Source organism: Edwardsiella ictaluri ATCC 33202, from assembly GCF_000264785.1.
GTDB classification, from domain to species: Bacteria; Pseudomonadota; Gammaproteobacteria; order Enterobacterales; family Enterobacteriaceae; genus Edwardsiella; species Edwardsiella ictaluri.
Window position 1 is genome coordinate 114,223 of the sequence record NZ_AFJI01000113.1, and the last position, 48,261, is coordinate 162,483.

Sequence of the window (48,261 nt, forward strand, 5' to 3'; positions counted from 1 at the left end):
AATATTAACTGCTACAGCCTGGTCTCCTTCGACGGACATTAATCTGTAGCGTGCGTCATACGCTATCTCTCCGGGCCATCGCCAGTGCGGTGGCCCGGCTGTTTTTGCCGCCGCCCGGCGGCGGAATAAAGTGATGGGTATTGTGACAACTACTGTTACAATGATCAGAGGATCGGGGCAGGCGGGCGCCAGTGCCCGTCCCATGCCATCAGTCTGACGCCGCTGGCCGTCTGTGGGACGGCTGGCGAATTTTCTTATTCTATCAGCGACGAATCATCAATGAGCTACCAGGTTCTCGCCCGCAAGTGGCGTCCACAAACCTTTGCTGACGTCGTGGGTCAGGAGCATGTCCTGACGGCACTGGCAAACGGGCTCTCTCTGGGCCGTATTCACCATGCCTATCTGTTTTCCGGTACCCGCGGGGTCGGCAAGACCAGTATCGCCCGTCTGTTGGCCAAGGGGCTGAACTGTGAAACCGGGATCACCGCCACGCCGTGCGGCGTCTGCGACAACTGTCGGGAGATCGAGCAGGGGCGTTTTGTCGACCTGCTGGAGATCGATGCTGCCTCGCGCACCAAGGTCGAAGACACGCGTGACCTGCTGGATAACGTGCAGTATGCCCCGGCGCGCGGTCGGTTCAAGGTCTACCTGATCGACGAAGTCCACATGCTGTCGCGCCACAGCTTCAACGCGCTGTTGAAAACGCTGGAGGAGCCGCCGCCGCACGTCAAGTTTCTGCTGGCTACCACCGATCCACAGAAGCTGCCGGTCACCATCCTGTCGCGCTGTCTGCAGTTTCATCTGCGTGCGCTGGATCATGAGCAGATCCGGGCGCAGCTGGAGAAAATCGCCCATGCCGAGGCCCTGACGGCGGAGCCGCGGGCGCTACAGCTGCTGGCACGCGCCGCCGAAGGCAGCATGCGTGATGCTCTGAGCCTGATGGATCAGGCGATCGCCATGGGGCAGGGGCAGATTACCGCCGATACCGTCAGCCAGATGCTGGGAACGCTGGATGATGAGCAGCCCCTGGCGCTGATCGAGGCGCTGACCGCGGCGGATGGCGCGCTGGTGATGGCGCGGGTAGAGCAGGCCGCCGGGCGCGGCGTGGACTGGGAGAACCTGCTGGTCGAGATGCTGGCGCTGCTGCACCGGGTTGCGATGCTACAGCTGCTGCCCAGCGCGCTGGACAGCCAGTTCGCGGCGGTAGAACCGCGTCTGCGTGAGCTGGCGCGGATGCTGCCGCCGGCGGACCTGCAGCTGTTTTACCAGATTATCCTCAACGGCCGTAAAGAGCTGGCCTTTGCGCCGGACCGGCGCATGGGGGCTGAAATGACCCTGCTGCGTGCGCTGGCCTTTCATCCTAAGGCGGTGATTGCCGAGCTGAGCTCCGCGCCGTCAGCGGTGCAGGGCAGCGATATCCTCACGGTCTCCGCCGCGGCGGTGCAGGGCGTCGTGTCGCCGGCGCCCGAGCCGACTGTGATGCTTCAGACAGTGAATGTACCGGCGGCGGGCGCCGTGCCGGAGAGCACTGCGCAGCTATTACAGGCCCGCTCACGCCTGCGGCAAAAGGCCGCCGGAGGGAGTGAGCCAAAAAAGAGTGAGCCGGCGGCACTGCAGCGTGCGCAGCCGGCCTCTTCAGCGCTGGAGCGTCTGGCCAGCATAAGCGAACGGGGTCAGCAGAAGATCGCGTCGGCGGAGCAAGAGCAGGCGTCGGCGCGTAAAGAGGCTTATCGCTGGAAGGCACAGAACCGCCCCGTAGAGAAAAAGGCGCCCAAGACGACGCCCAGGGCGTTGCGCAGCGCACTGGAGCATGAGAAAACGCCGGAGCTGGCGGAGCGCCTGGCGCAGGAGTCGCTGACGCGGGATGAGTGGGCCCGGGAGCTGAGTCAGCTGCGGCTGCCAAAGCTGGTGCAGCAGCTGGCGCTGAATGCGTTTCGTGAGCCCGCACCGGAGGGAAGTGTGCTTCTGCATTTACGTTCAGCCCAGCGTCATTTAAACTCCGCCTCTGCGCAGCAAATGCTGGCGCAGGCCCTGAGCGGCCACTATGGGCATCCGGTGGCTCTGAGCATTGTCGAGGATGACGATCCTCAACGACGCACGCCGCTGGAGTGGCGCCAGGCTATCTATGAAGAGAGTTTGGCGCAGGCCCGCGCATCGATTGCAGCGGATGGCAATATCCAGACCCTGCGGCGTCTGTTCGATGCCGAGCTGGATGAAGAGAGCATCCGCCCCGTTTAACCGCTGTGCCGCTGCGGCACGGCCCTACGAAAAGAGAGAACGCTATGTTTGGTAAAGGCGGACTGGGTAACCTGATGAAACAGGCCCAGCAGATGCAGGAAAAAATGCAGAAGATGCAGGAAGAGATCGCCCTGGTCGAGGTGACCGGTGAATCTGGCGCCGGCCTGGTGAAGGTCACCATTAACGGCGCGCATAACTGCCGTCGCGTGGAGATCGATCCCAGTCTGATGGAAGACGATAAAGAGATGCTGGAGGATCTGGTCGCCGCTGCATTTAATGATGCCGCCCGTCGCATCGAAAGTGAGCAGAAAGAGCGTATGGCCTCTGTTTCCTCCGGTATGCAGCTGCCGCCGGGCTTCAAGATGCCGTTCTGATGCAGACCAGCCCGCTTCTTGAATCGCTGATGGAGGCGCTGCGCTGCTTGCCCGGCGTCGGCCCAAAGTCGGCCCAGCGTATGGCGTTTCACCTGCTGCAGCGCGATCGCAGCGGAGGAATGCGTCTGGCGCAGGCGCTGACGCGCGCGATGTCGGAGATCGGACACTGCCGGGACTGCCGCACCTTCACCGAGCAGGAGGTCTGTACTATCTGTACTAACGCGCGTCGGCGTGAGAATGGACAGATCTGCGTAGTGGAGAGCCCGGCGGATATTCATGCCATTGAGCAGACCGGGCAGTACTCTGGGCGCTATTTCGTGCTGATGGGGCACCTCTCTCCACTGGACGGTATCGGTCCACAGGATATTGGTCTGGACAGGCTGGAGGTGCGGCTGAGCCAAGAGGCGGTCAGCGAAGTGATCCTCGCCACTAACCCAACGGTTGAGGGTGAGGCGACTGCCAATTACATCGCGGAAATGTGTGCGGCGCACGGTGTGCTGGCCAGCCGAATCGCCCACGGCGTGCCGGTGGGGGGCGAGCTGGAGATGGTCGACGGTACCACTCTGTCCCACTCTTTGGCCGGGCGTCACCCGGTGACGCGCTGATCCGCTGACGCCGCCAAGGGATACGCCGTCTGGCGTATCCCTATCACGATCTTCTGCCTGGCGGTATATCGGGGGTTATCCGCTGTTATGACCGCGTTCCCCCATACCATGCCTGACAGATTCCATTTAGGCAGTTTGCGCCAGGTGGGGCTGTATGCATGCCCTGTTCACTCCGGCTGCTGCGCCTTATCCGGTAACTATCGTCTTGAGTCCAACTCTGAAAGACACGGCAAAGCGCCATTGGTAACCGAAATGTACGGGAGATATTTGGAAGAGCTCATGCTAACAATCCCGTCATCAAACACAAAACCGGGTTACTCAATCTGGCTGATGAAGGTGGTGTGGATATGCTGATTAACCGTAGCCGATGAGCGCCAAATCTCAAAAATCGTACTATACATGTTCAGTGCCACTTGCACTTGCCTGACGGTCGTCAGGCTGTGGTGCGCAACGGCTATCTGCCTGAGCGCACCATCCAGACCGGCATTGGTGATGTAAACATCAGGGTACCCAAGGTGGGCTGTGACCGCAGCTGCAGTGTATCCAGTTCACCAACGCCCTGCTGCCTCCCTATCTCAAGCGTCTCGGCAGCGCAGAGGCTCTGGTGCCATGGCTCTGCCTTGAAGGCTTCTCCAGCGGGGATTATCAGGACGAACCCTGTGGGCTGCCGGGTGACCAGGCCAAGGGGCTCTCGGCCAACACCCCCTGCAGGTTTAAGGAAAGTTGGTGTGACGAATACCGGGAATGGCCAAGTCGATGTACCCAAGGTGAAAGAAGCGTTGCATGATATCTGGGTGGACGAGATCAGGGATAATGCCTACAAGGCATTTGACCGCCCGCTGACCCGCTTTCAAGCGAAGTATCCCGGGGTCATGGAGAAGCTGGTCAAAGATCGGGATGAACTGCTGGCGTTCCATGATTTTCCGGCAGAGCACTGGGGCCGTATCCGGGCAATCAACTCTATGGAGTCTACGTTTTCGACAGCCAGGTTACGCATCAGACGAACCAGAAACTGTGGGGCGCGGGAACCCACCCTTATATAAACTGCTGAAGTCTGCGCACAAAGGCTGACAGCGGCTCAAGGGATATGCGCTGCTGATGTTGGTAGTGGACAACGCGAAATTGCAGGACGGAATACACAGATAGACGACGTGTCAGACAGGAGCACTGTCTGACCTCGTACACCCGATTTGACAATAACTCTCTGACTCATCAGAAGATCCAATTCAGTACAAATTATTGCCCAATTAATTGGTAAAATGTCGGGTTATCAGCACATTGTCCGCCACCGCATTCGAGCACGGTTGAGATCAGATTGGCAACTATCACTAGGGCAAACAGCGCAATGGCGATTTTCCCCCACAGCGGAACGGATATAGTTTCTCCGGTTGTCGGTCGAACCTCGCCCAGCATCATCATAACAGCGATCGCCACAATGACGATAATAGATGCCAGTAGAGCCCAAGTATAGAAATGCAGCTCAAGGAAGGTTGAACCATAACCGGAGTCACCCGGTAGAATATGCAAAAACATCTGACGTGCTGCAATTGAGCCGGTTATTACACAGCCAATCAACGCTATACCGTAATGCGCCCCTTTAATGCCGAAACGCACATTAAATAAGAAACCAAATCCAATCAATATCAATCCGATGCGCTGCAATAAACAGAGCGGGCAGGGTAAATCAAGCAGTGCCAGTTGATAATAAAAAGCTACCAATAGCGCTGCGCTAATGCCAAACAGACCGAGAGTATTCCCCCCCATTATCAAAACATTATTTTTAGGAATATCCGTTGGAGTTGTCATAAATTAATTACCTTTAAAAAGAAAGAGTTAGAGTGTTTATGGCGTGGTGCTTGAACCAAAATAGGGTGATAACAACAAGGATAAGCCACAGGATATAAGTTAATTTTTTTTTGCCGGCTATCGTACTGAGTACCGTACCAAAAGCGATAAGAAAGGGAAGAAACATATACATGATAAATCTCCATAATTGATAAATGGTGAAAATATTGGGAGGGATGTTGCATTTAACTCATGGGATTCAATGTTAGTGGTTAGCTTGAGTGTCAGAAATTTTTGCATAGGTATACCAAAAGCATAGTTTAACCAATAGAGATATGCAAAAGATTGAGCGCTAATATCTTAAGAAAGTCTGTTTTGTTATATTCAGTCATTACTGAGCCCGTACATAAATTTGTGTAATTGCCTGATTTTAATATGTTCAATCCGATGGTGGTACATCCAATTAGTTAGTGGCTCATATAGGTTTTATTGAATAAATCGAACTTTTAGGTAATGGGTGGATCTGAGCGCTGCCGTCGTTTTTACATCGTGCCCATGGCAGAGCAAAAGTTCAAAATCACCAACTGGACGACCACAACAAAGCACTCAGGCCGCATGGTTCGCTGACAGTCTGGCTTGATGAATCTGCCATGGCTGCATGGACTGACAGTGCGCAGCCTGAAGATCGTGGTCGACCGCGTCGTTACACCGATATGGCTATCACCACGCATCCTGATGATGCAGCGCGTGTTCCATCTTTCGCTCCGGGCTTTGACGGACTTGGTTGACTCAACTTTTACGCGGATAGCTCTGCTGCTGTGTTGCCCGGGCTACAGCGGTATCAGGAAACGCACTAAGAACCGCTAACAAAACCGTTCAACAAAGCACAAGCAGATAACAGCACAAGCCAGCGTCAGCAATGCAAGATGGGTATCCAGCCGCCGTTCGAAACGGATACGCAGCTTGCCAAAACCCGCTAGCCACCCATGAGTTCGCTCTACAACCCAGCGATAACGACCCAATCGGTCATGGCTATCCATGCCTCGCCGGGCAATACGGGCCTTGATTCCCCGTCGCCTCAGATAATCCCGGCAACGGCGAAAATCATACCCCTTGTCTGCGTGTCGCTTGTCAGGCCGATATCGTGGTCGTCCTCTCTTGCCTGCTAACGCCGGGAGGGCATCCAACAATGGCTCAAACATTATCGGGTCATGGCGATTGGCTCCAGAGACAAGCACGGCGCGTGGTATGCCCTGACGTTGCACCACGATGTGTCGTTTACTGCCCAGCTTGCCTCTGTTTGTCGGGTTACGTCCTGTTTCCTGACCCTCCGGGGGCTGGCTACGCTCGCGCCATCGAGGCTTGCTCTGCTCCAGTCGATGTGAGCCGCTTGGTGTAGCCGGGTCAGCAGAGCCACGTGAAGTCGCAGCCAGATGCCTTGAACTTGCCAATCGCGTAGGCGACGCCAGCACGTCATTGCGCTGCCAAAACCCAGCGACTGGGGCAAGCCCTCCCACGGTATCCCAGTCGTAAGGACAAACAGAATACCGTTGAGAACGGCATCGTCATCAAGGCGTGGGCGGCCACACCGTGACGAAGGCTGTTGGGGCGGCAGAAGTGGCTGTCAGGATTTCCAGAGCTGCTTACTGATGATTTTTCGTGTCATGCCTACTACATGGGGATTGATGTTATTCGAATCAACTCGGTTTTGTTAGCGGCTCTTAACCTGTCGCTACGCGCATTACAGGGCTTCGTTGACCCGATGTTTAAGCTGATGGGGCTGTCGTTGTATTGCCCGGATGACTCTCCCGTCAGCAGATGGGCAAAACGCGTGAACATCAGCATAAAGACGCCAGCCCGTGGCGTGATCTCGCACCACGTCATTGACAGTAGCGGTCTGAAAGTCTCCGGCGAAGGTGAATGGAAAGTCCGGCAGCACGGAGCTGACAGGCACAGAGTGTGGCGCAGGCTTCATCTGGCCGCAGACAGTGAGACGCATGAAATTATCTGTGCCGGTTTATCACTCAGCGGGACGACAGATACTCAGGCACTGCCGGGACTCATAAGCCAGACCCACCGGAAAATCAGGGAAGCCTCAGCAGACGGAGCTTACGATACCCGTTACTGCCATGATGGGTTGCCGGGGAAAAAATCAGGCCACTTATACCGCCACGACACGGAGCGCAATATTGGCCTGACAGATACCCTGAGCGTAGCCATGCCATGGCAAATCAGCCTCTGAGGGGCAGCAATGGTGTCTGGCAAAAGAAAGTGGGCTATCACCGGCGTTCGATAGCCGAAACGGCAATGTTCCGCATTGCAAAACATGGCCGGGCGGCTATCTGACCCTGCGGGATGATGATGCACAGGGGGGTGAAGCGTTGACAATGGTCAACGCGCTGAACCGGATGACGCTGCCGGGTATGCCGCACTGCGAGCGGATCGCATAACCGGTGCGCCAGCGGGAGCCATCCTGTCGGCTAACGCTGATTTATTCAACCAAGCCTATTTCAGTCCATTAAAATGATGGAGACTATTTCCCCGGAACCGAAAGTGCCCGGGAAGGCGGTTTAAATGAGACGATGACAGAGACGGAAAAGAAAGCAACCGCCCAGATGAGACATGTTCCGCTTCACTCATCCGATCAGTACAGGAATTCTTGCATTATAATTGAATAAAACGAAAATAATTTCCACAATACAGAAAAGGAATCCTCCATGGTTGCCCCTGTTCCCGCAAAACGCGGTAGAAAACCCGCCGCTATCGCTGCACCCGCAACCGGGCAGGTTCAGTCATTAGCCCGCGGCCTGAAGCTGCTGGAGTGGATTGCGGAATCTAACGGTAGCGTGGCACTAACAGAGTTGGCACAGCAGGCTGGTCTACCTAATTCCACTACTCACCGTTTGTTGACCACCATGCAACAGCAGGGGTTTATCCGCCAGGTGGGCGAATTAGGCCACTGGGCTATAGGTGCGCATGCGTTTATCGTAGGCAGCGGCTTTTTGCAAAGCCGTAATCTGCTGGCGATTGTCCACCCAATTCTGCGCAAGCTGATGGAAGACTCCGGTGAAACAGTAAACTTGGCCATGCTGGATCAAAGCGACCATCAGGCCATTATTATCGACCAGGTGCAGTGTACCCAACTGATGCGCATGTCCGCCCCCATCGGCGGTAAGCTACCGATGCACGCCTCCGGTGCAGGTAAGGCGTTTTTATCTCAGTTAAGTGAAGAACAGGTGACTGACCTGCTGCACCGCAAAGGGCTGCACGCATACACCCACGCCACGCTGGTGTCGCCGGTACATTTAAAAGAGGATTTAGCCCAGACGCGTAAACGCGGCTACTCCTTTGATGACGAGGAACATGCGCTGGGGCTGCGCTGTGTGGCAGCGTGCATTTATGACGAGCACAGCGAGCCGTTTGCCGCTATTTCCATATCAGGACCCATTTCGCGCATTACCGACGATCGGGTGACCGAATTTGGTGCCATGGCGATCAAAGCGGCGAAAGAAGTGACACTGGCGTATGGCGGATTTCGTTAAGTCGCTTTCTGCGTGTGTATCCTGCGCACCCAGATAACCCGGATGAACAGTTTCAATTTCACCACAGGCCTCGTCATCACTGGCTTTACGTTCCAGCACTGCGATCTGGCTGTCAGTCAGTTCAATACCGTCGCGGGCCACTTTTTCTTCCAGTGCCTTCAGGCGCTTTTTGACGTTCTCAAGGTTGTGGTGCAACCCGATGGAACGGGCACCACTACCGGAGATAAAAACGCCCTGTTTGCACAGGTCGTTGCTGGTCCTGTGTTGACCGTGAGCCGGGAATACGACTGGTAAATTACCAAACAGGTTCTTCGCTTGTTGTGCGGATATGACCTGCATATCCCCTCCTCCTGACCCAAATAGCTTAAAATGTCTAAACATGGACATAATCGGTAGAGGAGGTCAACATCGCCAACGAAATTGGCGGATGAATTTAGCTCAAGCCTCCGGTCACAGTACAATCGTTGGTGAGCTATCACCATCCTTGGCCTCTGTTGTTGGAAAACGGCTAGCAAAAGCAAAAGTAGCATAACGCACGCTAAACCGTTGCCGATGGAGATAGGCGTAAACATCTTCCACGTGACCTTCACGGATCCGTGTTTGCAGACCTCGCCAGTAGTCAGCGCTGAACAGGTCTGCATGCATCTCTTCAAATAGCGGCCCGATACGCGGGTCGGCGCATAACCAGTGACGAAACTCTTCCGGGAATACATCCCCCGGCGATACGCTATACCACGGCTCAGAGCTCATCTCATCCTCCGGGTAACGTGGCAAGGGGATATGGCGAAAATTCACTTCCGTCATGTAGCAAATTTCATCGTAGTCATAGAACACCACGCGCCCATGACGGGTGACACCGAAGTTTTTAAACAGCATATCGCCGGGGAAAATATTGGCAGCAGCCAGTTGGCGAATAGCGTTGCCATACTCTTCAATGGCATCACGCAGTTGCTGACCTTCGACCTGTTCCAGCCAGATATTCAGCGGCACCATGCGTCGTTCGATATACAGATGGCGAATGACAATCTGATCGCCAAGATCGGTGATTTTTTCCGGGGATTCCTGTAACAACAGTGCCATCAGCGCCGGAGCGATTTGCCGTTTATTCAGCACAAAGTTCTCGAACTCCTGAGTGTCAGCCATACGCCCGACGCGATCGTGCTCTTTGACCAGTTGATAGCAGGCGCGGACCTGAGCGGCAGTCATCTCTTTTGGCGGGGCAAATTTGTCTTTGATGATTTTAAACACCCGATCAAAGCCCGGCAGGGTAAATACCAGCATCACCATGCCGCGGATCCCCGGCGCTTCGATAAATTGCTCATCGCAATTGGCAAGATAGCGCAGGTACTCGCGGTAGCTTTCGGTCTTCGCGTGTTTCTGACAGCCGATCGCCATATACAGCTCAGCGGTGGTTTTACCGGGCAGGATCTCGCGCAGCCACTCCACTAACGCTGCTGGCAGCGGGGCGTAAACCATAAAGTAGGAGCGGGCAAAACCAAACACAATGCTCGCCTCCGCCGTCGTGGTCAGGCAGGTATCGACAAACAACTCGCCTTCGTCAGCTCGGTGAATTGGCAGTAAAAACGGCAGCGTCCCCGAAGGGGTGAACAGCTTGGCGACCAGCCAGGCGGCCTTGTTGCGATAAAACAGCTCGTTCGCTACCTGTAAATGGCAGCTCTGCAACACATCTGCCCCCAGGGTTTCCGTCAGGTGTTCAATGATGTAGTGGACATCACGATGTTTGTTCTGCCACGGCAGACGCAGGGGCAGATCGCTGAGGACTCGCGTAAGCAGCCACTCCCAGCCGGTATCGGGAAAAAAGTCTTTCGCCAGCGGGCGGGGAATCGTGCGGAAACGGCGCTCTGGCTGAGAGCTGAAAATAAATAGCCGCTCGGGAGTCAGTGAGCGGTGGTCAAATAACCGACAGTAAACGGAGTTAAAAAAGCTCTCCGCAATCTCGAAACGCGGGTAATCCGGCAATAACCTGGTGTAATGTTCTTTTACACGAAGTAAAAAATTCGCGTCGGTGCTTTTGCCATCAGTCATGCAGCGCAGCTGCTCCACCACCAGAGCCACGTGATGATCGTAAAGGTGGATACGGCTTTTCATTGCCTGCTGAACCGCATGCCAGTCGGCGTGCTCAAAACGCTGCTGCGCGCCGGAGGTCACTTCCAGAAAACGGCCGTACTGGGCGTCGAAACCTTGCAAAATCGTCTGAGCAATCAGTAATTCCTGGCCATACGTCATCAATTTCTCCCATCGGATATTGATCCAAACTGCGATTCTTCAGTGGAACCAGTTAATGCTGTCACCGAGGAGGAGCCTCCCTGAATGATAGTGGTTACTTTGTCGAAATAGCCTGTACCAACTTCCTGCTGATGGGATACGAAAGTGTAACCGTCTTTAGCCGCCGCAAATTCTGGCTGCTGAACTTTCTCAACGTAGTAGCGCATACCTTCACCCTGCGCATAAGAATGAGCGAGGTCGAACATGTTGAACCACATGCTGTGGATGCCCGCCAGGGTGATGAACTGGTATTTGTAGCCCATATCTGACAGTCGCTGCTGGAAGCTGGCAATGGTTTTGTCATCCAGGTTTTTCTGCCAGTTAAACGACGGTGAACAGTTGTAGGCCAACAGTTTACCCGGGAATTTCGCATGTATAGCATCGGCAAAGCGCTGCGCCAGTTCGAGGTCCGGCGTGGAGGTTTCACACCACACCAAATCCGCATACGGTGCGTAGGCCAGACCACGGCTGATCGCTTGCTCAATGCCCGCATGCGTGCGGTAGAATCCTTCGCTGGTACGTTCGCCGGTGATGAACTCGCTGTCGTATGGGTCGCAATCAGAAGTAATCAAATCGGCTGCGTCAGCATCGGTACGCGCAATCACCAGCGTCGGTACACCCATGACGTCTGCAGCCAGACGAGCTGCCACCAGTTTCTGGATGGCTTCCTGAGTCGGCACCAGGACTTTGCCGCCCATGTGACCACATTTTTTCACCGATGCGAGCTGATCTTCGAAGTGAACGGCCGCTGCACCAGCCTCAATCATCGACTTCATCAGTTCAAACGCGTTCAGTACTCCGCCAAAACCCGCTTCCGCATCGGCAACGATTGGCAGGAAGTAATCCACGTAGCGCGGATCGTTTGGCTCAATACCTGTTGACCATTGGATCTGATCGGCACGACGGAATGTGTTGTTGATCCGATCCACCACCGCCGGGACAGAGTTTGCCGGATACAGCGATTGGTCTGGGTACATGCTGGATGCCAGGTTAGCATCTGCTGCCACCTGCCAGCCCGAAAGGTAGACCGCTTCAATCCCGGCTTTCGCCTGCTGCAGCGCCTGACCGCCGGTCAGCGCGCCGAGGCTGTTGATATAACCTTTCTTTGATTCTCCGTGCAGCAGACGCCACATTTTTGCCGCGCCAAGCTGCGCCAGTGTGCATTCCGGGTTGACCGAGCCACGTAATTTCACCACATCCTCCGCGCTATATGAGCGGGTGATGCCATTCCAGCGCGGTTGAGTCCATTCTTTCTGTAATTCCTCGATTTGTTGAGTACGGATTTTCATGTGCAGAGGCTCCATTAGAATAAATGGTGGGTAAATTAGGCCAAAAGGCGGTAGCCCGGTAACGTCAGGAAATCAATTAACTCATCGGAAGTGGTGATTTGCTCCATCAGGTGCGCGGCATCGTCAAAACGTCCTCTGCTGTAGCGGTGTTCGCTCAGCTCGTTCTGGATCACCAGCATCTCTTCGGCCAGCATCTGGCGGAACAACGACTTGGTAACCAGCTTGCCGTTACTGAGCGTTTTCTGGTGGTGGATCCACTGCCAGATGGAGGTACGGGAGATTTCAGCAGTGGCCGCATCTTCCATCAGGCCGTAAATCGGTACGCAGCCGTTACCGGAGATCCACGCTTCGATGTACTGCACAGCGACACGGATGTTGGCGCGCATACCTTCTTCCGTGCGCTCACCTTTGCAGGGTGCCAGCAGTTGTTCTGCGGTTATCGGCGCATCTTCTTCACGGGTCACGAACAGCTGATTTTTATTTTCACCGAGTACGTCGTTGAACACAGCCATTGCCGTGTCTGCCAGTCCCGGATGGGCAATCCATGTGCCGTCATGACCGTTATTTGCTTCCAGCGCTTTGTCCGCTTTTACCTTAGTCAGAACCTGGTGGTTACGTTCCGCATCTTTACTGGGAATGAACGCTGCCATGCCGCCCATCGCGAACGCACCGCGTTTATGACAAGTTTTAATCAGCAGACGCGAATAGGCGCTGAGAAATGGCTTATCCATCGTCACTACCTGACGGTCCGGCAGCACGCGATCCGGGTGGTTCTTCAGGGTTTTGATATAGCTGAAAATGTAGTCCCAGCGACCGCAGTTCAGGCCCACAATGTGGTCACGCAGCGCATGCAGGATCTCATCCATCTGGAAAACGGCTGGCAGCGTTTCAATCAGCAGGGTCGCTTTGATGGTACCGCGCGGCAGATTAAAGCGATCCTCTGCATAGCTGAACACTTCGCTCCACCATGCCGCTTCTTGCCAGGCCTGCGTTTTTGGCAGATAGAAATAGGGGCCGCTGCCTTTTGCCAACAACGTTTTGTAGTTGTGGAAGAAATAGAGAGCAAAGTCGAACAGGCTGCCCGGGATGGATTCTCCGCGCCAGGTGACGTGTTTTTCCGGCAGGTGCAGACCGCGAACGCGACACATCAACAGGGCCGGATTGGGTTTCAGTTGATAAATTTTACCGGCTTCGCTGGTGTAGCTAATGGTGCCATTGACCGCATCGCGCAGATTGATCTGCCCGTCGATAACTTTGCTCCATTCGGGGGCCAGTGAATCTTCAAAATCAGCCATAAAGACTTTGACGTTCGCGTTCAGCGCATTGATGAGCATTTTGCGCTCAACGGGCCCGGTGATCTCTACACGACGATCCAGTAAATCATCAGGAATATCGCGAATTTTCCAGTCACCATCACGAATGGAATTGGTTTCCGAAATAAAATCAGGCAACTTACCGTCATCAATATCCTGCTGCTGCTGGATACGTGCAGCCAGAAGCTTATTCCGTTTTGGCGTAAATCTTGTCACCAGACTGGTTAGAAACCCCACCGCTTCAGCGGTCAGAATTTGCTGTTCCTGTTCGCCATGCGGCCTGGTGAAGACCAGTTCATCGGTTGTCGTTGCCTGTTGATTCATTGCGTAGCTCCTCGTCATTGATCCAAACACATCCCCAATGCGAACGAAGGATTGTTGTGCATTTTTTACCCAGCACAACTAAGACTACTCATTTAAACATCAAAATCAAAAACAATTTCCATTTTTAATTTAATTATTATGCAAGCTGATGATAACAATATAAATAAAATTTAATTACACGCTAATGTGCGTTTCTAAAATAAAAAAATCACCCAAAGGTGCCTGATTCAACATGCTGAAACGTTTAAGGATCGTCTGCTGCAGAAGATTAATCCAACGTTGGATTCATGTGACGCAGATCATATGGAGTGATCTGGTAGACGTAATCGTTGAGCCAGCTGGTAAACAGCAGATTGCCGTAACCCTAGCCCTAAATAGCTGCACCTAATACCGCTACACTTTTGCCAGATCATGTTTCCCTCTGGGGAATGGACTGACGGTTTCCATAAAATGACGAACCTTTTTCAACAGTTGCCACATTGAACGGCACTGATGATTACGCGTTATCGTGTCGTGAAGCGCCTGCCATAGCCGCTCAACATGATTCACCCACGGCGAGTAAACTGGCGGGTAAATCACCCTGAACTTCGGATTTTGCTTCAGCCAGCGCTGCGTTTCCCGGCTTTTGTGAATGATGTCGTTATCCACGATCAGCGTTATCGTTTCTGCCCGCCAGAACATCGCTTTAATATAATTTAATATACTGATAAATAAGGATAAGATTTTGCCATTACCGCCCATGTAGCTGACTTTGCCCGTACCGCAGTGCAGCGCTTCGGCCAGAGAGTATTTTTCATTCTGCCCTGGTGTTACCACGCGTTTTTGTTGTCTGCGTAGCTGCCAGTCCGCACCGATTTTGGGATTAAGAACCGCTAACAAAACCGTTCAACAAAGCACAAGCAGATAACAGCACAAGCCAGCGTCAGCAATGCAAGATGGGTATCCAGCCGCCGTTCGAAACGGATACGCAGCTTGCCAAAACCCGCTAGCCACCCATGAGTTCGCTCTACAACCCAGCGATAACGACCCCATCGGTCATGGCTATCCATGCCTCGCCGGGCAATACGGGCCTTGATTCCCCGTCGCCTCAGATAATCCCGGCAACGGCGAAAATCATACCCCTTGTCTGCGTGTCGCTTGTCAGGCCGATATCGTGGTTGTCCTCTCTTGCCTGCTAACGCCGGGAGGGCATCCCACAATGGCTCAAACATTATCGGGTCATGACGACTGGCTCCTGGGACAAGCACGGCGCGTGGTATGCCCTGACGTTGCACCACGATGTGTCGTTTACTGCCCAGATTGCCTCTGTCTGTCGGGTTACGTCCTGTTTCCTGGCCCCCCGGGGCTGGCTACGCTCGCGCCATCGAGGCTTGCTCTGCTCCAGTCGATGTGACCCGCTTGGTGTAGCTGGGTCAGCAGAGCCACGTGAAGTCGCAGCCAGATGCCTTGAGCTTGCCAGTCGCGTAGGCGACGCCAGCACGTCATTGCGCTGCCAAAACCCAACGACTGGGGCAACTCCTCCCACGGTATCCCAGTCGTAAGGACAAACAGAATGCCGTTGAGAACGGCATCGTCGGGCGGCCACACCGTGACGAAGGCTGTTGGGGCGGCAGAAGTGGCTGTAAGGATTTCCAGAGCTGCTTACTGATGATTTTTCGTGTCATGCCTGCTATACAGCATCTGAGCGACAGCAATGGTATCTGACAAAAGAAGTGGACTGGCTGGACTGAACGGGGGCGTGCATACATCTCAGCGTGGAGCGAATAGCTGCTACAGTCTGTTGCGGGTTATCTGTTTTGTTACCCTTGAAAAGCGAATTTGTGGTCCCCATCTGTAACGCTATAACCCATTTTATCTGCGTGTTATCGATGAGAGGTAAAAGCGAATAATGAAAGGCCAAGAAACCCGTGGCTTCCAGTCAGAGGTGAAACAGCTTCTGCACCTGATGATCCACTCACTCTACTCCAATAAAGAGATCTTCCTGCGTGAGCTTATCTCCAACGCGTCCGATGCTGCTGACAAACTGCGCTTCCGTGCGCTGTCCAACCCGGATCTGTATCAGGGCGATGGTGAGCTGCGCGTGCGCGTCAGTGTGGATCGCGACAACCGCACCCTGACGCTGAGCGATAACGGCATCGGTATGACGCGCGATGAGGTAATCGAGAACCTTGGCACCATCGCTAAGTCCGGTACCAAAGCGTTCCTGGAGTCAATGGGCTCCGATCAGGCGAAAGACAGCCAGCTTATCGGGCAGTTTGGCGTGGGCTTCTACTCCGCCTTTATCGTGGCGGATAAGGTCACCGTCCGTACCCGCGCCGCCGGCGCCAGCGCTGATCAGGGGGTATTCTGGGAGTCTGCCGGTGAGGGCGACTACACCATCGCCGATATCGAGAAAGCCGATCGCGGCACCGAGATCACCCTGCACCTGCGCGAGGGCGAGGATGACTTCCTGGATGACTGGCGGCTGCGTAACATCATCGGCAAGTACTCCGACCATATCGCTCTGCCTGTCGAGATCCTCAGCAGCGAGGGCGAAGAGGGCGAGAAGAAGTGGGAGAAGATCAATAAGGCTCAGGCGCTGTGGACCCGCAATAAAGCGGATATCAGCGATGAAGAGTATAACGAGTTCTATAAACACATCGCCCATGACTTCAGCGATCCGCTGGCCTGGAGCCATAACCGGGTAGAGGGCAAACAGGAGTACACCAGCCTGCTGTATATCCCCTCCAAGGCACCCTGGGATCTGTTTAACCGCGACCATCAGCACGGTCTGAAGCTGTATGTGCAGCGCGTGTTCATCATGGACGACGCCGAGCAGTTTATGCCGAACTACCTGCGCTTTGTGCGTGGCCTGGTGGACTCTAACGATCTGCCACTCAACGTTTCGCGTGAGCTGTTGCAGGATAGTCGCGTCACTCAGAACCTGCGTTCAGCGCTGACCAAGCGCGTGCTACAGATGCTGGAAAAACTGGCCAAGGATGATGCCGAAGCCTATCAGACCTTCTGGCAACAATTCGGCCTGGTGCTGAAAGAGGGGCCGGCGGAGGATGCTGCCAACCGTGAAGCGATTGCCAAACTGTTGCGCTTTGCTTCCACCCATAATGACAGCGCATTGCAAAACGTGTCGCTGGACGACTACATCGGGCGCATGAAGGAAGGGCAGGAGAAGATTTACTACATCACCGCCGACAGCTATGCCGCCGCTGCCAGCAGCCCGCATCTGGAGCTGCTGCGTAAGAAGGGCATCGAAGTACTGCTGCTCTCCGAGCGTATCGATGAGTGGATGATGAGCTACCTGACCGAGTACGATGCCAAGTCCTTCCAGTCTGTCAGTAAGAAGGATGAGACGCTGGAGAAACTGGCCGACGAAGGGGACAGCGATGCGCAGAAAGAGGCGGATAAAGCGCTGGAGCCGTTCGTTGAGCGGGTGAAAACCCTGCTGGGCGAGCGGGTGAAGGCGGTACGCCTGACGCATCGCCTGACCGATACGCCGGCGGTGGTCAGCACCGACGGCGATGAGATGACGACCCAGATGGCCAAGTTGTTTGCCGCCGCGGGACAGCAGGCGCCGGAAGTGAAGTATATCTTCGAACTCAATCCGGAGCATGCGCTGGTACAGCGCGCTGCGGAGTTGCAGGATGACGGGCGCTTTGCCCAGTGGATTGAGCTGCTGCTGGATCAGGCTCTGCTCGCCGAGCGCGGCAGCCTGGAAGATCCTAACCAGTTCATCAAGCGTATCAACACGCTGCTGCTGGCCTGATAGCCGGTCATTGCGTGAAAGGGCGGCCTCTGGGCCGCCCTTTCTGTTTGGCCGCTGCCCGACGGAAAGCGGGTTTTTTACCGGCAATTGCGTCGAACGACCAGTTTCACGCTTCAGCCATATGGCGTTGCCTTGAGCCGGTGCCCGTTATAATGGTAAGGTTTAGCGTTTTTTAAATCTTAGGTAATAATTTGAGGGGAATTACGCGATGCGTATTATTCTGCTGGGCGCTCCGGGCGCCGGTAAGGGCACACAGGCACAGTTTATCATGGAGAAATACGGTATTCCGCAGATCTCCACCGGTGACATGCTACGCGCTGCGGTGAAGGCAGGCAGTGAGCTGGGCAAACAGGCTAAAGCGATCATGGACGCCGGTAAGCTGGTGACCGATGAGCTGGTTATCGCGCTGGTCAAAGAGCGTATCGCTCAGGAAGATTGCCACAACGGTTTTCTGCTCGATGGTTTCCCGCGCACCATTCCGCAGGCGGATGCCATGAAAGAGGCCGGGATCAACGTCGATTATGTTCTGGAGTTTGCCGTACCGGACGAACTGATCGTCGATCGCATCATTGGCCGTCGCGTTCACCCGGGATCCGGGCGGGTTTATCACGTTAAGTTCAACCCGCCGCAGGTTGAAGGTAAGGATGACGTGACCGGTGAAGATCTGATGACCCGTAAGGACGATCAGGAAGAGACCGTGCGTAAGCGTCTGGTTGAATACCATCAGCAGACCGCGCCGCTGATTGGCTACTATGGCCAGGAAGCGCAGGCGGGCAATACCCGCTATGTGAAGATCGATGGTACCCAGAGCGTCGATAGCGTGCGCGCCGAGCTGGAAAACGTGCTGGGCTAATGCCGAAAGCCACGCGATGAAGCGGCCGATGGGCCGCTTTTTTGTCGCCGTTATCCGGGGTGCTCGGCCGATGTCAGCGATTGGTGGGACGCCGCCGTTTATCCTTTACAATAGGGGTAAGCGAATGGGGGGAGCGAAGAGATGATGGCAGAAAAACATGGGGTACTGCTGGTGAATCTGGGCACACCGTCGGCGGCGACGCCTGCGGCGGTCAAGGCCTACCTGGCGGAGTTTCTTAGCGATCGGCGGGTGGTGGATCTGCCATCCTGGCAGTGGCAGCCGCTGCTGCGTGGGCTTATCCTGCCGCGCCGGGCGCCGCGGGTCGCCCGTCTGTATCAGTCTATCTGGACGGCGCAGGGGTCGCCGCTGTTGTACTATAGCCAACGCCTGTGCGACGGGCTGCAGGCGCGTCTGGGCGAGGCGATCCCGGTTGTGCTGGGTATGAGCTACGGTGAGCCGTCGCTGGACCGCGCGCTGTCCGCGCTGTCCGACGCGGGGGTGACCCAGCTGACGGTGGTTCCGCTGTATCCACAGTACTCCTGTTCGACCAGCGCCGCCGTGTTTGACGGTGTGGCGGCCTGGCTGGCACGGCAGCGGTGTATACCGGCACTGCGCTTCGTGCGCGACTACGCGCAGCACCCGGCCTATATTGCCGCGCTGTGTCAGCGTATCCGCTGCAGCATAGCTGAACACGGACAGCCTGACATATTGCTGTTTTCCTACCACGGCATTCCGCAGCGCTATGCCGCTGAAGGGGATGATTATCCGCAACGCTGCCTGGCGACCACGCAGGCGGTGGTTCAGGCGTTAGGGCTGATGCCGTCCCAGTATGCCGTCAGCTTTCAGTCGCGCTTTGGCCGGGAGCCTTGGCTGACACCCTATACCGATGAGACCGTGGTCGCCCTGGCCACCGGTGGTGTGCGTCATTTGCAAGTGATTTGTCCCGGTTTTGCCGCCGATTGCCTGGAGACGCTGGAGGAGATCGCGGTACAGAATCGTGAGGCCTTTTTGGCTGCTGGCGGCCACCATTTTGCCTATATTCCGGCGCTGAACGATGACGACATGCAGATAACGCTGCTGCAGCAGCTGGTCGCGGCGACGCCAGCGTAGGATGCCCGCTGACGAGGCCGGGGGGAGTGTGCTATTCTAGCCCGCTCCCTTTTCTTTTTGCCGATAACTCAGATGAAATTCCCCGGTCAACGCAAGTCTAAACACTATTTCCCGGTTAATGCCCGCGATCCGCTGCTGCAAAAGACGCAGCATAATGAAATTGATAAAGCCTACGTTGTGGGTATCGATCAGACGCTGGTGGATATTGAGGCCAAGGTGGATGAGGCGTTTATCGCCCGCTATGGTCTGAGCCAAGGGCACTCTCTGGTGATCGAGGATGATGTCGCCGAAGCGCTGTACCAGGAGCTGTGTGACAGTAAGCTGATTACCCATGAGTTTGCTGGGGGCACGATCGGCAATACCCTGCACAACTACTCCGTACTGGCCGACGATCGCTCGGTTCTGTTGGGGGTGATGTGTGAAAACGTTAAAATCGGCAGCTATGCCTACCGCTATCTGTGTAACACCTCAAGCCGCACCGATCTGGACCACTTGCAGGGCGTCGATGGTCCTATCGGTCGCTGTTTTACCCTGATCACCGATAACGGCGAGCGTACCTTTGCCATCAGCCCGGGCATGATGAACCAGCTGCGTCCGGAAAGCATTCCCGAGGCGGTGATCGCCGGGGCCTCCGCGCTGGTGCTGACGGCCTATCTGGTGCGCTGTAAGCCGGGCGAACCGATGCGCGATGCGACCATGCAGGCGATCGCCTATGCCAAAAAACACCATGTTCCGGTGGTACTGACTCTGGGTACCAAGTATGTGATCGCCGACGATCCGCAGTTCTGGCGCGATTTCCTGCGCGATCATGTCACCATTGTGGCGATGAACGAAGAAGAGGCCCAGGAGCTGACCGGGCTGTCCGATCCGCTGGCGGCTTCAGACCGGGCGCTGGAGTGGGTGGATCTGGTGCTGTGCACCGCCGGTCCGGTCGGCCTGTATATGGCGGGTTATACCGAAGATGACGGCAAGCGAAAAACCCAGCATCCGCTGTTGCCGGGGGTGATCCCTGAGTTCAATCTGTACGAGTTCAGCCGGGCGATGCGTCGTGCCATGTGTGAAGCGCCGTGCCGGATCTACTCGCATATTGCGCCGTATATGGGGGGGCCGGAGAAGATTATGAATACCAACGGCGCCGGAGATGGTGCGCTCTCTGCGTTGCTGCACGATATCGCGGCTAATGAGTTTCACCGTACCAATGTACCTAACTCCAGTAAGCATCAGCGTAGCTATCTGACTTACTCCTCGCTGGCGCAGGTGTGCAAATATGCCAATCGCGTCAGTTATCAGGTGCTCAATCAGCATTCGCCGCGCCTGACCCGGGGTCTGCCCGAGCGGGAAGACAGCCTGGAAGAGTCCTACTGGGAGCGCTGAATAGCCTCTCTCCCGCAGGCAGATGAGCGGATTTCACAGAGATGATACGCCGGCGCAGTGCCGGCGTTTTCTTGATAGCATGCGGCACCATCTGCGCTGAGTGAGTGGCTAGATAGGGCGCAAAAGACTAGAAACGCTCTCATTTCCCCTAAGCGGAATACCTCTTTTCACTTTCCGCAACCATATTCATAGAGCAATTTTCTTGGGTGACAATAATATCATACAAATAAAATAACGATGTAACATAATGAATTAATTTATTTTTTGTATTTAATCAACATCCACCAAATGGAATTATCTTTAAAATTAATCAATTATTTATTTTTTATCACTTTTATTGGTTTTACTGTTTCCCATGGGACAATTATTCTCTGCGCAAGCTTTTACATTAATAAAAATAAATATCCTTATTATAATATAAGCAAGTAGACATATGTCTTGAAAATATATTTAATGTTGCGATTTGCATGGCTCTATGTTAATTGCGCGGTGCCGATTTTTGATATTTTTAATAAGGCTATATCTATTTTGATTGTCTTTTTGACATGCGCTGAGCATTTTCTTGATTGTCTGTAATAGTTTTATTTTTTTTACTTTTCCATCATGCAAAATATATTTACAACCTCGTTTCGCGCCACTCTGGTAGGCGGGTGTTTTTAATTGATAAACGGAGTTATGATAATGAAAAAATTTTTACTGCCTGTTATGGTTCTGGCCGCTGCCGCGGTGAGTGGCCAGGCAAGTGCAGCTAACGGTAAAGTTGAGTTTACAGGTGAAATCGTTAATTCTACCTGTCAAGTAAGCAGCGACTCTCAAAATATTAATGTGTATTTAGGTAAATATCCGACCTCCGCATTTAAAACGGTTGGCGATAAGTCTGCATCCAAGGCTTTCCAGATTAACCTGGAGCAGTGTGAGCCGGGAACTTACACCGTCCGTTTCGATGGCAACACCGTTGCCGGTCATCCTGACCTGCTGGCCGTCTCCAGTAGTGGCGCAACAGCGGCGGCGAAAGGCGTGGGTATTGAAATTACGGACGTTAACGGCAAAGCGTTCCCGATCGCCGATCAGAGCCAGGGTGATGTGCCCACGGTGACGGTCGTTAGCGATAAGAAAGCGATATTTAACCTGCAGGCACGCTATCGCTCTTATGTTAATACGGTTACCGCCGGTCTGGCCAACGCGACCAGTCCGTTCACCATCGAATATAAATAATTATTCGTCGGAATATTCGGCCAGGGATGGTTCGTATAGAGGAATAAGATGAACCGAATCGTTGCCGTATTATTACTGGTGAGCACTTTTACTGCCCATGCAGGAATTCAGGTTGATGCTACGCGTGTTATTTATAATGGCGATGAAAAGTCAGCGTCTCTGCCTATCCACAATGACAGTGTGGATGCCTATATGGTGCAGACATGGCTGGATAACGGGGATAGCACCAAGGTAGAGAGTAAGTTACCGATGGTGGTGGTACCACCGATTGTTAAACTGGATGCGCAAAAATCGGCAATTTTACGTTTTATCTATTCCGGGCAGGGTTTTCTGCAGGATCAGGAAACACTGCTGTGGGTGAACGTACAGGAAATCCCGCCAACGCCAAAGCAAGAAAATGTATTACAACTTGCTGTACGTACGCGGATTAAGCTGTTTTATCGCCCGGGTTCGCTGCATACCACGCTGGATGAACAGGTTCGTAAACTGCGCTGGCAGAAAGCGGGTCATCAGTTACTGGCCATCAACGACGGGCCGCTGCACATCACCTTTGGCTCTGTACAGATGCAGGGCAACAACGGTAAGCCCATTGCGGTAGATACCAATATGGTCAACCCCCACAGCCGCCTGGCGATCGCCATTCCGGCGGGAGCTCACGTCGGAAATACAGTCTCCTTCAGCTACATCAATGACTTTGGGGGCCGGACTGAGGTTAAGGACGCGACAGTATACTGACGGAGAGAAGCGGGATGGCGCAACACCAACGGACAGGATCACTGAAGACAGAGCCGACACGCTGGATGTGCCTGGCATTTGCCGCCGGTAGCCTGTCCCTGGGGTGCAGCGCATCGGCCTGGGCCGAATTCAACATGTCATTCGTTCACGGCAGCGAAAATGTCAACGCCGCTCAGGCGGTGGCACAGGGTAACGCGTTGCCGCCCGGTGGGTATCCGTTTGCGATTTACCTGAACAAGCAGCAGGTCGATAATAAAATTATCCGTTTCACGGCGAAAGAGGGCGCCGCTGCCCAGCCCTGCCTGACGGTGGAGGATCTGCTTAACTATGGGGTGAAACTGCCCGATACGCTAACCCCGGGCAGCTGCGTCGACGTGGCCGCCACTGTTAAGGGTAGCACGCTCTCCTTTGATCCGGCGGTGCAGCAGATCGACCTTTCCGTGCCGCAGGTTATGCTGGTGCAGCACGCGCGCGGCGATATCCCGACGACCCTGTACGATCAGGGGATCAACGCTGCTTTTAGCAATTACAGCCTGAACTATAACCGCAACAGCAGTCAGCAGCAGAGTGGCCAAAACAGCGAATATACCTTTCTGTCCCTGAATAACGGTCTTAATCTGTGGCGCTGGCGCCTGCGCAATAATATGACCATGAATAAAATCAGCGGTCAGTCGGCGCAGTGGGACAATATCGCTACCTGGGCGGAGATGGATATCGCGTCCTGGCGTAGTCGGGTGCAACTGGGGCAGGCCAGCACCAATAATACCGTTTTTAATAGCATTCAGTTTCGCGGCGTCCAGCTTTCCAGCGTGGATGATATGCTGCCCGAAAGCCTGCGCGGCTATGCCCCGGTGGTGCGCGGCATCGCCTCAACCAACGCCCGCGTCGATATTCGTCAGAACGGCTATGTGGTTTACAGCACCAACGTGGCGCCGGGCGCTTTTGAGATCCGCGATATCTACCCGCACTCCAACAGTGGCGACCTGCAGGTGACGGTCAATGAGGCCGACGGCACCCGTAAGCACTTTAGCGTCTCTTACTCCTCCATCGCCAATATGCTGCGTGAGGGGATCTGGAACTATCAGCTGACGGCGGGCCGCTACCAGAGCGGTGATACCCGCTATACCCCCAACTTTATGCAGGGGACGCTGGCGCGCGGCATTGCCTATGGTCTGACGCCCTATGGCGGACTGATTGTGGCGGATAACTATCGCGCCGCCGCGTTGGGTATGGCCAAAAATATGGGCGAATGGGGCGCCATCTCCATTGATGGTGCCTATTCCGATACGACGCTGGCCAACGGTGAGCGCGCCCGCGGGCAGAGCTACCGTTTTCTCTACTCCAAGTCCCTGAACCAGATGGGCACCAACGTACAGCTGGCAGGCTATCGCTATGCGACGTCGGGCTATTATGACTTTGCCGATGCGGTAGAGGAGCGCAGCCGATGGCGGCAGGGGATATACGAGAATAACTACTATAACCCGGGCGATGGGCAGACCGGGATCCCCGATCTGGACAATCGCAACCGACATCGCGTGTATACCCCGCGCTATGCCAACAAGCGCGAGCGCGTGGATGTCTCCATTAACCAGCAGCTGTGGCAGGGGGCGACGTTGTATGCCAACGTCAGCAGCCAGAGCTACTGGGGCGGCGGTGGCCGGGATCGTACCGTCCAGTTGGGCTACAACGATGCCATTAAGAGCATTAGCTATGGCGTATACCTGCAGGATACGCGCAGCCAGTACGGCTACGCCGATCGCAGTATCAACCTGTCGGTGTCGATTCCGCTGAACTGGGGACGCGACAATCATTCGGCCTCGCTGAACGTCAGCGGAACCCACAGCCGCCAGAGCGGGGACAGCTATAACACCGGCATCAGTGGAACGGCGCTGAGCGATCAACGGCTGAACTACGCCCTGAGTACCGGCCATACCGCGTCGGCGGGGCAGAGCAGCGCGCTGAACCTGGACTACCGCGGTGCCTATGGCAACCTGGACGGCAGCTATAGCTACAGCAACAGCTATAATCAGCTGGGGCTGGGGCTATCCGGTGGCGTATTGCTTCACTCCGGCGGCGTGACGCTGTCGCAGCCGCTGCAGAATACGGTCATTCTGGTCGAGGCGAAGCACGCCAGCGGCGTTCGCCTGGATAACCAGAGCGGCGTGGCCATCGATCCCTTCGGCTATGCGGTGGTCCCCTCGGCGACACCATACAGATTCAACGCGGTGGCGCTGCATACGCAGGACTTTGAGCCAGGTTTGGATGTGCCGGTGGCCAGCAGGCAGGTGGTGCCGACGGAGAAGGCTATTGTGAAGGTGCGTTTTGACACGTTTTACGGCGTGAGCCTACTGATCCATAGCCACCTCAACGGTGGCGGCTACCCGGCGGTTGGCGCCAGCGTCTTTAACCAGCAGGGACGTAACAGCGGAACCGTGGGGCTTAACGGCGATCTGTATGTATCCGGAGCGCAGCCGGGCGAGAGGCTGACCCTGCGCTGGGGCAATCAGCCGGGCCAGCAGTGCACGCTGGTGCTGCCGTCCGATCTGTCGATGCGGAATACCACGGTGGGCTACCAGGAACTCTCTCTACCCTGTCAGATTCAATAAGGTGACGGATTAATGAAAGGCCTAAGTATAAAACAGGCGCTTGTATTCACGCTGCTGCTGCTGGGGCTCTGCATCAGCCGTCAGGCATCCGCGCTCTCCTGTCGGGAGGGCAGTAACGCAGGGAGCTGGGTACCCATTGGGAGTATTTATCAGCGCATCGATATCGGGCGGCCGATTATCCTGTCTGCCGCCGACTTTACCGCCGGTAATCTGATTTGGCGCTCGCAGAACTTTAGCACCACCTTTACCTGCTGGGATAACTGGAATACCGGAAGGGGAGAACATGCCTATATTTACTGGAATCCAAAGGATGCGTTTGGGAGCCTGCACCGTTCACTGTCGGTTGGGGTCTCGATCAATGGTATCGACTATGATGCGATTAACATGAAACAGAGCGGCGGTCGGCCCAGCGGCCCCGATCTGGGCGAGGGGACATCCAACAACGGCGGTGGTATCGCCAGATCGCGTACGGTCACCGTCAGCTATTCGGTGTACATCAAGGCCACCGGCGTAACGCCGCCAGCGGGTAGTTTCCCGGCGCTGGGACTGCCATCGCTGTTTCAGATTGACGGCGTGGGCGGCTTGGACGCGCGCCCCAACGGCAATTTTAACGCCTATATATCCGGGTTGGATAAGATCCAGGTGACCCACTGCAACCCGCAGATCAGCGTGCTGGCGAATCATGGCAACAGTATCGATTTCGGTACGCTGAGCGCCACCGGTGCGCGTCCGGGCGTTATCGCCCGCCAGATACCATTCAGTATCAAGGCGACGCTGCGCGGCGGAGAGTGCGGCGGGCAGCAGCTGCAGGCCAGCTTCAGTACCCTGAGGGCGGACGTTGGCGATCGGTCGCTGATTCTGCCGGATACCAACCCGGGCGTGGGGATTTTCCTGACAAAGGCGGGTGATACCAGCACTACACCGATCCCGTTGCAGAGTAATATCGATTTCGGCGGCCGACTGCAGGATAAGCAGAATGAGGTGAGCGAGAACTTTACCGCCAACCTGAAATGGCTGACCAATCGGCCGACGGCGGGGCGCTTCCATGCGACGGCCAACGTCGACGTCACCTTTAAATAGTCTGGTATGCAGTCTTGGTGCGCAGTGCGTGTAACCTTTAGAGTCTTTAATGCATTGTTAGGTGAGTTACGTCACAATAAATGGCTGATTTGTCAACAGAATCACCGACTGATTCAGGTTAAGATAGGGATGTTCGCCGCCGAGCCTCCCCGGGGCTGGCATGAGTGGCGCGTTATTGTGACAAGGAGAGAGGGCAATGAAATTTACCTATCGGGGTGCCGCCTGCGCGATAGCACTAACGCTGGCGCTGACGCCAGGCTGGTCGCTGGCCTGGGAAAAAGATAAAACCTATAACCTGACCATTCTGCATACCAACGATCACCACGGCCACTTCTGGCAGAGCGAGCAGGGCGAATATGGTCTGGCTGCCCAGAAAACGCTGGTGGATCGCCTGCGTGCCGAGATTGCCGCTGAGGGCGGCAGCGTGCTGCTGCTGTCGGGGGGGGATATCAATACCGGAGTTCCGGAGTCCGATCTGCAGGATGCCGAGCCCGATTTTCGCGGTATGAATCTGGTGGGCTACGATGCAATGGCCATCGGCAACCACGAGTTCGACAATCCGCTGAACGTGCTGCGTCAGCAGCAGAAGTGGGCCGACTTCCCGCTGCTGTCGGCCAATATCTATGCGCAAGATAGTGGTAAGCGCCTGTTTCAGCCCTATCAGATGTTCGATCGCCAGGGGATCCGCATTGCGGTGATCGGCCTGACCACCGACGATACGGTCAAGATAGGTAACCCTGAATACCTGAAGAATATCGAGTTCCGCCCCCCGGCGGCGGAGGCCAAGGGCGTGGTAGAGCAGCTGCGGGCCAACGAGAAGCCGGACGTGGTGATCGCCGCGACGCACATGGGCCACTATGACAACGGCAAGCATGGCTCCAACGCCCCGGGCGATGTTGAAATGGCGCGCGCGCTGCCGGCGGGCTACCTCGACATGATCGTTGGCGGCCACTCGCAGGATCCGGTGTGCATGGCACAGGAAAACCGTAAGCAGGCGAATTATGTCCCCGGTACGCCTTGTGCGCCGGATCGCCAGAACGGGACCTGGATCGTTCAGGCTCATGAATGGGGTAAATATGTTGGACGGGCCGACTTTACCTTCCGTAACGGGGAGCTGACCCTGCAGCGCTACCAGCTGATCCCGGTGAATCTCAACCGGCAGGAGAAGCAGGCCGACGGTTCGGAGACGCGGATCTATTACACCGAGGAGATCCCGCAGGATAAGGTGATGCTGAAGCTGCTGGCGCCGTATCAGGATCAGGGGCAGGCCGCGCTGGCGGTGAAAATCGGCAGTGTAGAGGGGCGTCTGGAGGGGGATCGCAGCAGGGTCCGTTTTGAGCAGACCAACATGGGGCGCCTGCTACTGGCAGCGCAGATGGAGCGAACCCATGCCGACCTGGGCGTAATGAGCGGTGGCGGGGTGCGCGACTCGATAGACAGCGGTGACATCAGCTATAAGGATGTGCTTAAGGTGCAGCCGTTCGGTAATGCCGTAGTCTATGTCGACATGAACGGTGCGGAGCTGGAGAAATACCTGAGCGCCGTCGCCAATAAAAAGCCCAACTCCGGCGCCTATGCGCAGTTTGCCAATCTGAGCCTGACGGCGGACGGCAAGCAGGGCGTCAGCGACGTGAAGATTGGCGGGAAACCGCTGCAGGCTGACCGGATCTATCGCGTAGCGTTGCTGAGCTTTAATGCCAGCGGCGGCGATGATTACCCCAATGTGACCCAGTATCCGGGCTACGTGAACACCGGTTTTATTGACGCCGAAGTGCTGAAGGACTATATCCAGCGCCATTCACCGCTCAAGGCGGCGGACTATCAGCCGAACGGCGAGATCGTGTATCGCAATTAAGCGTCATTTCCCACGCCGTGCGTAGCGGTATTTATCTCTGTAACGGCATGCGCGGCATGCCGTTTTTGATCGCCGCGAAGCCGGTCTCAGGCCGCGTCGCGTTTGGCGATATCGGCAAAGCTTCCCTGCAGCAGGGCGGCGAGATCGGCGGCGGCCAGCTCAATGTCTACTCCGCGCTTGCCGCCGGAGACAAAGATGGTGTCGAACTGGCGGGCGGGCGCATCAATCACCGTCGGCAGACGCTTTTTTTGCCCCAGCGGACTGATGCCGCCGACCAGATAACCGGTGACGCGCTGAGCCAGCGCAGGGTCGGCCATATCGGCCTTCTTGGCGCCGAATGCCTTGGCAACCTTCTTGAGATCGAGCTGGGTGGCGACCGGCGTGACGGCGACGGCGAGTTTCTTGCTGTCGCCGTTCAGGGCGACCAGCAGCGTTTTATAGACCCGATCGGCGCTCAGACCCAGCTTGCGTACCACTTCGTCGCCGAAGTTGGTTTCATGGGGATCGTGCTCATAGGCATGCAGGGAAAAAGCGATGTTATTTTTTTCCAGTAGCAGAACGGCTGGCGTCATTGGGAAGACCTCATCATGCATTTTGCGCCAGTATATATCATACAAAAATGTTGGCCAGCGTCGGATGACGGCATCGCGTGCCGCGGGAGAGCGTCTGGATTACTTCCGGTGGATAACTGTTGCCAGCGCGGCCTGGCGATTGCTACCTTATAAAGGATACCGGGCACCCCTTGGGGGGCGCCCGGAATAATAATATCTGAAGTTCCTCTTTGACTGGCCAATAGCAATATTGGCCTTTTTTTATACGCTGTATGTAGCATATGCCCCCCGGAGGGGCAGGCAAACAGTCTGATTATCAGTCCGGCCACCGAGTTAGAGCCGCTAACAAAACCGTTCAACAAAGCGCAAGCAGATAACAGCACAAGTCAGCGTCAGCAATGCAAGATGGGTATCCAGCCGCCGTTCGAAACGGATACGCAGCTTGCCAAAACCCGCTAACCAACCATGAGTTCGCTCTACAACCCAGCGATAACGACCCAAGCGGTCATGACTATCAATGCCTCGCCGGGCAATACGGGCCTTGATTCCCCGTCGCCTCAGATAATCCCGGCAACGGCGAAAATCATACCCCTTGTCTGCGTGTCGCTTGTCAGGCCGATATCGTGGTCGCCCTCTCTTGCCTGCTAACGCCGGGAGGGCATCCAACAATGGCTCAAACATTATCGAGTCATGGCGATTGGCTCCAGAGACAAGCACGGCGAGTGGTATGCCCTGACGTTGCACCACTATGTGTCGTTTACTGCCCAGCTTTCCTCTGTCTGTCGGGTTACGTCCTGTTTCCTGGCCCCCCGGGGGCTGGCTACGCTCGCGCCATCGAGGCTTGCTCTGCTCCAGTCGATGTGACCCGCTTGGTGTAGCTGGGTCAGCAGAGCCACGTGAAGTCGCAGCCAGATGCCTTGAGCTTGCCAGTCGCGTAGGCGACGCCAGCACGTCATTGCGCTGCCAAAACCCAGCGACTGGGGCAAGTTCTCCCAGGGTATCCCAGTCGTAAGGACAAACAGAATACCGTTGAGAACGGCATCGTCATCAAGGTGTGGGTGACCCCCCCGTGACGAAGGCAGTTGGGGCGGCAGAAGTGGCTGTCAGGATTTCCAGAGCTGCTTACTGATGATTTTTCGTGTCATGCCTACTATGTGGGGATTGGCGTTATTCGAATCAACTCGGTTTTGTTAGCGGCCCTAAATCCGCTCATCTAATCCTCTGATACTATTATAGTTTCCATTCTGTCATTCTCACATACATTTATAATTCTTTGTACGGTAATTAATCGGTGGACTCGGCCAAAACAACGAAGGCCGCTTTCGCGACCTTATGCAAGTACAAATACTCACTGAGAACCATTAAGTAACATATCCGCTGGTTCGAACATATTGCCTACTCCAGTAATCGATCCGCTGCGTTTTTCCGTACGCAGGTGGTCATGCCGTCGGCGGGATAGTTCGGCGTTATATAATGGGAGATGGCGGGTATTACATGATGAAAGATCACTGGGTGCAACGGCGTTCCTATCAGGAGATCGGGTGATGATCCGCGCTCTGATAGCCCATACCCCTATCGCCCTGGCGAGCGTCTGCAGCCGACGCGTGACGATATTATCAAGATGTGTCATGCGCTGGCAGCACCTGGAAAACGTGAAGCGGCGCCTGCTGGTATTTTCTGATGTCGATGATATCGACTGTGGCGGCTTCTGTCCGACTCTTGGCTGCTGGACAGGCTTACCCCCAGAGGGGGTGGTTCAGGCCATCAGAGCATGGGGCGCCAGCAGATCCGGCAGCCCCTGCTTGCCAAACAGGTGCAGCGCGCCCACGGCCACCACATATCGCCCCGGTGGCAGGGCTATCAGACGCTGGCGCCAGGCGTGGTTACGCTGCGCCATCAGTACGTTGGCCAGCTCCGGACAAAAGGTCATCGGCAGTGGCGTCTGCAGAACTGCCGGGGGTGCCAGCCACCAGCCGATCAGCGTCTGCAGCAGGCGGGCATTGTTGTGCCAGTGTCGTAGGGTATCATCCAGCAGATCACGCCCCTGATCGGGGAGCCGGTACAGCATTTCCAGCTGGGTATGGGCGCCCTCCAGTTCTACGATCGGCCGCCCCGCATCATGGGCGCAGTTCAGTAGCTGGCAGTCGATGCCAAACTCGCTGCACAGCCCCAGCTGCTGCGCCTGCTGCGCCTGCAGCAGCAGCGCGCAGTGCCACAGGGGAAAGTCATTAATGCGCTCTACGGCCAGACCGGTTTCGCGGCAGCGTTGGCTCAGGGCGTCATAGCGCGCGGCGTCCAGGCGCGCCGAGAGTGGTTGGGTCTGGGGCGGGCTGCTGATATCGCTGTCAGGGCGGGTGATATCGGCCTCGACAATCAGTGCCTGCGCCTGACGTACGCGCTGAATCAGCGGCTCCGGCAGCGGTGACATCGCGGCATTGCCCATGTGAATGCTGGCAACCAGATGCAACCGGGCGCCGCTGCGCAGGTTTACATCAAGGGCAGGATAGGGATAACGTGGCGGCGGGAGCAGCCCGAAACGGGCAGCCAGGTGCCGTAGTCGGTTGAACATGATACCTCCGGCAGGGCGTACCGCCGCATTCAGGCAGCCGCCGTTACAGTGTGCGGTAATCCTTTCATGCTACCTGAGGACGAAAAAAAAGCACCGGCTTCCGGTGCTTTTTGTCTTCAGAGGCGGCTTAGTTCTTCGGGGTAAAACGCAGCAGGCGGTTGGCATTGCTGACCACCGTGATGGAGGAGAGCGCCATGGCGGCGCCGGCGACCACCGGGCTGAGCAGGGTACCGGTCAATGGGTAGAGTATCCCGGCGGCGATCGGGATACCCAGCGTGTTATAGACAAACGCGCCCAGCAGGTTCTGCTTCATGTTGTGCAGCGTGGCCCGCGACAGCGCCACCGCATCGGCCACGCCGCTCAGGCTATGGCGCATCAGGGTGATGGCCGCCGTTTCGATGGCGATATCGCTGCCACCGCCCATGGCGATGCCGACGTCCGCCTGTGCCAGCGCCGGGGCATCGTTAATACCGTCTCCGATCATGGCGACCTTATGCCCCGCCTGCTGTAGTGCTCGGATGGCCTCCGCCTTGCCCTCCGGCAGCACACCGGCGATAACCTGATCTATTCCTGCTTCGTGCGCGATGGCCTGGGCGGTGAGTGGGTTGTCTCCCGTCAGCATCACCAGCCGGTAGCCCATACCGTGCAGGCGCTGTAGGGCAGCGACGCTGTCATTGCGCAGAGGATCGCGAATCGACAGCAGCGCCGCGGCGCGACCGTCGACCGCCAGCAGCACCGGCGTGGCGCCCTGGCTGGCCTGCTGCGCCAGCAGCGCATCCAGGGCGTGGGTGTCGATCCCCTGCGCCGCCATCAGCGCCGCGTTGCCCAGCAGCAGGGTATGGCCCTCGGCTTCACCGCTGACCCCCAGTCCGCGCAGGGTGCGGAACTGGGTGACCGGCGGCAGCGTTTGCCCTTCGGCCCGGGCGCTGACGGCGCGCGCCAGCGGGTGGCTGGAGCCACTCTCCAGCGCCGCGGCCCAGCGGAGGGCCTGCGTTTCGTCGATGCCCTCCAGCGTATGGACGGCGATCACCTTGGGCATCCCTTCGGTCAGGGTACCCGTTTTATCGAAGACCAGCGTATCCAGCTCGCTGGCATGCTGCAGCGCATCGGCGTCGCGCACCAGAACCCCCAGCTCGGCGGCGCGGCCGACCCCGGAGATGATGGACATCGGCGTCGCCAGCCCCAGCGCGCAGGGACAGGCGATGATCAGCACCGTCGTGGCGACCACCAGGGTATAGACCAGCTGCGGCTGCGGGCCGAAGAAGAACCAGATCAGCCCGCTGATGACGGCAATGGCGACCACCGTCGGTACAAAGATGGCGGAGATGCGATCCGCCAGCTGGCCGATGGCCGGTTTACTGCTCTGGGCCTGGCGGACCAGCTTAATGATGCGGGCCAGCGTAGTCTGGCTGCCGATGGCGGCGGCGCGGAACAGCACGCTGCCATCGGTAACCACAGTGCCGGCGTGCACCCGATCGCCGACGCCCTTTTGCTGCGCAATGGGCTCGCCGGTCAGCATGGCCTCATCCAGCCAGGCCTCGCCGGAGAGGATCTCGCCGTCGACCGGTACCCGATCGCCGGTGACCAGGCGCAGGGTCATTCCCAGCTGCACCTCGGTTAACGGCACGTTCTTCTCACCCTCGTCCGTCACCAGGCGAGCAGTCGGCGGCGTCAGATCCAACAGTCGCTCCAGGGCGCTGGAGGAGCGTTGGCGCGCCCGCGCCTCCATCGCGTGTCCCAGATTGATCAGGCCGATGATCATCGCGCTGGCCTCATAGTAGAGGTGGCGTGCCTCTGGCGGAAAAATCTGTGGCCACAGGTTAACGCTGATGGAGTACAGCCAGGCAGCACCGGTGCCCAGCGCGACCAGCGTATCCATGGTGGCGCTGCCGTTGAGCAGGCTGCGCCAGGCGTTACGATAGAAGTGGCCACCGGCGCCGATCATCACCGCCAGGGTGGCGATCCCGACGATAAGCCAGGGTATCTGGCTGTGCTCGGTCAAGGTCATCGAGCCGCCGAACAGCCCCCAGGCCATCAGCGGCAGACCGAGCCCCAGCGCCACGGCGGCCTGCCAGCGGAAGGCGCGCACGGCTTTCTGTGCGCTCTCATGCTGACGGGCGCGGCGCAGCACCTCATCTTGGATTATCTCCGCGCCGTAGCCGGCTTTCTGTACGGCGCTGATCAGCGCCCGCGGATCGCCGTGGCCGCTGACCAGCGCGCTGCGTTCGGCCAGATTGACCCGGGCATGCGCTACGCCGGGCACCGCCTGCAGGGCGTTTTGTACTTTCAGCACGCAGCTGGCGCAGCTCATGCCGTCGAGCAATAGCTGCACGCTGTCGCCGTCGTCGTTGTCGGTGTGCGGTACGATGTCGACGGAGGCCGGAGTGGGGTCGAGAGCCGCTGCCTGGGTTTCCGGCATCGCAACATCAGTGCTGGGCAGCGGCTCAGATTTTGGGTGTGCACCCTCCACGGCCTGCGCCTGGTAGCCGGCCTGCTGTATGGCGGCGATAAGCGCTGCGCTGTCAGCCTGGCCATAGATGTCGGCCTGGGTGAGGGTCACCATGGCGGCGTCAACGCCAGGCACGGCCTCCAACGCCTGGGTGACGCTGGCGATGCAGTGGCCACAGCTCAGATCGCTGAGGCTGAGGCGGATGTCGGCATCGCCGGCCGGCGATGCCTGGTAACCCGCTTGCCCGACGCTCTGAATAATATCAGTAGCGCTGGCGCTGCCGATCACCCGGGCATAGCGCGGCGTATTGACGATGGCCTTCTCGACGTCGGGACGGGCCTCCAGCGCATTTTTTACTTTTTTAGCGCAGTTCATGCAGGAAAGCCCCTGCAGGGCGAACAGCTGTGTCTGTGACATGATGAAACCTCTCTCGCAAATGGTTACGCTCAGGGTGCGGCGCGATAGCCTGCCGGTTGGCGTCCCCTTCAATTACGGTTAAGCTTAAACCTTCCCGCAAGGTTAAGGTCAAGGGGGACGGGTGAATATTAGTGAAGTGGCGAAAAAAACCGGCCTGAGCAGCAAGGCCATCCGCTTTTATGAAGAGAAAGGGCTGGTGACGCCGCCGCTGCGCGGGGAGAACGGCTATCGCCACTATGCGGCGACCCAGCTGGAGGAGCTGACGCTGCTGCGTCAGGCGCGTCAGGTCGGCTTTACGCTGGAGGAGTGCCGGGAGCTGGTGGTGCTGTTCCACGACGAGCACCGCCACAGTGCCGAGGTAAAACAGCGCACCCTGCAAAAGGTGGCGGAGATAGAGGTGCACATCCGCGATCTACAGGCGATGCGTGACCGGCTGGCGGCACTGGCACAGGCCTGCCCCGGCGACGACAGCGCCGATTGCCCGATCATTAACGATCTGGCCGGCTGCTGTCGCGGGGCGGGGCACAGGGGATAACTTCCAGCGTGATGCCGCTGACGGCGCGCACCTGAACGCACTGTCCAGCGGGCAGATCCTGGGCACAGGTGACGCGCCAGCTGCTGTCGCCGAGGCGCAGGCGTCCATGGCCGTTGACCAGGGGCTGTTCCAGGAGCGCCCGTTGACCGATCAGCTGGCGACCGCGCTGGTTGAGGGTGCTGTCCGCTGCCTCTTCCGCCGCACCGCGGCGCTGCCAGCGCCACCACAGCAGGGCGCTGATCACCGTCAGCAGGGCGAACAGGGTGAGCTGAGCCTCCCAGCCAAACGGCCACAGCCAGTGCAGCAGGCCGACCAGCAGGGCAGCGCAGCCGCTCCACAGGGCATAGCCCCCGGCACCGAGCAGCTCGGCAGCCAGCAGCAGTCCCCCCAGCGTTAACCACAGACCGTGGGGGTTCTGCAGCAGATAGGCCATCATGGCTGGCAATCCTTATTGCTGTCCGAACGCAGCAGCTCGCTGATCCCGCCGACAGCGCCCAGCAGGCTGCTGGCCTCCAGCGGCATCATGATCACCTTGCTGTTATTCGACTCCCCGATACGCTGCAGCGCTTCGGTATACCTCTGGGCGACAAAATAGTTGATGGCCTGCAGATTACCGGCAGCGATGGCCTCCGACACCATGGCGGTGGCCTGGGCCTCGGCCTGGGCTGCGCGCTCGCGCGCCTCCGCCTGCAGGAAAGCGGACTGGCGCTCCCCCTCTGCCTTGAGGATCTGTGACTGTTTCTCCCCCTCCGCGCGCAGAATCGCGGCCTGACGCACCCCCTCGGCCTCCAGAATATCGGCGCGCTTGGTACGTTCGGCCTTCATCTGGGCATTCATGGAGGCGATTAGCTCGGCCGGTGGGCGCACGTCGCGGATTTCAATACGGGTCACTTTGATCCCCCAGGGATTGGTGGCCTCATCGACAATCTGCAGCAGGCGGCTATTGATCAGGTCCCGCTGGGAAAGCATTTCATCGAGCTCCATGGAGCCGAGTACGGTGCGGATGTTGGTCATGGTCAGGTTGATGATGGCCAGATCGAGATTACTCACCTCATAGGCGGCCCGTGCCGGATCTATAACCTGAATAAAGCAGACGGCATCGATGGTGACATTGGCGTTGTCTTTGGAGATCACCTCTTGGGAGGGGATATCCAGAACCTGTTCCATCATGTTGATTTTACGGCCAATACGATCCATGAACGGGATCACCAGATTCAGTCCCGGCATCAGGGGGCGGGTGTAGCGGCCAAAGCGTTCAACGGTCCACTGATAGCCCTGAGGGACGATCTTTATCGCCGACCAGACGATAATCAGGGCGACGATTACCAGTACCGGAAAGACTGTGAGCATAGATTTCTCCTTGAGTTGGCGGACTGAGGGGCTGCGCGGCCTAGTCCGGGAACGCCGTCAGTTCAAAAACGCCCAGCTGGCCGTGGCCGCGGATATCCACGCTGTGGGTCTGCGGACAGGGCGTTTGCAGGATGGCGCTGTCATAACGCGTCAGCTGCAGTGAAGCCGCGGCGCCGAGCGGTGTCAGCGACAGGTCGCCCTGGCGGCAAAACAGTAGGATCGTGCTGGCGTGACAACGCAATGGAGGCATAGTGGGGCGAATATCCAGCCACTGCAGTCGCGCGCCGTAGTGGCGCGGGTCGTAAATCAGGTTGAGATCGCGCACCGGGCCATCACACAGTTGGCTGCTGACCCGACTATCGCCAGAGAAGCGCACGATACCATTGCCGCGCAGCGGCTGCTGCGCTGAACCATCAATGGTCAGTCTCAGCCCTGGCCCCTCAAGCAGCGAAAGGATCCGCTGATAGCCGCCATAGGCGGAGAAGGGGGCGTCGCAGGTGATGTCGGCCATGGAGAGCCGCCAGCGAAAGCGGGAACCGCTGGCATTGTCCTCCCGCATGATTTCACGCGTGGTACCCTGACCGTTGTGCCAGGGCATGCTTTGGTAGTCGCCTAACCGGTGAATCTGCCACGGGGTCATCGCTGTCTGTCCTGTAAACGGGCCGCACGGCGGCATAACTGTAGTCTGTGGAGCGCCCTCGGCGCCCATCCATGCCCATCTATAATGTATAGCTATTTTGTGGGCAATGGCACGCGACAGGTCAAATAGTTGTGTCCGATAGCTGCGTTTATCGCGGCCGATGAGGCGGCGGCGGTTTGGCGTGCGCGGGGAAATCTGCCACAATGCCGCCCGTCCGAGGCGTCCTCAAACAAGGCAGAACACGATGCAGTATCCGATCAATGAAGTATTTCAGAGTTTACAGGGCGAAGGTTTTTATACCGGCGTTCCGGCGATTTTTATTCGTCTGCAGGGGTGCCCGGTCGGCTGTAGCTGGTGCGATAGTCAGCACACCTGGCATCAGCGTCCGGAGCGCCAGGCCGATCTGGCGCAGATCGTTGAAAAGACGGCGGAGAGCGAAGCCTGGGCCAGCGCCGATGCGGCGGCGCTGGTTGCGCTGTTACGGCAGCGGGGCTATCAGGCCCGCCGCGTAGTGATCACCGGCGGCGAGCCCTGTATGTACGATCTGCTGCCGTTGACCACGGCGCTGGAGCAGGGCGGCTATCGCTGCCAGATAGAGACCAGCGGAACCCACCCGGTGCGCTGCAGCGCACAGACCTGGGTGACCGTATCCCCCAAGGTGGGGATGCGCGGAGGGATGGAGGTGCTTACCGACGCGCTGCGCCGCGCCAACGAGATAAAACACCCGGTTGCGCGGGCGCGCGATATCGAGGCGCTGGATGCGCTGCTGGCGCGTTTGGACGGTGAGTTGCCGCCGGTGGTGGCGCTACAGCCGATCTCCTGCAAGGAAGAGGCGACCCGCCTGTGTATTGAAACGTGCCTGGCGCGCAACTGGCGCCTGTCCATGCAGACTCATAAATACCTGAATATCGTCTGAGTAGCGCGCCCCGCCGGACATCGGCGGGGCGCGTTGGCACTAGCGTCGGGCCGCGGGCGCCGGGCGCCGCGGCGTGTGGAGACCGACCGGTTGGGTCGGCGACGTCGGTTGGCGCTCCGGCCTGAGATCCATCTCAATCATCCATAGTTGCTCATTGATCTCCTCCTTGCGGGCATCGATCTGACGATAGTCTGAGTGAGGGCTTTGCGTCACGGTATACGCTCCTGATGGATTATTTGCCGGCGCATCATAGCGCGTCGGCGCCAGAGAGAAAGCAGGTAATGTCTGAAAACCGTATGCGTTCTCATTTCTTGCCTTTTTCTGCGCCGCCGGACTCGGCGATGACATCGAATAATCGTTTGCCTGGGCCCCGGTGGATGGCTAAAGTAGGCGGCTATTTTCACGGTGGGCGGGAAGTCAGTGGGACAATACGCGCTGGCAAGGAGAGGATATGCTGCCATCAGCGGGCTGGTTAGGGCTCAGTTATTTTACCTATTTTTTCTCATTCGGTGTCTTTCTTCCGTTTTGGAGTCTGTGGCTGCAGGAGCAGGGGATCTCGCCGGAGTCCATCGGCATTCTGCTGGGCGCCGGGATGGGCGCTCGCTTCGTCGGTAGCCTGTTCATTACCCCGGCGGTCAAGAGAACCTCCCAGCTGCTGGTGGCGCTGCGTCTGGTGACGCTGATCGTCCTGTTCTGCGGCGTCGGCTTTATGTTGGGCAGCGCCTGGGCCTGGCTGATGGCGGTGATGGTGGGGTTCAGCCTGTTCTATGGTCCTCTGGTGCCGCTGACCGATGCGCTGGCGGCGACCTGGCAGCGCCAGATTGGGCTGGACTACGGCAAGGTGCGCCTGTGGGGATCCCTGGCCTTTATCGTGGGATCGGCAGCGACCGGTGAGCTGGTCAACGCCTTTGGCCATCAGGCTATCCTGTATAGCCTGCTGGGGGGACTGCTGGCGATGCTGCTGGGCATGCTGCTGCGCCCCACGCAGCCGCCTCAGGATGGCCCTGCCCATCAGACGGCGCAGGTCACCCCCTGGTCCATTTTGCTTAGGGAGCGTTCGGTGTGGCGTTTTTTACTGTGCTGCGCGCTGTTGCAGGGAGTTCACGCCGGCTATTACGCCTTCAGCACCCTTTTTTGGAGCCGGGCCGGTTACTCTGCGTCGCTGGTGGGATACCTGTGGTCGCTGGGGGTGGTGGCTGAGGTGATTATCTTTGCCCTGAGCAATCGTCTGTTTCGCCGCTGGACGGTGTCTGGCCTGCTGCTGTTATCCTGCCTCTGCTCACTGCTGCGCTGGGTGATGATGGGGGCGACGACGGCGCTGCCGTGGCTGGTGGTGATGCAGATCCTGCATGCCGGTACTTTTACCGTATGCCATCTGGCTGCGATGCGCTTTATCTCGGCACGTCAGGGCGGCGATGTGATCCGTCTGCAGGCGGTCTATTCCGCGCTGGGCATGGGGGGAAGCGTGGCGGTGATGACGGTGCTGGCGGGGGTGGTATATCAGTACAGCCCCAGCGGCATGTTTTATCTGATGGCGCTGCTGGTGACGCCGGTGCTGTTCCTGCGCCCCGGCGCCCGCTGATCACTGACCGCGATAGGTGCAGCCAGCGGTACAGGTCTCTTTGACCCGCACCGCGCTCAGCAGCGGCAGGCGTGGCTTGAGCTGATCCCAAATCCAGCGGGCCAGTACCTCACTGGTCGGGTTTTCCAGTCCGGCGACTTCATTGAGATAGTGGTGATCCAACTGATCATAGATCGGCTGGAAGCGCGCTTTCAGATCGGCAAAGTCCATTACCCAACCGGTGTGAGGGTCGACCTCACCGGTGATCTCTATGCGCACCAGAAACGAGTGGCCGTGCAAACGGCCGCATTTGTGCCCCTGCGGTACATGCGGCAAACGATGGGCCGCTTCAAACTGAAACTCTTTAAACAGGGTGGTTGTCATGGTGACGCCTCATAACCAAAAGAAGCGCATGGTAGCGCAAAGCGGCGCGGGGGGGTAGTTTGCGCCACAGATCGGCCCCGATTGTGTTATTTGGTCTGCATTGTTATGTTTTTTATTTGTTAACTTTAGGCGTTAGACACTATGCTGGACGGCACCTGATTCTGCCGTCACAGGAGTGATGCCATGCCCTTTTCCCGCCCCGTCCCACCGGCCGAGATGCTGCTGTCCCAGCTGCGCGCCATCGCAGGTCCTTCCCGGGTGTTAAGCGATACGCGCAAAACGGCGCGTTACTGTAAAGGCTTTCGCTCCGGTCAGGGCCGCGCGCTGGCCGTGGTGTTCCCCGACACGCTGCTGGCGATGTGGCGGATCTTCAAGGCCTGCGTCGAGGCCGATCGCATCATTCTGATGCAGGCGGCCAATACCGGCCTGACCGAAGGGTCGGCCCCCAGCGGCGATGACTACGATCGCGAGCTGGTGATCATCAATACCCTGCGCCTGGGTGGCGCCCAACTGCTGGGTGAGGGGCGTCAGGTGGTAGCATTGCCCGGCACCACCCTGTGGCAGCTTGAGCGATTGCTGAAGCCACTGGGGCGGGAGCCCCATTCGGTGATCGGCTCCTCCTGTATCGGCGCCTCGGTAATCGGCGGTATTTGTAACAACTCCGGCGGTGCGCTGGTGCAGCGTGGTCCGGCCTATACCGAAATGGCGCTGTATGGACGGGTCAATGAAAAAGGCGAGGCAGAGCTGATCAACCATCTGGGCATTGCGCTGGGCGAGACGCCGGAGGCCATATTGGAGAACCTGTCCCTGCGGCGTTACAGCGATGCGGATGTTCAGCATGATACGCGCCGGGCCTCCGATCATCAGTATGCGCAGCGCGTCAGGGCGGTCGATGCCGCCACGCCGGCCCGCTTTAATGCCGATGAACGGCGTCTGTTTGAGGCCTCCGGCTGTGCCGGAAAGCTGGCGGTGTTCGCCGTGCGTCTGGATACCTTTCCTGCGGAGGCGCGCCAGCAGGTGTTTTATATCGGTACCGATCGGCCCCAGGTGCTGACCGGGCTGCGGCGGCATATATTGAGCCACTTTACCCACCTGCCGGTGGCCGCGGAGTATCTGCATCGCGATACGTTTGATATCGCCGAGCGCTACGGTAAAGATACCTTTTTGATGATCGAAAAGCTGGGGACAGACAGGATGCCGTTCTTCTTCAACCTGAAGGGGCGGATCGACGCATGGGCAGCGCGTGTGCCGCTGCTGCCGTTCCACCCGGTCGATCGCGCGATGCAGGCGCTGAGCCGTCTGTGGCCGGGGCATCTGCCGCCGCGCATCAGGCAGTACCGCGATCGCTATTCCCACCACCTGTTGCTGAAGATGGCCGGAGAGGGGATCGAGGAGGCACAGCGGTGGCTGAGCGACTATTTTGCCCAGGCCGACGGCGACTTTTTTACCTGTACGCCGGAGGAGGGGAACAAGGCATTTTTACATCGCTTTGCCGCCGCCGGGGCGGCGATACGCTATCAGGCGGTGCATGACCGGCAGGTCGAAGATATTCTGGCGCTGGATATCGCCCTGCGGCGCAACGACACGCAGTGGTTTGAACAGTTGCCGCCGGAGCTGATGCAGGATCTGTCGCACTGTCTGTACTATGGCCACTTTCTGTGTCACGTATTTCATCAGGACTATATCGTGCGCAAGGGGGCCGATGTGGCGGCGATTAAGGCGAAGATGCTGGCGCTGCTGGATGCGCGCGGCGCGGAGTACCCGGCGGAGCATAACGTGGGCCATCTCTACCGCGCCAAGCCGCAGCTTGAGGCCTTTTATCGTCATCAGGATCCCACCAATACCCTCAATCCCGGCATCGGCAAGACCAGTAAGTGCCGCAGCTGGGGCTGCGACGGTGGCCACTAGGGCGTGTCCCGTAGCCGTGCGCGCCAGCGATGCTCACGACCCGTTACGCGATACGCCCTGGGCCAGCTTTTCATCCGCCGGCGGACAGTACAGGCGGTGCAGGGTTTCCAGCAGGGCCAGCGTGCGCGGATCGTCAATGCGATAGACGATCTGTTTGCCTTCGCGCCGGGTGGTGACCAGCGCCAGGCGGCGCAGCACCCCGAGCTGCTGGGAGAGGGTCGGCTGCAGGATCCCCGTCGTCGCCTCCAGCTCACCGACGGCCGCCTCGCCCTGACTGAGGCAGCATAACAGCAGCAGGCGATCCGGATTGGCCAGCGCGCGCAGGATCCGCGATGTGTCCGCCGCCGCCCGCTGCATCTGTCGGTGCATTTGAGATGTCGTCATCGTGCGCTTCCTCACCAACGCTTTCTTATTTAATATTATATATTATTATATAATGATGAGGGGAAGCTGGCAACGCCGAGCCGGGTCGCTGCCGGTCTGATAATCGGATTCGATGAGGTGAGCAGATGAAAATCGTAATTGTCGGTGGGGTTGCCGGGGGCGCATCCGCCGCGGTCAGGGCCAGAAGGTTGTCTGAGACGGCGCAGATCATCGTGCTGGAGCGCGGGGAGTATGCCTCGTTCGCCAACTGTGGCCTACCCTATCATATCGGCGGTGAAATCCCGCAGCGCGATAGCCTGCTGTTGAAGACGCCGCAGGATTTTCGCCAGCGTTTCAATGTTGAGGTTCGGGTGCGCAACGAGGTACTGTCCATCGATCCCCAGGGAAAAAGCGTGGAGGTGCGCGATAGCGCCAGCGGGAAGACCTACCATGAGTCCTACGATCGCCTGCTGCTGAGCAGCGGTGCCGCGCCGCTGGTGCCGCCGTTGCCGGGGGTGACAAGCCCGGGGGTATTTACCCTGCGCAGCATTAACGATATGGATGCCATTCTGGCGCACATTGCGGCGCGGGCACCGCAGCATGCCACCGTGGTCGGTGGGGGCTTTATTGGTCTGGAGGTGGCCGAGGCACTGCATCAGCGTGGGCTGGCGGTCACCCTGCTGGAGATGGGCGCTCAGGTAATGATGCCGGTCGATGGCGAGATGGCGGTGCCGCTGCACCAGACGCTGCGCCGCCACGGGGTGGATCTGCGCCTGCAGACGGCGCTGCAGGCGATCGCCGCCGACGGGGAGGGCATGGCCCTGACCCTGAGCGACGGCAGCGTGCTGCAGAGCGGGCTGGTGATCATGGCTATCGGAGTGAGGCCGGAAAGTCGCCTGGCACAGGATGCCGGCCTGGCGCTGGGCGCCAGTGGCGGTATTCGGGTGGACAGCGGGATGCGCACTTCCGCGGTGGATATCTACGCGGTAGGCGACGCTGTTGAGGCGCCGCCCTTTGACGACGCCATGCCACTACTGGTTCCGCTGGCTGGGCCGGCCAACCGCCAGGGGCGCATTGCGGCCGATACCATGCTGGGGCGTGATAGCCGCTACCGCGGTAGCCAGGCGGCGGCGGTGTGTAAGGTCTTTGATATGACCGTCGCCAGCGTGGGGCTGAGTGAGAAGCTGCTGCAGCGCCAGCAGAGGGGCTATGAGAAGGTGTATGTGCATGGGTCTGACCACGCCGGCTACTACCCCCACGCGACGCCCATCAGTCTGAAGCTGCTTTTCGATCCGGCCAACGGCGCCATTCTTGGCGCCCAGGCGATAGGCCAGGAGGGGGTCGACAAGCGCATTGATGTGATCTCTGTCGCCCAGCGCGCCGGGCTGAAGGTGGAGGATTTGGAACATCTGGAGCTGTGCTATGCGCCGCCCTATAACAGCGCCCGGGATCTGGTCAATCAGGCGGGGATGTTGGCGGCCAACGTACGCTGCGGCGATACCGCGATTTGCCATGTCGCCGACGTACTGCAGCGCGATCCGGCGCGCCAGTGTCTGCTGGATATCCGCACCCCGCAGGAGCTGAAGGCGCATGGAACCTATCCGCAGGCGCTGCACATCCCGCTGGATGCACTGCGCGAACGTCTGAATGAGCTACCGCGGGATAAGGAGATCCTGATCGGCTGCCAGTCGGGTCTGCGGGGTCACGTGGCCTACCGCATTCTGCTTCAGCACGGCTTCCGTGCGCGTAATCTGAGCGGGGGTTATATCACCTTTACACGGACGCTGGCGGTGCAGGACTAGCGCGGCGCACCGGGATTGTCCTCCCGGCGGACGATCCCGGTGTAATATGAGCGCAGGGTGAAGTAAAAAGAGTGTTTTTTCAATTAGTGTATTTACGCGAACTTGTTGAATAAATCAGGTTTTGAGTAGATTTTCCCGCAGCCAGGCTGATACGTACTGGCAGTACGCTTGCTTTCCGGCATGCCTGCCTTTTTCCGGAGGTGCCGGTCCTGTTCCGGGTAATGCAGCAGAATGAAAAGCTGCATATGCCGCTGTTGCTGAGCCAGTATGGCACGCCGCGTATCGCGGCAACTAAGGCCTCCTGCGCGGTGTGCCGCCACGCATTTACAATCTCCGGCGTGAGTATTATCCTGCCGGTGGATTAACCATGGGTTAATTACAGTATTTTGATGAATAAATGACTCGGGGTGCCCTTCCTTGTGAAGGCTGAGAAATACCCGTATTACCTGATCTGGATAATGCCAGCGTAGGGAAGTCACGGTGTCTGACCGCGCCGCCTTCTTCACGCCGGTTGAGAGAGATGCCATGTTGACACAACCCACCCCCCTGCCTGATGCGCTGTGCGCCCAGGCGCTGATGACCTTACGCCAGCGCGCGCCGCTGGTTCACTGCCTGACCAATGAAGTGGTGCAAAGCCTGACGGCCAACGTGCTGTTGGCGCTGGGCGCCGCTCCGGCGATGGTTGTGCAGGCTGAGGAGGCCCGCCAGTTTGCAGCGCTGGCCGATGCGCTGCTGATTAATATCGGTACGTTGTATGACACGCGCGCCAACAGTATGCTGGCGGCGATTGAGTCGGCCAACCTGGCAGGAACCCCCTGGGTACTGGATCCGGTGGCCGTCGGGGCGCTGCGCTACCGCAGTGATTTTGCCCATCGTTTGTTGCGGTTGCGCCCGGCGGTGATTCGCGGCAACGCCTCTGAAATCCTGGCGCTGGCAGGCGCCCCCTCGCGCGGACGCGGCGTCGATAGCCAGGATGACGCGCTGGCGGCGCTACCGGCGGCAGCGGCGCTGGCGCGCGATAGCGGCGCGGTGGTGGCGATTACCGGCGCCAGCGATTACGTGACCGATGGACATAACAGCTACCGGATCGACGGCGGCGATCCACTGATGACCCAGGTCGTCGGTACCGGGTGCGCGCTGTCGGCGGTGGCGGCGGCCTTCAGCGTATTGGACGATCGTCTGACGGCGGTGGCCAGCGCCTGCCGGGTGATGGCGCTGGCGGGTCAGCGGGCGGCGGCGCAGGCCAGCGGTCCCGGCAGCTTCACGCCCCATTTCCTGGATGCCCTGTATGGCCTTCAGCCCGCCGTCATCGCGGGGGAGGGGGCATGAGCATGAGCGCAGAACGGATTAATGCCCTGACCATCGCCGGTACCGATCCCAGCGGTGGCGCCGGGATCCAGGCCGATCTCAAAGCCTTTTCCGCGCTGGGCGCCTATGGTACCAGCGTCATCACTGCACTGGTGGCCCAGAATACCCGCGGCGTACAGTCGGTTTACCCTATTGACGCCGGGTTTGTTCAGGAGCAGCTGGACTCCGTGCTGAGCGATGTGCGTATCGACAGCGCGAAAATTGGCATGCTGTCCAGCGCCGATATCGTCACCTGCGTCGCCGATGCGCTGAAACGCTATCCTTTGCCGTACGTCGTGCTGGATACGGTTATGGTGGCCAAAAGCGGCGATGCGCTGCTGGCGCCACAGGCCGTCAGCGCGATTCGCGAGCAGCTGTTGCCGCAGGTCTCGCTGATCACCCCCAACCTGCCGGAAGCCGCCACGCTGCTGGGGTGTGCGGCGGCAGAGGATGAGGTGGCGATGGTTGCCCAGGGCGAAGCGCTGCTGGCGCTGGGATGTCAGGCGGTTCTGATGAAGGGGGGACACCTGCGGTGCGGGGAGAGCCCTGACTGGTTGCTGACCCGCGACGGCGCCGCCGAGCGTTTTAGTGCGGCGCGCGTGGCGACGCGCCATACTCACGGGACGGGCTGCACCCTGTCCGCGGCGCTGGCGGCGCTGCGTCCGCGTCATGAAGACTGGCGCGCTACCGTTGCCGCCGCGAAGGTGTATCTGCAGGGGGCGTTGATGGCCGCGGATTCCCTGCAGGTGGGACAGGGCATTGGCCCGGTGCACCACTTTTACCGCTGGTGGTAAGCGGGGCTAAGCGGCGTGCTGCGCCGCCAGCGCATTCAGCGCGGCGAGCCTCTGGAGGTGCTCGGCGTCGAAGCGGTTGAGGGTGAAAAATGGCATCTCCGCGTCCGGGCGCAGCGCCAGCGCCAGCGCCGGTTTACCCTCCTCCGTGGCCAGCCAGCCGATCAGATAGCTGGCCTGACGCTGTGGGCTTTTCCAGCTCAGCAGCAGCGATGGCCACGGGTTGGATGCACTGGCGGCCCGCGTGGCGATGAACAGGCCATCGTGCCAGCGTCCAGCGTAGTCACCGTCGTGATCCAACGACTGTGGGTCGCGCTGGAGCCACTGGTGCAGGCGGCTGACCCCGTCGCAGCTCAGGCTGTTCTCCAGCGCCTGCCATTGCGGATAGCCGCGGCTGTGCTGCCAGCAGGCGATGCCCAGATAGTCATTGATCTCCGCCCACCAGCCTGTCATCTGCTCACGCAGCGCGGTATCGCGCACGGTGCGATAGGGAATCAGGTGCCGATCGCCGACGGCCAGATCTTGCAGGGCGACCAGCGGCAAGGTTTTCGGTTTACTGCGCAGGGTTGCCCACAGCAGCAGCTTGGGAATGCGCGGCGTAATGGTCTGTATGCTGAAACGATACGTATCGCCGATGGAGAGAACAACGCCGCTGGAAGTGCCGCGTTTATCCTGATAGTTACGGATGATGATCAGTGGATTGAACGCCATCCAGCCGGTCAGGTATCTCTCCTGCGGGCGATCGGTGTGGCCAAATGCGTCGACCCGCTGGCGGATGGCGGAACAGTCCAGCGCATCAAGCGCGCCGGCGCTGGCGGCATCGTAGCGTTCGCGCGCAAGAGTGGGCAGCGGGGGAAGGGTAATCATATCGCTCATAGCGGTGGTATCCTGAGGAACGTGGGCGGGCCAAGCTTACCCTAAAGCCTGGCTGTGAGGCCGGTATCGGGATACTTTTCTGCTATAGATCAACTTTTTCCGATTGAAGATAATTAATAAAAATAGTAAATGTTCTATTTATTAGTCAGCTGTAGTGTGAATAAATCACGACGCTGTTCGCTGTTGCCGCCACTATCTAAATGAAGGAGTTATCATGAAAACAATCGCCGGGGTACTGGCTGCCCTCCTGTTGGCCTACGCAGCGCCGGGAATGGCCGACGAGGCTATTCCGCCCTCGTTGTCTGAGCTGATGGCGCAGCCGTCGTATCAGCAGAGCTGGAAACAGGCGCTGCAGGGGGAGAAAGATCTGCCGTCGTGGGTGCGCAGCGGGCAGGGAACCTCCACGCCGCCGCAGACGCTGACCTGGCAGGATAAGGCGTACCAGGTTGGCATGATCTGCCAGCCACACAACTGCGGCAACCGGCAGGTGTTTATCGCCTTCAGCGGCGATCGACGCCAGGCATGGGCGCTGCGTGTAACGCTCCCAGACAGTGATGCGGCGATGCTGCATCCCTCTAAACATGTCCACTTTCAGTGGCTGGGTAATCCGGATGCTTCCCTGAAAACTCTGTTGATGAAACAGGTCACCTCTCAGCCGGGCTGGAAATAGCGCGTTTCACGCGTGCGGTGCCGCTGTATCAGTGAGTAATTAGGTGTAATTAATTGTAAATCAGTACAGCGTTCGCCGTGCGGAATGTTACTCTGCGCATAATTTAACTTGATACGGTAAAGTGATGATGAAAAAGGGACTCTTCCAGGCCGCCGTCGGCCTGCTGGTACTGTGCTCTGTTGCCGCTCAGGCCGCTGGGTATCAGGAAGGAAAACAGTATACCAACATGCCTAAAGCCGTGCCTGGAGCACCTGCGGTCGTCGAATTTTTCTCTTTCTATTGCCCGCCCTGTAACCAGTTTGCCAACGTCTACCGCATCGGTGAGGCGGTAGACGGGATCCTGTCGCAAGGGGAGAAGGTGGTGAAATATCACGTGAGCTTCCTTGGGCCACAAGGGGTGGCGCTGACGGAGGCGTGGTCTGTGGCGCAGGCCCTTGGCGTGTCGGATAAGGTGGAAAAGCCGCTGTTTGATGCGGTGCAGGTGAAGCGTAGTATTAACTCTCCGGCGGATATCCGTCAGGTATTTATCGACTCCGGCGTTGCGGCGGCAGAGTATGATGCGGCTCTGAACAGTTTTGTCGTAAAATCGCTGACGGCCCGACAGGAGAATGCGGTGCAGGCTTTTGGCGTGCGTGGCACCCCGTCGTTTTATGTTGCAGGCAAGTACCAGGTTAAAAATGATGGAATGCAGGCGACCAGTATTGACGGCTATCGCAGTGAGTATGCGGACGTGGTGAAGTTCCTGCTGGCTCAGGGTAAATAGTTATCTCCTCTGCTGATAAATGCCG

General features: G+C 58.0%; 40 protein-coding genes, 8 pseudogenes, 1 riboswitch and 1 other annotated feature (1 of these 50 only partly in view). Of the genes and pseudogenes, 27 read left to right on the plus strand and 21 right to left on the minus strand.

The window, feature by feature from the left end:
* The 5 genes and pseudogenes from apt to EIEH_RS19895 all read left to right on the plus strand — a co-directional run.
* Positions 1 to 42, plus strand: the 3' portion of a protein-coding gene (gene apt / locus EIEH_RS16555) for an adenine phosphoribosyltransferase (protein WP_015870497.1). Its footprint begins 510 nt before the window's first position; the window shows 42 of its 552 coding nt (coding positions 511-552); its start codon lies beyond the left edge, outside the window; it ends in the stop codon at positions 40 to 42.
* Between the two features lie 237 nt (positions 43 to 279).
* Positions 280 to 2,238: a DNA polymerase III subunit gamma/tau gene (gene dnaX / locus EIEH_RS16560; protein ID WP_015870498.1), complete on the plus strand. Its 1,959-nt coding sequence runs from the start codon at positions 280 to 282 to the stop codon at positions 2,236 to 2,238.
* Positions 1,575 to 1,635: a sequence feature (DnaX frameshifting element), on the plus strand. (Overlaps the previous gene by 61 nt.)
* 44 nt (positions 2,239 to 2,282) lie before the next feature.
* Complete coding sequence (locus EIEH_RS16565) at positions 2,283 to 2,612, plus strand: YbaB/EbfC family nucleoid-associated protein (protein WP_015870499.1); 330 nt, start codon at positions 2,283 to 2,285, stop codon at positions 2,610 to 2,612.
* Positions 2,612 to 3,217: a recombination mediator RecR gene (gene recR / locus EIEH_RS16570; protein WP_015870500.1), complete on the plus strand. Its 606-nt coding sequence runs from the start codon at positions 2,612 to 2,614 to the stop codon at positions 3,215 to 3,217. Before EIEH_RS16565 ends, recR begins: the two co-directional genes overlap by 1 nt.
* A gap of 419 nt (positions 3,218 to 3,636) precedes the next feature.
* A pseudogene (locus EIEH_RS19895) lies at positions 3,637 to 4,392 on the plus strand (transposase); the annotation flags it as partial.
* A gap of 61 nt (positions 4,393 to 4,453) precedes the next feature.
* Here EIEH_RS19895 and EIEH_RS16580 read toward each other — a convergent pair.
* Together EIEH_RS16580 and EIEH_RS19900 are read right to left on the minus strand one after the other, a co-directional pair.
* Complete coding sequence (locus EIEH_RS16580; RefSeq protein ID WP_015870502.1) at positions 4,454 to 5,023, minus strand: disulfide bond formation protein B; 570 nt, start codon at positions 5,021 to 5,023, stop codon at positions 4,454 to 4,456.
* 13 nt (positions 5,024 to 5,036) lie between these two features.
* The gene (locus tag EIEH_RS19900; RefSeq protein ID WP_015870503.1) at positions 5,037 to 5,195 is read right to left on the minus strand and encodes a DUF5993 family protein; all 159 of its coding nucleotides are present in this window, start codon (positions 5,193 to 5,195) and stop codon (positions 5,037 to 5,039) included.
* 362 nt (positions 5,196 to 5,557) lie between these two features.
* On the opposite strand from EIEH_RS19900, the pseudogene EIEH_RS19205 reads away from it, so the two are divergent.
* Positions 5,558 to 5,860: pseudogene (locus tag EIEH_RS19205) on the plus strand (transposase); the annotation flags it as partial.
* Positions 5,861 to 5,865: 5 nt separating this feature from the next.
* On the opposite strand, the gene EIEH_RS18255 reads toward EIEH_RS19205, so the two are convergent.
* A protein-coding gene (locus EIEH_RS18255; RefSeq protein ID WP_107775178.1) for an IS5 family transposase occupies positions 5,866 to 6,617 on the minus strand; the annotation gives its coding sequence in 2 pieces (ribosomal slippage) (positions 5,866 to 6,341 and positions 6,341 to 6,617; 753 coding nt in all).
* Positions 6,618 to 6,725: 108 nt separating this feature from the next.
* Here EIEH_RS18255 and EIEH_RS16590 point away from each other — a divergent pair.
* Positions 6,726 to 7,452 (plus strand): annotated as a pseudogene (locus tag EIEH_RS16590) (IS5 family transposase); the annotation flags it as partial.
* Positions 7,453 to 7,719: 267 nt separating this feature from the next.
* A complete protein-coding gene (gene iclR, locus EIEH_RS16595) occupies positions 7,720 to 8,544 on the plus strand; it encodes a glyoxylate bypass operon transcriptional repressor IclR (protein WP_015870506.1) in 825 nt (274 codons plus the stop codon).
* 15 nt (positions 8,545 to 8,559) lie between these two features.
* Here iclR and EIEH_RS18265 read toward each other — a convergent pair.
* The 7 genes and pseudogenes from EIEH_RS18265 to EIEH_RS18670 form a co-directional block, all read right to left on the minus strand.
* Positions 8,560 to 8,829 (minus strand): annotated as a pseudogene (locus tag EIEH_RS18265) (IS481 family transposase); the annotation flags it as partial.
* Positions 8,830 to 8,994: 165 nt separating this feature from the next.
* Complete coding sequence (gene aceK / locus EIEH_RS16605; RefSeq protein ID WP_035610385.1) at positions 8,995 to 10,791, minus strand: bifunctional isocitrate dehydrogenase kinase/phosphatase; 1,797 nt, start codon at positions 10,789 to 10,791, stop codon at positions 8,995 to 8,997.
* Positions 10,791 to 12,119, minus strand: a complete 1,329-nt coding sequence (gene aceA, locus EIEH_RS16610; protein ID WP_015870507.1) for an isocitrate lyase — start codon at positions 12,117 to 12,119, stop codon at positions 10,791 to 10,793. Before aceA ends, aceK begins: the two co-directional genes overlap by 1 nt.
* 35 nt (positions 12,120 to 12,154) lie before the next feature.
* On the minus strand, positions 12,155 to 13,756 hold the full coding sequence (aceB, locus tag EIEH_RS16615) for a malate synthase A (RefSeq protein WP_015870508.1): 1,602 nt from the start codon (positions 13,754 to 13,756) through the stop codon (positions 12,155 to 12,157).
* A gap of 268 nt (positions 13,757 to 14,024) precedes the next feature.
* A pseudogene (locus EIEH_RS19905) lies at positions 14,025 to 14,117 on the minus strand (hypothetical protein); the annotation flags it as partial.
* Positions 14,118 to 14,149: 32 nt separating this feature from the next.
* Positions 14,150 to 14,623: pseudogene (locus EIEH_RS16620) on the minus strand (IS630 family transposase); the annotation flags it as partial.
* A 5-nt stretch (positions 14,624 to 14,628) separates the two neighbouring features.
* Positions 14,629 to 15,420, minus strand: a pseudogene (locus EIEH_RS18670) (IS5 family transposase).
* Positions 15,421 to 15,644: 224 nt separating this feature from the next.
* Between EIEH_RS18670 and htpG the strand changes: the two are divergent.
* The 9 genes from htpG to ushA all read left to right on the plus strand — a co-directional run bounded on the left by htpG (position 15,645) and on the right by ushA (position 28,344).
* Entirely contained in the window at positions 15,645 to 17,516 is a 1,872-nt protein-coding gene (gene htpG / locus EIEH_RS16625) for a molecular chaperone HtpG (protein WP_015870510.1), read from the plus strand.
* 208 nt (positions 17,517 to 17,724) lie between these two features.
* Positions 17,725 to 18,369 (plus strand): adenylate kinase, encoded by a 645-nt coding sequence (adk, locus tag EIEH_RS16630; protein WP_015870511.1) that lies wholly within the window; start codon positions 17,725 to 17,727, stop codon positions 18,367 to 18,369.
* Between the two features lie 141 nt (positions 18,370 to 18,510).
* Positions 18,511 to 19,479 carry a ferrochelatase gene (gene hemH, locus EIEH_RS16635; RefSeq protein ID WP_015870512.1) on the plus strand — a complete coding sequence of 323 codons (969 nt, stop codon included), beginning with the start codon at positions 18,511 to 18,513 and terminating at the stop codon, positions 19,477 to 19,479.
* 72 nt (positions 19,480 to 19,551) lie between these two features.
* Positions 19,552 to 20,853, plus strand: coding sequence for an inosine/guanosine kinase (locus tag EIEH_RS16640; RefSeq protein WP_015870513.1), 1,302 nt, complete (start codon positions 19,552 to 19,554; stop codon positions 20,851 to 20,853).
* Positions 20,854 to 21,534: 681 nt separating this feature from the next.
* Positions 21,535 to 22,068 carry a fimbrial protein gene (locus tag EIEH_RS16645; RefSeq protein WP_015870516.1) on the plus strand — a complete coding sequence of 178 codons (534 nt, stop codon included), beginning with the start codon at positions 21,535 to 21,537 and terminating at the stop codon, positions 22,066 to 22,068.
* Positions 22,069 to 22,116: 48 nt separating this feature from the next.
* A complete protein-coding gene (locus EIEH_RS16650) occupies positions 22,117 to 22,803 on the plus strand; it encodes a fimbrial biogenesis chaperone (RefSeq protein ID WP_015870517.1) in 687 nt (228 codons plus the stop codon).
* A 14-nt stretch (positions 22,804 to 22,817) separates the two neighbouring features.
* Positions 22,818 to 25,409 carry a fimbria/pilus outer membrane usher protein gene (locus tag EIEH_RS16655; protein ID WP_015870518.1) on the plus strand — a complete coding sequence of 864 codons (2,592 nt, stop codon included), beginning with the start codon at positions 22,818 to 22,820 and terminating at the stop codon, positions 25,407 to 25,409.
* A 12-nt stretch (positions 25,410 to 25,421) separates the two neighbouring features.
* Positions 25,422 to 26,489, plus strand: coding sequence for a fimbrial protein (locus EIEH_RS16660; RefSeq protein WP_015870519.1), 1,068 nt, complete (start codon positions 25,422 to 25,424; stop codon positions 26,487 to 26,489).
* Positions 26,490 to 26,685: 196 nt separating this feature from the next.
* Positions 26,686 to 28,344 (plus strand): bifunctional UDP-sugar hydrolase/5'-nucleotidase UshA, encoded by a 1,659-nt coding sequence (gene ushA / locus EIEH_RS16665; protein ID WP_015870520.1) that lies wholly within the window; start codon positions 26,686 to 26,688, stop codon positions 28,342 to 28,344.
* Between the two features lie 86 nt (positions 28,345 to 28,430).
* Here ushA and ybaK read toward each other — a convergent pair whose 3' ends face one another.
* From ybaK to copA, 4 genes are all read right to left on the minus strand, one after another.
* Positions 28,431 to 28,916: a Cys-tRNA(Pro)/Cys-tRNA(Cys) deacylase YbaK gene (gene ybaK, locus EIEH_RS16670; protein WP_015870521.1), complete on the minus strand. Its 486-nt coding sequence runs from the start codon at positions 28,914 to 28,916 to the stop codon at positions 28,431 to 28,433.
* Positions 28,917 to 29,237: 321 nt separating this feature from the next.
* A protein-coding gene (locus tag EIEH_RS18675; protein ID WP_107775177.1) for an IS5 family transposase occupies positions 29,238 to 29,989 on the minus strand; the annotation gives its coding sequence in 2 pieces (ribosomal slippage) (positions 29,238 to 29,713 and positions 29,713 to 29,989; 753 coding nt in all).
* Positions 29,990 to 30,651: 662 nt separating this feature from the next.
* The gene (locus tag EIEH_RS16680) at positions 30,652 to 31,464 is read right to left on the minus strand and encodes a TraB/GumN family protein (RefSeq protein WP_015870524.1); all 813 of its coding nucleotides are present in this window, start codon (positions 31,462 to 31,464) and stop codon (positions 30,652 to 30,654) included.
* Between the two features lie 127 nt (positions 31,465 to 31,591).
* Positions 31,592 to 34,330, minus strand: coding sequence for a copper-exporting P-type ATPase CopA (gene copA, locus EIEH_RS16685; protein WP_015870525.1), 2,739 nt, complete (start codon positions 34,328 to 34,330; stop codon positions 31,592 to 31,594).
* Between the two features lie 121 nt (positions 34,331 to 34,451).
* On the opposite strand from copA, the gene cueR reads away from it, so the two are divergent.
* Positions 34,452 to 34,865 (plus strand): Cu(I)-responsive transcriptional regulator, encoded by a 414-nt coding sequence (gene cueR / locus EIEH_RS16690; protein ID WP_015870526.1) that lies wholly within the window; start codon positions 34,452 to 34,454, stop codon positions 34,863 to 34,865.
* Here the strand turns inward: cueR and EIEH_RS16695 are convergent.
* From EIEH_RS16695 to EIEH_RS16705, 3 genes are read right to left on the minus strand one after another with little or no spacing between them, the layout of a single operon-like run.
* Entirely contained in the window at positions 34,819 to 35,301 is a 483-nt protein-coding gene (locus tag EIEH_RS16695) for an NfeD family protein (protein WP_015870527.1), read from the minus strand. The genes cueR and EIEH_RS16695 overlap by 47 nt on opposite strands.
* A complete protein-coding gene (locus EIEH_RS16700; protein WP_015870528.1) occupies positions 35,298 to 36,215 on the minus strand; it encodes an SPFH domain-containing protein in 918 nt (305 codons plus the stop codon). Before EIEH_RS16700 ends, EIEH_RS16695 begins: the two co-directional genes overlap by 4 nt.
* A gap of 40 nt (positions 36,216 to 36,255) precedes the next feature.
* Positions 36,256 to 36,855, minus strand: coding sequence for a HutD/Ves family protein (locus EIEH_RS16705; protein WP_015870529.1), 600 nt, complete (start codon positions 36,853 to 36,855; stop codon positions 36,256 to 36,258).
* A gap of 244 nt (positions 36,856 to 37,099) precedes the next feature.
* On the opposite strand from EIEH_RS16705, the gene queE reads away from it, so the two are divergent.
* Positions 37,100 to 37,771, plus strand: coding sequence for a 7-carboxy-7-deazaguanine synthase QueE (queE, locus tag EIEH_RS16710; protein WP_015870530.1), 672 nt, complete (start codon positions 37,100 to 37,102; stop codon positions 37,769 to 37,771).
* Positions 37,772 to 37,810: 39 nt separating this feature from the next.
* On the opposite strand, the gene EIEH_RS19410 is transcribed toward queE, so the two are convergent.
* On the minus strand, positions 37,811 to 37,984 hold the full coding sequence (locus tag EIEH_RS19410) for a hypothetical protein (RefSeq protein WP_015870531.1): 174 nt from the start codon (positions 37,982 to 37,984) through the stop codon (positions 37,811 to 37,813).
* 238 nt (positions 37,985 to 38,222) lie between these two features.
* On the opposite strand from EIEH_RS19410, the gene EIEH_RS16715 reads away from it, so the two are divergent.
* Positions 38,223 to 39,353, plus strand: a complete 1,131-nt coding sequence (locus EIEH_RS16715) for a 3-phenylpropionate MFS transporter (RefSeq protein WP_015870532.1) — start codon at positions 38,223 to 38,225, stop codon at positions 39,351 to 39,353.
* Here the strand turns inward: EIEH_RS16715 and queD are convergent, their stop codons facing one another.
* Positions 39,354 to 39,716, minus strand: coding sequence for a 6-carboxytetrahydropterin synthase QueD (queD, locus tag EIEH_RS16720; RefSeq protein WP_015870533.1), 363 nt, complete (start codon positions 39,714 to 39,716; stop codon positions 39,354 to 39,356).
* A 216-nt stretch (positions 39,717 to 39,932) separates the two neighbouring features.
* Between queD and dld the strand changes: the two genes are divergently transcribed.
* Positions 39,933 to 41,624 (plus strand): D-lactate dehydrogenase, encoded by a 1,692-nt coding sequence (gene dld / locus EIEH_RS16725; RefSeq protein ID WP_370447965.1) that lies wholly within the window; start codon positions 39,933 to 39,935, stop codon positions 41,622 to 41,624.
* A gap of 33 nt (positions 41,625 to 41,657) precedes the next feature.
* Here dld and EIEH_RS16730 read toward each other — a convergent pair whose 3' ends face one another.
* Entirely contained in the window at positions 41,658 to 42,008 is a 351-nt protein-coding gene (locus tag EIEH_RS16730) for an ArsR/SmtB family transcription factor (protein WP_015870535.1), read from the minus strand.
* A 125-nt stretch (positions 42,009 to 42,133) separates the two neighbouring features.
* Here EIEH_RS16730 and EIEH_RS16735 point away from each other — a divergent pair, with 125 nt between their 5' ends.
* From EIEH_RS16735 to thiD, 4 genes and pseudogenes are all read left to right on the plus strand, one after another.
* Positions 42,134 to 43,789: an FAD-dependent oxidoreductase gene (locus EIEH_RS16735; protein WP_015870536.1), complete on the plus strand. Its 1,656-nt coding sequence runs from the start codon at positions 42,134 to 42,136 to the stop codon at positions 43,787 to 43,789.
* A 191-nt stretch (positions 43,790 to 43,980) separates the two neighbouring features.
* Positions 43,981 to 44,084: pseudogene (locus tag EIEH_RS18285) on the plus strand (hydroxyisourate hydrolase); the annotation flags it as partial.
* 98 nt (positions 44,085 to 44,182) lie between these two features.
* Positions 44,183 to 44,279: riboswitch (TPP riboswitch) on the plus strand.
* Between the two features lie 35 nt (positions 44,280 to 44,314).
* The gene (gene thiM, locus EIEH_RS16740; protein ID WP_015870538.1) at positions 44,315 to 45,118 is read left to right on the plus strand and encodes a hydroxyethylthiazole kinase; all 804 of its coding nucleotides are present in this window, start codon (positions 44,315 to 44,317) and stop codon (positions 45,116 to 45,118) included.
* Positions 45,115 to 45,930 (plus strand): bifunctional hydroxymethylpyrimidine kinase/phosphomethylpyrimidine kinase, encoded by an 816-nt coding sequence (gene thiD, locus EIEH_RS16745; RefSeq protein WP_035610390.1) that lies wholly within the window; start codon positions 45,115 to 45,117, stop codon positions 45,928 to 45,930. The genes thiM and thiD overlap by 4 nt, the downstream gene beginning before the upstream one ends.
* Before the next feature lie 6 nt (positions 45,931 to 45,936).
* On the opposite strand, the gene EIEH_RS16750 is transcribed toward thiD, so the two are convergent.
* Positions 45,937 to 46,803, minus strand: coding sequence for a hypothetical protein (locus EIEH_RS16750; RefSeq protein WP_035610394.1), 867 nt, complete (start codon positions 46,801 to 46,803; stop codon positions 45,937 to 45,939).
* Positions 46,804 to 47,017: 214 nt separating this feature from the next.
* Here EIEH_RS16750 and EIEH_RS16755 point away from each other — a divergent pair, with 214 nt between their 5' ends.
* Both EIEH_RS16755 and EIEH_RS16760 read left to right on the plus strand, forming a co-directional pair.
* Entirely contained in the window at positions 47,018 to 47,473 is a 456-nt protein-coding gene (locus tag EIEH_RS16755) for an inhibitor of vertebrate lysozyme family protein (protein WP_015870541.1), read from the plus strand.
* 124 nt (positions 47,474 to 47,597) lie between these two features.
* Positions 47,598 to 48,236 (plus strand): DsbA family protein, encoded by a 639-nt coding sequence (locus EIEH_RS16760; RefSeq protein WP_015870542.1) that lies wholly within the window; start codon positions 47,598 to 47,600, stop codon positions 48,234 to 48,236.
* Positions 48,237 to 48,261: the final 25 nt, after the last annotated feature.

Excerpts from the sequence above, each read along its gene's own strand:
- EIEH_RS16650 (WP_015870517.1), top strand. The coding sequence starts at position 22,117 with ATGAACCGAATCGTTGCCGTATTATTACTGGTGAGCACTTTTACTGCC.
- EIEH_RS16640 (WP_015870513.1), top strand. The coding sequence starts at position 19,552 with ATGAAATTCCCCGGTCAACGCAAGTCTAAACACTATTTCCCGGTTAAT.
- EIEH_RS16735 (WP_015870536.1), top strand. The coding sequence starts at position 42,134 with ATGAAAATCGTAATTGTCGGTGGGGTTGCCGGGGGCGCATCCGCCGCG.
- EIEH_RS16565 (WP_015870499.1), top strand. The coding sequence starts at position 2,283 with ATGTTTGGTAAAGGCGGACTGGGTAACCTGATGAAACAGGCCCAGCAG.
- EIEH_RS16750 (WP_035610394.1), bottom strand. The coding sequence starts at position 46,803 with ATGAGCGATATGATTACCCTTCCCCCGCTGCCCACTCTTGCGCGCGAA.
- recR (WP_015870500.1), top strand. The coding sequence starts at position 2,612 with ATGCAGACCAGCCCGCTTCTTGAATCGCTGATGGAGGCGCTGCGCTGC.
- EIEH_RS16660 (WP_015870519.1), top strand. The coding sequence starts at position 25,422 with ATGAAAGGCCTAAGTATAAAACAGGCGCTTGTATTCACGCTGCTGCTG.
- htpG (WP_015870510.1), top strand. The coding sequence starts at position 15,645 with ATGAAAGGCCAAGAAACCCGTGGCTTCCAGTCAGAGGTGAAACAGCTT.
- adk (WP_015870511.1), top strand. The coding sequence starts at position 17,725 with ATGCGTATTATTCTGCTGGGCGCTCCGGGCGCCGGTAAGGGCACACAG.
- ybaK (WP_015870521.1), bottom strand. The coding sequence starts at position 28,916 with ATGACGCCAGCCGTTCTGCTACTGGAAAAAAATAACATCGCTTTTTCC.
- EIEH_RS16705 (WP_015870529.1), bottom strand. The coding sequence starts at position 36,855 with ATGACCCCGTGGCAGATTCACCGGTTAGGCGACTACCAAAGCATGCCC.
- EIEH_RS16700 (WP_015870528.1), bottom strand. The coding sequence starts at position 36,215 with ATGCTCACAGTCTTTCCGGTACTGGTAATCGTCGCCCTGATTATCGTC.
- aceA (WP_015870507.1), bottom strand. The coding sequence starts at position 12,119 with ATGAAAATCCGTACTCAACAAATCGAGGAATTACAGAAAGAATGGACT.
- thiD (WP_035610390.1), top strand. The coding sequence starts at position 45,115 with ATGAGCATGAGCGCAGAACGGATTAATGCCCTGACCATCGCCGGTACC.
- ushA (WP_015870520.1), top strand. The coding sequence starts at position 26,686 with ATGAAATTTACCTATCGGGGTGCCGCCTGCGCGATAGCACTAACGCTG.
- EIEH_RS16755 (WP_015870541.1), top strand. The coding sequence starts at position 47,018 with ATGAAAACAATCGCCGGGGTACTGGCTGCCCTCCTGTTGGCCTACGCA.
- EIEH_RS19900 (WP_015870503.1), bottom strand. The coding sequence starts at position 5,195 with ATGTATATGTTTCTTCCCTTTCTTATCGCTTTTGGTACGGTACTCAGT.
- copA (WP_015870525.1), bottom strand. The coding sequence starts at position 34,330 with ATGTCACAGACACAGCTGTTCGCCCTGCAGGGGCTTTCCTGCATGAAC.
- EIEH_RS16680 (WP_015870524.1), bottom strand. The coding sequence starts at position 31,464 with ATGTTCAACCGACTACGGCACCTGGCTGCCCGTTTCGGGCTGCTCCCG.
- queD (WP_015870533.1), bottom strand. The coding sequence starts at position 39,716 with ATGACAACCACCCTGTTTAAAGAGTTTCAGTTTGAAGCGGCCCATCGT.
- EIEH_RS16760 (WP_015870542.1), top strand. The coding sequence starts at position 47,598 with ATGATGAAAAAGGGACTCTTCCAGGCCGCCGTCGGCCTGCTGGTACTG.
- aceK (WP_035610385.1), bottom strand. The coding sequence starts at position 10,791 with ATGACGTATGGCCAGGAATTACTGATTGCTCAGACGATTTTGCAAGGT.
- EIEH_RS16695 (WP_015870527.1), bottom strand. The coding sequence starts at position 35,301 with ATGATGGCCTATCTGCTGCAGAACCCCCACGGTCTGTGGTTAACGCTG.
- EIEH_RS16730 (WP_015870535.1), bottom strand. The coding sequence starts at position 42,008 with ATGACGACATCTCAAATGCACCGACAGATGCAGCGGGCGGCGGCGGAC.
- EIEH_RS16655 (WP_015870518.1), top strand. The coding sequence starts at position 22,818 with ATGGCGCAACACCAACGGACAGGATCACTGAAGACAGAGCCGACACGC.
- EIEH_RS16645 (WP_015870516.1), top strand. The coding sequence starts at position 21,535 with ATGAAAAAATTTTTACTGCCTGTTATGGTTCTGGCCGCTGCCGCGGTG.
- thiM (WP_015870538.1), top strand. The coding sequence starts at position 44,315 with ATGTTGACACAACCCACCCCCCTGCCTGATGCGCTGTGCGCCCAGGCG.
- iclR (WP_015870506.1), top strand. The coding sequence starts at position 7,720 with ATGGTTGCCCCTGTTCCCGCAAAACGCGGTAGAAAACCCGCCGCTATC.
- EIEH_RS16580 (WP_015870502.1), bottom strand. The coding sequence starts at position 5,023 with ATGACAACTCCAACGGATATTCCTAAAAATAATGTTTTGATAATGGGG.
- dld (WP_370447965.1), top strand. The coding sequence starts at position 39,933 with ATGCTGCTGTCCCAGCTGCGCGCCATCGCAGGTCCTTCCCGGGTGTTA.
- aceB (WP_015870508.1), bottom strand. The coding sequence starts at position 13,756 with ATGAATCAACAGGCAACGACAACCGATGAACTGGTCTTCACCAGGCCG.
- queE (WP_015870530.1), top strand. The coding sequence starts at position 37,100 with ATGCAGTATCCGATCAATGAAGTATTTCAGAGTTTACAGGGCGAAGGT.
- dnaX (WP_015870498.1), top strand. The coding sequence starts at position 280 with ATGAGCTACCAGGTTCTCGCCCGCAAGTGGCGTCCACAAACCTTTGCT.
- hemH (WP_015870512.1), top strand. The coding sequence starts at position 18,511 with ATGATGGCAGAAAAACATGGGGTACTGCTGGTGAATCTGGGCACACCG.
- EIEH_RS16715 (WP_015870532.1), top strand. The coding sequence starts at position 38,223 with ATGCTGCCATCAGCGGGCTGGTTAGGGCTCAGTTATTTTACCTATTTT.